Origin of the sequence: Dokdonella soli, from assembly GCF_039523175.1 — a bacterium.
GTDB classification, from domain to species: Bacteria; Pseudomonadota; Gammaproteobacteria; order Xanthomonadales; family Rhodanobacteraceae; genus Dokdonella_A; species Dokdonella_A soli.
Map to the genome: position 1 here is coordinate 359,577 of NZ_BAAAEU010000006.1, position 55,543 is coordinate 415,119.

Below are 55,543 nucleotides of genomic sequence, written 5' to 3' on the forward strand. Positions count from 1 at the left end.
TCGAGGCTTATTCGCAGAGCATGCCGTTCGGACTGAACAGCCGGTCGTACGTGGTCAAGCCGTTGAAGCTCGGGATCGGCGCCGGCAGCTGCGCGTTCGCGGTGAACGTCAGGTTGATATGGTTGCAGTCCTTCAGCGTGACCTGCGCGGTGCCCCAGGGCTTTTGAACGAGGCCGGGGCCGAGATAGGCGAGGTTCACCGTGAGGCTCACCGTACCGATCTCGAACGCGGCGTTGCCGATCAGCCAGAGCGGATTGCCGCTGAGATCCTGGGTCAGCAGGTCGAGGCCCAGCTGGCGCCGGGTCGGATGGCTGGCATCGTACCGCTCGGGCACCTGCACGATCAGCCCTTCATTGAGCGTCATATTGACCCACTGCGCCGCGGCGTAGCCATCGAGGAACAGCGGGTTGTACGCGTCCGGATAGGTAGCCTGCGTCGGAATATAGTCGGGGACGCTGATGTCCACCGGCGCGACCCCGTTGATCGCAGGGTCGATGCGCAGCGTGAACGCATCGCTGAACTTGAAATAACCCGACCCCGTATACGGATAGTTCTCGAGCACATAAGTCGTGCTGTCGAAGACCGAGCTGTCGAAGCCGGTGTCGGAGATGACCGTGTTCGGTTCCACCGCCGAGCGCACCAGGCTCGCGGTGCCGCCGAACGTGGAACCGTTCTGCGACGCCATCACGATCGGGAACGTCGGGAAGATGGTCCGGCTGTGGTCGACGCTGGCATCGCGATCGATGCGCATCAGCGTCATCCCGTTGTAGGCTCCGGCCGGGTTGTAGAGCGTCTTGGTGCCGCTGCTGCTGCAGGCGAGGCGCCATACCGTGACGGTCACGTTCTCGACATAACCGGCACCGTGCTGGTCGCGCGCGAACAGCGAGACACGCTGCGCGTAGGTCGGTCCACTCGCCTTGTCCGGCAGCGGATCGGCCGCACAGCTTGGCGGATAGGCGCGGAATCCATTCACGAACGGCGAGCCGGGAAAGGTATTCGTGCCCATCGCCTTGGGCACCATGGCACCGACGGACTGTGCATTCGCCGGTTGCGCGGCGCGTTGGGTTGAGGTGTGCAGGGCCGCGCCGGCCGCGGCATGCGCCGCGACCGCGTCGGGGGAAAGCACGACCCGCGCGTCGGCGGTGGCGAGCGCGGGAAAGGCGACGACACCGGCGGCAAGCGCAAGCGTCAGGCAGGTCAGTCTGTTCATCGGTGCATCCCCATCGTTGGACCGCGCGAGCATGGTCGGCGCGCCATGAATTCGTTGTGAACCACGCAGGTGCGGTAGCTGCGAGGTACCCGCATAATCGCGCGTTTCGACGGCGCGGTGAAGCCACCCCCATGCAATTGATCGACATCGGCGCGAACCTGACCCATGAATCGTTCCGCGCGGACTTCGATGCGGTGCTCGAACGCGCACGTGCACACGGCGTGGCGCAGATCGTCGTGACCGGCGCCAGCGCCGGCGGCAGCCGAGCCGCACGCGAACTCGCGCGCGCGCATCCGGGCTTCCTGCACGCGACCGCTGGCGTGCATCCACACCACGCCCACGAATACGACGAAGCGACAGACGCGCTGCTGCGCGAACTCGTCGCAACGCCCGAAGTGAAAGCGGTGGGCGAGACCGGCCTCGACTATTTCCGCCACCTCTCGCCGCACGCGGCACAGGTCGCGGCGTTCGAGCGGCAACTCAGCATAGCGATCGACTCCGGCAAGCCGCTGTTCCTGCACCAGCGCGACGCACATGCGGATTTCATCGCCTGCCTCGATAACGTGCAGGGTCGCATCGGCCGCGCGGTCGTGCACTGCTTCACCGGCGAGCGCGAGGAGCTGGTCGCGTATCTCGACCGCGGCTGGTACATCGGCATCACCGGCTGGATCTGCGACGAACGCCGCGGTGTGCATCTGCGCGAGCTGGTGAAGCTGATCCCGGCCGACCGTCTGCTGATCGAAACGGACGCGCCCTATCTGCTGCCACGCGACCTGCATCCAAAACCCTCGCACCGGCGCAACGAGCCGATGTACCTCGCGCACGTCTGCGCTGCGGTCGCGGCCGCGCGTGGCGAACAGGCCGAAGCGACCGCGAGGCTGACGACCGCGAACGCGCGCGCGTTCTTCGGCCTGGCGGAAATCGCGGCTGAAGCCGCTCGCGCGATACCTGGTTCGCGACCGTAGGAGCGGCTTCAGCCGCGATGCCTTTTGAAGCATTCCCCTTCAGGGGGTGGGCCGGGCTTGACTCGCGCCATCCAGGCGCTCGCGCTTTGCGCCAGCTTCGCTGTTCGCACCCGCTCCTGCGGGTGCCGTCGCGCGGCACCGCCGCGCGCCGGCGAACGGCCGCACCTCGATGTGCGGACCGGGCTCGCAAGCACAAGATGTGCGAGGGGCTTGGTTGGGGATGCTGTCCGACGTGCCACCGGCAAACCTCGCGCCTTCCGGCACGCCCACAACGCTCAGGCGCTGTCGACCAGCACGATCTCGGCATCCGTCAGCGCATGCACCACGATGCGTGACTCATCGCGGACCGCGGCGCCATCGCGCGCATCGATGCGCACACCGTTGACCTCGACCGCGCCGACCGCCGGCACCAGATAGGCGCGGCGCTGGGCACCGAGCGCGTACTCGACGCTCTCGCCCGCCTTCAGCGTCGCGCCGAGCACGCGCGCATCGGCGCGGATCGGCAGCGCGTCATCATCGCCGGCGCGGCCGCTGGCCAACGTCACGAAGCGTCCCGAGCGATCGCCTTTCGGAAACGGCCGCGCGCCCCAGGCCGACGCACCGCCGCGCGCATCCGGGATGATCCAGATCTGGAAGATGCGCGTGGTCTCGCGCTCGGCGTTGTATTCGGCATGGCGGATGCCCGTGCCGGCGCTCATCACCTGCACGTCGCCCGCTTCGGTGCGGCCCTTGTTGCCGAGGCTGTCCTCGTGCGTGATCGCGCCGTCGCGGACATAGGTGATGATTTCCATGTCCGCGTGCGGGTGCGGCGGGAAGCCACTGCCGGCCGCGATCTCGTCGTCGTTCCAGACGCGCAAGCTCCCCCAGCCCATGCGCGCGGCGTCGTTGTAGCCGGCGAACGAGAAATGGTGCTTCGCCTTGAGCCAGCCGTGGTCGGCGCCGCCGAGTTCGTTGAAGGGTCTGCGTTCGATCATGTCCGGAGTCCTCGCTGCGCCGGGGCGGCGCCCGTGTCCCGGGGATCTGCGGCCGGCGCACACGAAAACCAGCCTCGTCGCGGAAACGGTGCGTTCACCGGGCGCACCGCCTGCTTGCCCGTCGGCTCCGGGTGACTGGAGCGGGAAGCGGGCCTACGAGCGCAGACCGATGCCGCGATCCAGCAGATGCAGGCCGATCGCCGCCAGCACCACTGCGAAGCTGAGCATGACGGCGAACGCGACGCCGAGCGGCACGTCGCTGACGCCGAGCAGGCCCCAGCGGAACGCATTGACCATGTACAGGATCGGGTTCGCGTGGCTGATCTCGCGCCACGGCGTGCCAAGCTGGTTCACCGAATAGAACACGCCGCCGAGGTAGGTCAGCGGAGTCAGCACGAAGGTCGGCACCAGCGCGATGTCGTCGAACTTCTTCGCATAGACCGCGTTGACGAAACCAGCCAGCGAGAACACCGCCGCGGTCAGCAGCACGGTCGAGAACGTGACCCACGGGTGGTACAGGTGGATGCGGGTGAAGAACAGCGAGATCGCGAGCACGATCGCGGCGACGAGCAGGCCGCGCAGCATCGCGCCGGCGACGTAACCGGCCAGGATCACCCAGCTCGGCATCGGCGAGGCGAGCATTTCCTCGACGTGGCGGCCGAACTTGGCGCCGAAGAACGACGAGGAGATATTGCCGTAGCTGTTGGTGATCACCGCCATCATGATCAGGCCGGGCACGATGTAGTCGATGTACTGGATGCCGTCCGCGATCGCGCCGATGCGGCTGCCGACCATGCGCCCGAAAATCACGAAGTACAGGGTCATCGTGATCGCCGACGGCAACAGGGTCTGCATCCAGATGCGCAGGATGCGGATCACCTCGCGGCGGGTAATCGTCTTGAAAGCGATCAGGTTCGCGTTCGTGTTCATGCGGCCACCTTGCCGTTCTCGACCAGGCGCACGAAGAGCTCCTCGAGGCGGTTCGCCTTGTTGCGCATCGAGCGCACGGTCACGCCGCGCGTGGAGAGCGTCGCGAACAGCGAATTGAGATCATGCTCGCGCGACATCTCGGCTTCTATGGTGACGTCGTCGACGTGGCTCAGCTTCACGCCGGAGACATCCGGCAGCGCAGTGCAGGGCTGCGCGAGGTCGAGCACGAATGTTTCGACGTCGAGCTTCGACAGCAACTGCTTCATCGACGTGTTCTCGATGATGCGGCCACGGTCGATGATCGCGATGTTGCGGCAGAGTTGCTCGGCTTCCTCGAGGTAATGCGTGGTCAGGATCACCGTGGTGCCGGCCGCGTTGATGCCGCTGATGAACTTCCACATCGAGCGGCGGATCTCGATGTCGACGCCGGCGGTCGGCTCGTCGAGGATCAGCAGCTTCGGCTCGCTCATCATCGCGCGTGCGATCATCAGGCGCCGCTTCATGCCGCCGGACATCGCGCGCGCCGGCTCGAACGCCTTGTCCCAGAGCACGAGCTGCTTCAGGTACTTCTCGGCGCGTTCGCAAGCGACCGCGCGCGGGATGCCGTAGAAGCCGGCCTGGTTCACGCAGATGTCGAACGGCTTCTCGAACATGTTGAAGTTGAGTTCCTGCGGTACCAGCCCGATCAGGCGCATCGCGGCGCTGCGCTGCGTGCGCACCGACACGCCGAACACGCGCGCGTCACCGCCGGTCGCGTTGACCAGCGACGACAGGATGCCGATCAGGGTCGATTTGCCGGCGCCGTTCGGGCCGAGCAGGGCGAAGAAATCGCCGGGTTGCACGCTCAGCGAGACGCCCTTCAGCGCCTCGACGCCGTTCGCGTAGGTCTTCTTCAGCTCGACGACGTCGAGCGCGGGAGTGGTGGTCATGGAGGCTCGGAAAAGGCAGATGCGCGGGCGGATCGCGGCTGCCTGCTAGTATACCGGGCTGTGCCGCCGCGATTGCCGCGGCCTCCGTTGGGCGCGGCGCATCCTTGTCATGCCGTTCGCCCTGAGGTATCGAAGGGCGAATGGCCTCGGGCGCCGCCGTTCATGGTTCGATACCTCACCACGAACGGCTACACCGTCAACCTGGCGCACCGCTCAATCGCACCGACGCTCCGATGGAACATTTCAAACTCCGCCTTGCCGCGAGCCGCATGCTCGCTCCCGCCGTCCGTCACCTCGCGTTCGAACGCGCCGACGGCGCGCCGTTCGCGTTCGTGCCCGGCCAGTTCATCCAGATCCATTTCCACTACGCGGACGGCAAGCCGACCAAGCGCAGTTATTCGGTCGGCACGGTCGGCGACGGCAATGGCCAAGTGCAGCGCCTCGAGATCGCGGTGTCCTATGTCGATGGCGGTGCCGCGACCGAGTTGCTGTCGAAGCTCGACGAAGGCGGCACGGTCGATGCGAGCGGGCCCTATGGCCGCTTCTGCCTGATGGACGCCGACACCAACCGGCGCTACCTGCTGGTCGCGACCGGCACCGGCGTCACGCCGTATCGCGCGATGCTGCCGCAGATCCGCGCGCTCACCGGGAAGCGCGGCTGCACGTTCGCGCTGGTCTACGGCGCGCGCAACGAGGCCGAACTGCTCTATGGCGACGAATTCGAGGCCTTCGCGCGCGAAGTGCCCGGCTTCTCGTTCCATCCGTGCTTCAGCCGCACACCGCGCGCGGTGCCGCGCCCGCACGACCGCAACGGCCGCGCCCAGGTCGCGCTCGGCGAACTCGGGCCCAATGCGGCGCACGACATCGCTTATTTGTGCGGCAATCCGAACATGGTTGACGAGACCTTCGCAATGTTGAAGGAAGCCGGCCTGCCGGTGCCGCATATCCGGCGCGAGAAATACGTTTCGTCGCGCTGAGGGTCGATCCCGAACGGGCGGTGCGGCGCACGCCAGCGCCGGTGCGGACATCCGAAGGATTGAAGCCGTTTCGTTGGTCGCCCGTCAGGGCAAAGGCCCGTCGAAGCCATCCTTGAACAACAGGTCGCTCGTTCCGCGCGAACCGGGCGGATAGCGCGGGTCGAACAGGCAGATCGCACCCGGCGCTGGAATCGGCTGGGCTCCGCCGCAGCGTGCCGCGAAGCCCCAGCCGTGGGCCGGGTCCTGTACGCCGATCGTTGCCTTGGCACCGGCCGACGGATCGAGCGATCGGTATTGCAGGGCGATCTCCCAGGTCTGGTGGTAGAGCACCGCCTGCATCGACAAGCCGGAAGTTCCCGGCTTGCCCCAGTTGCTCCAGTCGACGACGGTGCATGCTTCGGCGACTCCGGAATCGCTGGGACGCGGGCAACTCGCGAAGTAGTTGCTGCGCATCGTTCCGTTTCCGGTCTCGCCGCTGAGATCGTCGTGGTAGACCAGGATGCGCGCCTGTGCGGCCGGTCCGTTGGAGGCGATCGCAGGCAGCGGGCAGGCACTGCTGTAGTCGGCGCCGTTCTCGGCGGCCACGCTGGCGGCGGCGGCGAGGTATCCGTTGCTGGACGCGACCAGCGCCGATTGCACCGCGCCGAACAATTGGAAAGGCGCGGACAACGGCACTGCCGCCGCGCCTTCGTCGCGGGCGGGGTAACTGCTGCTCGCCGCGACGAGATTCAACGCCGCCGCCGAACTCATATCGACGAGCTGAGCCGGACATTGGGCGGAAGACGAGTCGTAGGCGCGATAGCCGTAGCGATCGGTCTGCACGGGCAGCTTGCGCTGCTGCGCATGCGCGATGCCCACGGTGAACACCGCCCCAAGGAACACCAGCGAGCGGACCAGGCATTGAAAACGGAATGGCGTACGCATGATTGGCCTCACTGCCCGCGAGCCTGGAACAATTCGGAATTGACGTCGGTGTTGGTGCCGAGAAAATCGAAGTCGGAATAGAACGTCACCACCGGTGTCGTGGTATCCATCCCGATCCGCGCGCCGGTGATCAGGGCCGGTCCGCCGAGCGGGTTCGCATAGCCCTGGCCGACCGGCGTCAGGGTCGCTGTTGAACCGCTGATCGTGCCGTAGCCGACCTCGCTGAAGTTCGTGCCGAGGTCCTGACGCTCGTAGGCGAAGCGGGTGCTGTCGCCCGCGGCGTACACGTCGAGGAAAATCGTGCTGGTCGATGTCGTGGTCAATTGCGTATTGGAGGCCGCGGTCGCGTCGTAGCGCCAGATTTCCGAGTGGCCGCTGCTCGCGTTGACGCTCAGATAGAGCGTGTAGCGCCCGCTCGAATCGAGGCTGGGACTGGCCGCCAATGCCGTGCTGCTGCCGGTCATTTCCTGGACGAAGGCAGTGACGCCCGTCTTTGTCGTGTCGTAGCGGAACACGACGGTGTTACCGGCTGTGTTGCCCGTGAGGGTCGGGTTGCAGGTGGACTCGAACGCAAGATAGCGCCCGTTGCCGCTGCGGTTGAGCCGCGGGTTGCGCGCCACGCAGCTGGTGAGGTCGGTGAACGGTGCCTTGCCGGTCCAGTTGGTGCCGTTGAAATCGGCATAGACGACGCGCTTGACGCCGTTCGCCGCGCCGGTCAGCGAGGCGCATTCCGATTCCCAGGCGATGCGGCTGCCGTCGGTGCTGATGAACGGATTGACATTGTCGAGCGCGTACTGGCCATTTGTGTCGCAATTGGTCGTTGCGGTCACGCTGGAGAGCGCACCGCTGGAACGGTCGTAGCGGTAGATCTGCGCGCTGCCGCTGCTGGTGAGCTGCGCCGCGATGGCGACGTAGCGGCCCTTGTAGCCGCTGTCGAGCGCGCCGGACAGCGCGACCCCGTTGATGTTGCCGGTGGCATCGACGATCAGCGGCGTCGCGCGGGCAAAGCTCGCGCCGTTCCAGGTGAAGACCTGGGCGAGCAGGTTCGGATTGTCGGCGGTCAGGTTCGCATTCGAAATGAACGCGGCACTCGTGCCGCTGTCGTCGATCGCGGGCTTGGTGTTGGTCACCGGCCGCACGACGATGCTGCCGTTCTTCAGGGTAACGTTCTGGCCGCTGGTGTTGCTCAACTGGCGCAACGCGTCGTTGCGGGTCGCATCGCACGCGCTGGCGATGCGGATATTGTCGAGCAGCAACGCGGAGTCGTAACTGGCATCCCCCTGGTCGAGCACGGCGTAACGCAGCGTCACTGCGCTGCCGGCCGTGAGTGACGACGGCAACGGCACGCACACGTGCTGCCAGGAACCGATGCCGAAACGCAGCTGAGTGTTCTGTGCGATGCCCGCCGCCGCACCGGTAACGGTCCAGGTGTTCTGGGCCAGGCCGCTGCACGGCGCGCTCGGGAAATTCGAATAATTGCTGCCGTTGTTCTTGCAGGAGCTGCCGGACCAGATCTGGGTGTTGTTGGCACGCAGATCGAACAAGTCATCGAAGGTGTCGCCTTGATCCTGCTCGCTGGTCGGGAAATTCCAGTCGAAGCTGATCACCGCCGGCGCGAACGGCAGGGTGATGGTCTGGCTCAGCGTGCCGAGGTCGTAGTCCGACGTGGTATTGGCATCGTAGAACTGGGCCGCTCCGCCGAGATCGCCGGGGCCATTGGACAGGATCGCGAAATAATTGGTGGCCGGCGCTCCGGGGGGTTGCGGAACCGTTGCAGTCGCCGGGCTCGGCGTGATGTCGCTGGCGCGAATCACGGCCGCGGCATTGGTGCCGCCCGTGGTCCAGCCGGTGAGATTGCCGGTCTCGAAATCGCCATTGGTGAGAACCTGGGCGCAGGCGCTGCCACTGCCAAGCGCCAGGCCCGCAAACAGGACAACGCGAATGTGTCGGCACGGATGGGTGGTCATGGCGGCTCGCCGTGTTCAGTGGTGGCGTCGATGATCAGATCCTGCTCGAACAGGAAGCGATCGCTCAGGGTGGTGGTGCGTGTGGCCTGCTTGCCGGCAGCGCTTGCCGACACGCGATAGGAAGCCGGTGCCAGTCCGTCGATGCGGTAGTAGCCCCAGGCATCGCTGGTGGCTTCCGCCAGCACCTTGCCGGCGCCGTCGGTAACGGTAACGCGGGCGCCGGCCAATGGGTGCCCGGCGCGTTCGTTGACTCTTCCGGCCATGCCGAGGCGGAGCGTGACCGGGAAGTCCAGACGCGTGACCGCGCCGGCCTTCACTTCGACCCGTCGCTCGCGGTTCGTCGGCTGGTACTCGAGCGGCAGCTTCTCCGCATCGAGTTCCAGCGTGTAGACACCCGGCGCCAGGTCGGCCAGGTAGAAGCGGCCATTGGCATCGACTTCACCGCGGATCCGACCATCGACCAGAACCCCGGTGCCGCGCGCGCGCGAAGCGTCGAACGCTCCGTCCGCTCCAGCGATGCGGCCGGAAATGCCGCCTGCGTTGAACAGCTCCGGACGGAACGAGCCGCGCGCGAGACCCGAAGGCGTGACGGCGAAGTCGGCCACCAGGGCCACGCTGAGCAGCGGGCCGGGGTCCGGGCGGGCATTGCGCAGGAGCGGATCGTCGAGGTATTGGGCGTGCAAGGACAGTCCCGGATACAGCTCACCGGCGGCGTCGAGCAGGAAACCCACGCGGCCCTCTCCGGCCAACACGCCCGCGGTCCATCCGATCGGCCTCCCGCCGAGCCGCCAGCCGTCGGCCAGCAGCGAGGCGCGATGACCGAGCTGGCTGTCTTCGGTCAACATGGCGCGCAGGCCGTAGCCGTTCGGATAGCGCCGCTCGATCTCCAGATCGGTGCGCGGGTTGTAGCGCGTGAGCGCTACCCGCCAGCCGGGCTGCGGAACCCAGTTGCCGTAGAACGTGTAGCGGCCGTCGAAATCAGGCCGCGCACTGAACGCAAGATCGGCGCGCGGCTGCCAGGAGAACGCCGGCTTGAGGAAATCGATCGGCGCAGTGCCGGGATCGCGGTAGTGGCGGCCCACCAGCGAAGCGCGCAGGTTCGGCGCGAACGTCCAGCCGGCTTCCACGTTGTCGTCTTCGCGCTGCGGTGAATCGACGGCGATGTAGCCCGCATCCTGGCGCTGGAAATTGGCACGCCAGAACGCCGCGCCGCGGGCACCCTCGCCATACACCTGCCAGGCGTTGCCATAGCGTCCATGGGCGGCGAACCCGGCCCAGGCGCCGAGGCCGGGCAGCAGCGCCGCAGCACCGGCGAGTTCATTGCGCTGGTCGCCGACGACCTGCAGCGCGGCCATTGCGGTCACGGAGTCCGTCAGTCCTTGCCGCCATTGATAGAAGCCGGAGCGATCGTTGAGGCCGGAGCTGACCGAATCGAGCGGATTCGCGGTCGTGCCGATGCCGGTGTGCTGAACCCAGACGCCGGCCGGCAGCAACTGATCGCTCGCCTGCTCGGTAATCTGCTCGACGCGGAAGGGCGTATCCGGGCGGCCGCGCTCGTAGACGGCGACTTCGAGGCTCGCGACCGTAATGGGCTGATCGGGAAACTCATAGGTACCGTCAAGCCGGATCGTCGTCTGCGCAATCACCTGACCGTTGCGCCGCAGTTCCGCGGTGCCGCCCGGCGGCCCCTTGCCGCGCACCGTGCGCGGCGCATCGAAGCGGCTGGCGGCCAGCTCGCCGTAGCCGAGATTGGGACCGAACACCAGCGACGGTCGATTGGTCGCTGCCATCTGCGCACCGGTCAGGTAGAACGTCGGCAGCAACGCATTGAGCCCGACGATCTGGCGGCCCAGCAGGTAGCGGCGGTCGCCGGCGCCGGTGACCCAGGACCAGGTGTCGGCGCGGCGCTGGCCGGCGAGATCGTCGTAGTAGCGGACGCGCCAATAGCCCGGGCCCAGCGCGCCGCCGAGATCGGTCGTGACCAGCGTGTTGTGGCTGAGATCGTTGCGAACGTAATCCGTCTCGCTGCGCACTTGTGACAGGCTGGCGAACGGCGCGGAAACGTCCGCTGCCGCGGCCGTCCCCGCGGCAGACTGCGCGCGTGACGTCGATTGCGCTGCCCACGGCGTATTCACCTGCAGCGCATATTCGGCCGGATCGAAGCGGACTTCGCTGGCGAACGCCTTGGCCAAGCTCCGGGTGTCCACGTAGACGTAGCCTTGCACCTCGCTCAGGGACTCGGCGGGCAGGCGCGCTGTGCCAATCGGCGTATCTATCCGGTAGCCCTGGTCATCGTGTTCGGCATGCAGCGACAGGGCGGACAGGAAGTATTCGAGCGCGACCAAGGCCCCGCCACCCGGCTGCGCGATGATCGGAATGCCGTTGCTCAGTTCGCGGCCATTCAACTGCACCGCCGCCAGCTGGGGGGTTGCCTGCGTGCCGACGCCACGGTCGTCTGCTGCGCCGCCCTGGTAAGGCGCCACGGGGCCGAGCGGGTCAGGCGCGTCCGGGCTCGCTGCAGCCAGCGCGATGGGCATGCAGGCAAAACCGGTCACCATCGCCAAGCCAGGGGCGAGAAGCCGACGCGCTGGAATCATCGCCCCCCCGGCCGCGGTCAGCCGCTACCCGCGGCGACATTGATTTCGGTCTGCGCATCCAGTGGAGCGTCGCCGAAATGGCCGCTCAGATTGACGGTGTAGCGCCCGGGAGAGAGCGGCTTGCCGGCATAGGTTCCACTGACCGTGCGGGTGGTGCCGGGCAAAACGGCTGTCGCCGGAATGCGGCCGCCCGCGATCGCACCCGGCGGCAGTTTCATATCCGGCAGATCGGGATTTTCGACCGCCGGAACCTTGCCCTTGCCGGGGAAAGCGCGGGTCGGATAGATCACGTACTGGCCGTCGAACCGTGTGGTCGCGTTACCGGTGGCGGTGACGCCGAGCTTGAAGCCGTGCTTGTCGGCGACCACGGAATTGATCGTGCCGCTGCGGCTCACCGGCCCGACGTGCGCATAGACGGCGGCGCCCAACCGGAAGCGCGCGCGCAGCGTTGCCGGCGCCTCCTTGGTCGGGTCGGCCAGCGGGATCTCGTCGAAATAGGTCATCACGCGGTGCTCGCCTGCCGCCAGCGGCACGGCGGGTCGGATCGCCAAACGCACCGCTTGCGACTTGCCCGCCGGCAGATCGAACTCGACCGGATTGATGATCGTCCAGCGGTCCAGGGAGGTCTCGGTCGGCGGTAGCACCTGGACCTGGTTGTCGGCGTCCAGGGTCCAGTTGTTGAGCGACACGCGGACGCGCTTGTCCTCGGTCGTGTAGTTGTAGAGGCGAAAGGCGTAGGTATGCGACGGATCGTCGAGCGAGACGTCGAGAATCTGCGGGCTGATCGCGATCTGGGCACGAGCCGCGCCACCGGCCATGAGGCCGATCAGGGCGAGCGCCCAGCCGATGCTGCGAAAGCGGTGTGTCCTGCTCATGTGCCCTCCGCGGAAATGACCAGCCGGCCCGTATAGCGGCCTCCGACGCGCAGGTCACGCAGATTGAATTCCAGCAGCACGTCGCCTTCGAGCGTCTGGCTGCGCGAATCCGCACTGACGGTGCGCGGCGCGCGCGAGATCACGCGCACGGGCAGACGTTCGCCCGGTCGGTCTTCGCTGGCCAGCGCATCGGGCCCCGCGACCGACTCCACGCGTGCGCGGACCCCGATGTCAACCAGCGACCGGCCGACCGGCTGCTGCATCCGCCACACCTGACGCAGCTCGCGCGTGACCAGGAGCCGCACTGGCGGCAGGCTGATCGCTCCCGGCGACACCAGTTGTCCACCGGCGGCCAGCGTTCGACGCTGATCGGCGGCGAGCGGCTGCACCGCCAGATCGGCAATGTCGTCGAGGCGGATCGGCATTACGGACACATTGCCCGCGACGACGGTCAACTGCGACGCACCGCCGCCAAACGCGACGGGTCCCGTCACCTGCGGGGCGGGTGCGGCGCCCGCCGGCAGCAGGCTGCCGAGCAGGCACAGGCCTGCCAGAAACGAGCTGACGCTGCGGGCGCGCATGATCTTGGCGACCGCCAGATCAGGTTGCCGTTACCGCGATCGTGTACTGCTGCGCGCCGGTGCCGGTGTAGGTGCCCGCAGTGGTCGCATTGGTCAGATCGAGCGACATGATCACGCTGCCGGTGACCGGATTGGCGAGGCCCGGATCGGGGAACACCACGTTCGCGCTGGCGCCGCCGCTGAGGGTCGGTGCGGTACCCGTGGCGATGCCGATGTTGTTGTTCACGAGGATCGAGGCCGCACCGTTCTTCAGCGTCGTGTTGGTGCCGACCGCCGCGGTCACGGTGGTGTTGGCGCTGGCGCCGCCGAGCGCGCGCACCGCCCATACGTTCTGCAGGACCAGCGGCATGGCCGCAGGGGTAAGGCCCGTCATCGGCGTCGTCACCGCGGTGAACGGTGCGACGAACTGGCCGCCCGTCACGGTAGCGGCGACGGTGCTGGCGCCGCGATCGCAGTTCAACGTCTGCGCAACGGTGCCTGCCACGCAGCCGGCGATGCCGGCGCCGAGAGTGGAAGCGTCGATCGTGACATTCAGCGTGGAGTAGTAATAGAGGATGGTGATGCCGTTGTTGATCGTGACATTCACCGCGACGTCGGCGGCAGACGACACGCGCGGTGTAGCGGCGGCGACGATGCCGCCCAGAGCCAGGGCCAGTGCCCCGGCGAGTTTGATGTTCATTGAGTGGATTTCCTCGATAGGTAATGTCCGGGTGGACTGGTGACCCGCATCAGGCGAAATCGAAGCCGATGAGCATCGTCGACGAGCGCAGGTATGAACCCCTAGGCAAATGGCATGCCAAGCATTTCGGCAGCTTTGCAAGGAGCAGCGCACAATAAATGGCGCGCCTTTGTTCTTATGTGACGCAGTTCGCTTTACTTGGCGCGCACAGATATGCCACAGGCGGGGGGAAGGCAGCAATCATTACCTTGTAAAAAATGAATGCCTGGCGCCGCGGGCGACCAACGCGATCGGAAACGGCTTCTGCGACCCGCGATCAACCAGGCGGGGTTTTTAGCGGCATCGTCGCCCGCCCGGCATGTAAAGCACGCTTGACAAGCTGCGGCGCCGCGACCTAGAGTCGTGTCAAGGACGCTTGACACATTCAAGGGGCTTGCATGCCACGCTTCACCTCCCGGGACTATCGACGGCAGATGCTCGTGCTGACGACGATCTACGTCGCCGTCATGCTGCTGGTCTGGCCGCACGCGCGCAACGCGTCGAGTCTGCCCTGGAAGATCGTGCTGGCGCTCGCACCCGTGCTACCGGTCGTGCAGCTCATCTGGCTGATGGCGAAACGGGCTGTCCACAGCGACGAACTGGAGCAGCGCGTGCATCTGGTCGCGTTGAGCACGGCCACGGGATTCATCTGCGTGCTCTGCCTGGTCGGCGGCTTCCTGTGCGCCGCGGGGGTGCTGACGGTCGGCGGCGATGTGCTGATCTGGGTATTTCCCGTCCTGTGCGTGTCCTACGGCGCCGCGCGCTGGCAGCTCGCGCGCCGCTATGGCGGCCTGGGCTGCGAATGAACAACCACGTGCGCGAGCTGCGCGAGACGAAGGGCTGGTCGCAGGGCCAGCTGGCCGAGCAGCTCGACGTGTCGCGACAGACCGTCAACGCGATCGAGACCGGCAAGTACGACCCGAGCCTGCCGCTCGCGTTCCGCATTGCGCGGCTGTTCCACAAGTCGATCGAGGCGATCTTCGATCCGGATGCATGAGGAGACAGAACCATGAGCAGGCAAATGTCGCGCTATGTGGCCGCCGTCGGCTGGCCGGCGGCGGCCTATGTTCTCAGCACCATCGTGGCGGCGCTGCTGACCAAGCACATGCAACCGGGCTGGCCGCGCATGCTGGCCGCGGCGCTGCCGCTGCCGGCGATCATGTGGCTGGCCCACGCGGAACTGATGCGCCTGCGCCGCTGCGACGAGCTGCGCCAGCGCATCGAGCTGGAGGCGATGACGATCGCGTTCGCGCTGTCGTTCTGCCTGATCCTGATGCTCGCCCTGCTCGATCTGTTCGGCGCGATCCACGTCACGATCTTCGCAGCAGCCATGCTGATGACGCTGTGCCTGCTCGGCGCTCATTGGTGGGTGCGCGCCCGCTACCGCTACGGCTGCCCGCCGCGCGACGGGGAAAATGCACCATGACACGTGACGTCATCCGCGCTGCACGCGTTTCGGACAAGACGAGGGCTCCATGAAGAAATCGATTCGCGTCGCGCTGACCCTGCTGGTTGCATTGGTCGCGGCAGGTGTGGTCGCCCATCGGCATTGGCATGGAAAAGCGGCCGGATCGGCGCAGGCGAGCAGCTTCCACGGCCGCTTCATCGTTCCGCCTGGCGCTACCGCATTCGCCTTTGGCCGTCTGCATTTCACGGCGTGTGAGCTGCCGCAGACGCATTCGGCGGCGACCACCACGGCATTCTGCGCGCCGTTCGAAGTGCCCGAGAATTGGGATGCACCGGAAGGTCGCAAGATCGGCCTGCGTCTCGCGCTGATTGCGAGCGCCGAGGCGGCCGACGACGACTTCCTCGCGCTGCTCGCCGGCGGTCCGGGCCAGTCGGCGATCGACAGCTGGCCGCAGGTCGCCGCCGCGTTCGCGCAGCTGCGCAAGCATCGCCATGTGCTGCTGCTCGACCAGCGCGGCACCGGCGGCTCGAATGCGCTGACCTGCAAACACGACGAGGCCGAGGACCAAGGCTTCGATCTCGGCCGGATCCGCGCGCAGACCCAGGCCTGCCTCGCCGCGGTCAGCGCGCACGCCGATCCACGCGACTACACGACCAGCATGGCGCTGCGCGATCTCGAAGCCGTGCGCCAGGCGCTCGGCGCGCCGCAGTTCGATCTGGTCGGCGTTTCCTACGGCACGCGTGTCGCCCAGCAGTACCTGCACCGCTATCCGGACGCGGTGCGCAGCGTGGTGCTCGACAGCGCGGTGCCGAACGAGCACGCGATCGGCTCCGAGTTCGCACGCAATCTCGACGACGCGCTGAAGGCACACGCCGCAGCCTGCACGGCAACGCCCGCGTGCAAGCAGGCGTTCGGCGATCCGTGGGCGAAGCTGCGCGAGCTGCGCGACGAGCTGCGCGCGAAGCCCGCCGAGGTCGCGTACCGCGATCCGCGCGACAACACGCGCACATCGATGCGGCTTGACGCGTACTCCTTGGCCACGCTCGCGCGCCTGTACGCCTACCTGCCCGAGACCAGCGCGCTGTTGCCGCTGGCGGTCGCGCAAGCGCTGAAGGGTGACTACGCACCGCTGGTCGCACAGGTGCAGATGCTCGGCGGCGAGCTCGAAGGCCTGAGCGACAACGCGATGCAGCTCTCGGTGATCTGCAGCGAGGATGCCGACCTGATCACGCCGCAGGCGGGTGACGCCGATTCCCTGCTTGGCGCCGAACTCGCCGAGGCGTTCAAGGCGCAGTGCACGATCTGGCCGCACGGCGCGCGCCCGGACGATTTCCACGCACCGGTCGCCAGCGACAAGCCGGTGCTGATCCTGTCCGGCGAACTCGATCCGGTCACACCGCCGCGCTACGGCGAGCAGATCGTGAAGACGCTGCCGAACGGCCGACTGCTGGTCGCCAAAGGCCAGGGCCACAGCGTGATGGGACGCGGCTGCTTTCCGAAGCTGGTCGCGCGTTTCGTCGACGCGCTCGATCCGCACGGCCTCGACGCCGGCTGCATCGCCGACTTCGGGCCGACACCGGCGTTCATCGACTACAACGGAGCCGCGCCATGAAACAGGCGAAAGCCAATCCCTCTACCCGCTCGCGCGGCTCCGCACGCCAGGGAGGGCGCGACGCGTGGCCGGCACGGCCGCGGCGGAGCCGAGTCCGGGCATGTACCGGACTCGGCGAGACGAAGGCGGTCCTGGGCGGACCGGCTTCGTCCATCGGAACGGGAGCCGCGCCATGATCGAGGTGAAGGACCTGCACAAGGCATTCGGTGCGGTGAAGGCGGTCGATGGCGTCTCGTTCGTCGCGCGCGACGGCGAGATCACCGGCCTGCTCGGCCCCAACGGCGCCGGCAAGACGACCACGCTGCGCATGCTCTACACGCTGATGAAACCCGACGCGGGCCAGGTGCTCGTCGACGGCATCGATGCCGCGGCCGATGCGACCGCAGTGCGCCGCCGGCTCGGCGTGCTGCCGGATGCGCGTGGCCTGTACAAGCGCCTGAGTGCGCGCGAGAACATCGACTACTTCGCGCGCCTGCAGGGCCTCGATGCGGCGACGCGACGCAGTCGCATCGATGCGCTGGTCACCGCGCTCGACATGAGCGACATCGCCGATCGCCACACTGAAGGCTTCTCGCAGGGCCAACGTGTGAAGACCGCGATCGCTCGCGCACTGGTGCACGACCCGGGAAACGTGATCCTCGACGAACCGACCAACGGCCTCGACGTGATGGCGACGCGTGCGATGCGCACGTTCATGCGCAAGCTGAAGGACGAAGGCCGCTGCGTGCTGTTCTCCAGCCACATCATGCAGGAGGTCGGCGCGCTGTGCGACCGCATCGTGGTGATCGCGCGCGGGCGCGTGGTCGCCGACGAATCGCCGGATGCGCTGCGCGCACAGACCGGTGCGGCCAGCCTCGAGGATGCGTTCGTGAAGATCATCGGCTCCGAAGAAGGACTCGCGGCATGACTCGCTTTTTCTCCCTCTCCCCCATGGGGAGAGGGTCGGGGTGAGGGGGAGTGTCGGCAGTCGTCACCGAGGTTGCTGCCATTCGCGAACCCGGCCCCCTGACCCCAACCCTCTCCCCGGGGGGGAGAGGGAGTAAAGAAAGTCACCATCGGATTCAACGCCATGAAATCGTCCCTCACCGTGTTCTGGAAAGAAGTCCGCGAGAACCTGCGCGACCGCCGCACCGTGATCAACACGCTGCTGACTGGCCCGCTGTTCGCTCCGTTGGTGTTCGTGCTGATCATCAATACCGCAGTCACGCGCGAGCTCGACAAGGCCGAGAAGCCGCTGCCGTTGCCGGTCGTCGGCACCGCGAACGCGCCGAACCTGGTCGATGCGCTGAAGCGCAGTGGCGTCGAGATCAAGGACGCGCCGGCCGATCCCGAACGCGCGGTGCGCGAAGGCGACGTCGATCTGGTGCTGCGAATTCCGAACAGCTATGCGGACGCGTGGCGCAAGGGCGAGCCAGCGCAGGTCGAGCTGGTCTACGACCAGTCGCAACGCGATGCGCAGGGTTCGGTCGCGCGCCTGCAGGGCCTGCTCGACAGCTACGGCCAGCGCACCGGCGCACTGCGCCTGGTCGCGCGCGGATTGTCGCCGAACGTGATCCGGCCGCTCGTGGTCGCCGCGCGCGACCAGTCCACCGCGCAGGCGCGCAGCGGCACGCTGTTCGGCATGCTGCCGTACTTCTTCATTCTCGGCGCATTCGTCGGCGGCATGGCGCTCGCGATCGACACCACCGCGGGCGAGCGCGAGCGGCAGTCGCTGGAGCCGCTGCTGGTCAACCCGGTCAGCCGTGGCAGGATCCTGATCGGCAAGCTCGGCGCGACCTCCGCGTTCGCGGTCACCACATTGCTGCTCAGCATCGTCGCGTTCTCGATCGCCGGCCAGTTCCTGCCGGTCGAGAAACTCGGCATGCGCCTCGAGATCGGCCCGCGCTTCGCGCTGCTGACCTTGTTCGTGATGCTGCCGCTGGTGTTCCTGCTCGCCACCCTGCAGACGCTCGCGGCCGCGTTCGCGAAGAGCTTCCGCGAGGCGCAAACGTATCTGTCCCTGTTGATGTTCGTGCCGGTGATCCCGACCCTGCTGCTGTCGGTGTTCCCGCTGAAGACGCAGACCTGGATGTATGCGGTGCCGCTGATGGGCCAGCAGGTCGCGATCACCCGGCTGCTGCGCGGCGATGCGGTCACGGCGGCGCAGTTCGGTCTGTGTTTTGCGTGCACGGCCGTCGCGGCGTTGCTGGTCTATCTGATCACTGCCCAGGTGTATCGCAGCGAGCGGCTGGCGATTTCCGGTTGACGAGCGCCATTCGCCCATCGCATCAGTGGTCGCACTCGATTCTCTGCACGCTCCCATCCGTTCGTGCTGAGGTATCGACTACGCGCGCAGGAGCGCGCGCGAACAGCGACAAAACGGCAGGGCTGCCGTTTTGCACAGCGGAGCTGCCCGGAGGGCGAAGCGCAGGGATGCGCTGAGTGCACATGGCCCGAAGGGCGAGCGCCAGGACGGCGCGAGTCACCATGAACGGACGCGATGCGCTCCGAGTTCGCCCTTCGATACGCCGTAGGCGTACCCCGTCCTGAGCTTGTCGAAGGATCAGGATGAACGGCTCCTTCTACGGCGTGGCGTCCAGCGACGTCACCCACTGATCCTCGACCCACTGCCGAAAGAATCCGGCCGCGCGCAGCGCGACCGCATCGATCGCGAGAAACTCGCAGAGCACCTCACAAACCTCGGCGAACGAAGCGCCGCGCGCGATCGCATCGAGTGCAGCGGCTTCGTCGCCGTCGAGACGGCGGTAGCGCACGGTCGCGTCCTTGCGCCAGATGATCCACGGCTGTGCCGGTGCCCATGCCACCAGCGTCGGCAGCGCTTCGTCGTGGTCGAGCGCGCGGCGGATCGGCGGCGCGTTCCAGGCCAGCGTCAGACGCTGCAGCGATGCGTGCAGATGCAGTTGCATCGTCGGCCACGCCTGTGGTGCGATCGCGGCAACCTCCGTCGCATCGACCACGTCCTGCGCCGCCGCGTCGAATGCGAGGCCGATCGCCCATTCGAACGCGGCCATCGCGGCGAGCGCTGGTTGCTGCGCCCACGGTGATGTGGTCCTTGCGAATTCGGCGAACTGGTCGCCGTACCAGCGCACGTTCGCATGCGAGGACGGCGTCACCTCGATGTAGTCGCGGCCGAGGCGCTCGAAGGTTTCGGCGCCGGCGAGCGCACGCAGCCCCGGAAAGTCGTTGCCGAGCACTTCGAGCAGGCGCGCGCGATACGCATGCACGTAGACGTCGAGCCGTTCGGCCGCGTCGGCGACCGGTGTGGCGACGACAGCGTCCAGTGCGGCCGGCGGGCTGACGCCGCGCAGCACGCTTGCCTGCAGCTCGCGCTGCAGTTCGGCGAGCGCGCTCACGCCGCTGCCTCGAGGATCGGGCCGGCGATCGCGCGCGCGTGGTCGAGTTCGGCAAGCAGATCGGCCAACGGCGGGATATGGTCGTCGCGCTCGATCATCGTCGAGATAGGGCCGAAGCGATGCAATGCATCCGCATACAGCTGCCAGACCGGATCGATGATCGGCGCATCGTGCGTGTCGATCACCAGGTTGCCCTGCTGCGTGTGTCCGGCGAGATGGAACTGCTGCACGCGGTCGGCCGGCATGTCGGCCAGATACGCGCGCGCGTCGAAACCGTGGTTGCGGCTGCTGACGTGGATGTTGTTGATGTCGAGCAGGATCAGGCAGTCCGCGCGCCGCGCGACCTCGGCGACGAACTGCGATTCGGAAAGTTGCGAGGCGTTGAATGCGATGTAGCTCGACACGTTCTCGAGCAGGATGCGGCGACCAAGGAAATCCTGCACCTCGCGCACGCGCGCCGCGACGTGATCAAGCGCTTCCTCGGTGTACGGCAACGGCATCAGGTCGTGAAGGTTGGTGTGGTCGACGCCGGTCCAGCACAAGTGGTCGGAGATCCAGGCCGGCTCGACGAACGCCGCAAGCTGCTTCAGGCGCGCGAGGTAATCGCGGTCGAGCGGATCGCTGCTGCCGATCGACAGCGACACGCCATGCATGACCAGCGGATAGCGTTCGCGAAAACGTGCGAGGTAGTCGAGCGGGCGTCCGCCCGCGATCATGTAGTTCTCGGACAGCACTTCCAGCCAGTCGATCGGCGGATCGCCGGACAGGATTTCCTCGTAGTGCTGGACGCGTAGGCCGAGTCCGTAGCCCAGCAATGGATAGCGCGGATCGGGATTCGACATCGTGTCCTCGGTGAAGAACCCGCAGCCCGATCCGCGCTGTAAGCGAAGCGGGCTGCGGGCGGGATGCCAGCGACCTTACTTGGCCTTGGCCTTCGCAGCTTCCTGCGCCGCGGTGCAGGCAGCTTCGCTCTTCTGCATCGTGAAGCCCTCGCCCTTGCATGCGTTCTGGCCCTTGCACGAGTTGGTCGCCTGCTTGCACGCGCCCTGGCCTTTACAGGAGGACGAGTGTTCGCACTTCACCTTGGCCTCGTCGCCTGCAGCGTAGGCAGGAGCGGCATGCGCCAGCGTGAACAAGCCGGCAACAGCGGTGGCCAGGGCGATACCGGTCAGCTTCGAAACGTTCATTTCCATGGTTGTACTCCGTCGTTGGGGAATGGGGTCTGCAATGCATCATCGCGCCCGGTCGTTGCTCGACGCCCGACCGTGGCGCGTGCCGGTCCGGCGATCTCAAGAACGGCGACAGGCGAAAATCCTTTCGTCGCGGATTTCTCCACAAAGTGCGACCGATCCTGAAAGCCGCCACCGCCGGATCCGGTCTGTTGGCGCACTGTCCGCCCGCGATGTTGCCGTTCCCTGACAGGCCAATACGCAGGAGCGCATGATGCGGATGCAGAGTGCGCCGCGGATCGCGGGCAGCCACCATACGCCTATTTCTTGGGAGACCTCTCGTGCGTGAATCGCTGATCGCCTGCTGCAACGCAGCACTCCGTTTCCTGAAGCGCGTCGACTGGCTGGGGCCGCTCGTCGTGCGCGTCGTGTTCGGCTACTTCTGGTTCGAAACCGGCCTGGCCAAGCTGCAGAACCTCGACGGCTTCACCGCGCGCTTCGTCGACTGGGGCGTGCCGTTTCCAGGCTTCAACGCGGCACTCTCGGCATGGACGGAATTGATCGGCGGCGCATTCATTCTGCTCGGCCTGTTCACGCGCCTGACCGCGATCCCGATGATCATCAACATGCTGGTCGCGATCGCGCTGGTCGTGATCAAGAAGGTCGGCGGCCTCGATGATTTCGTCGAACTCGACGAGGTCGTCTACATCCTGATCTTCTTCTGGCTGCTGATGGCGGGGCCGGGCAAGGTCAGCCTGGATGCGTGGCTGGTGCGCTGGCTCGGGATCGAAACGCCAGCAGAGCGGGCACCGGTAGCCGCATCGGTCTAAAAGCCGTTCGCGCTGAGGTATCGAAGCATGAACGGCCCCCATGATTGCAGCGTCGTGCGGGTTCGCCGTGACTCGCGCCATCAACGGCAGTCCTGCCGTTTGTTGCCCGCTCGCGCGCGCTCCTGCGCACGCAGTCGATGTCTCGGGGTGAACGGCCTTCTTGGAGGCCGACTCTAGAACAACTCCCGCTGCATCGAAGGCGCGCGCGGCGGCACGAACCGCGAGCAGTCGAGCGCGAGATCGGTTACTTGGTTGATACCGTGCTTGCGGCAGGCGAGGCGGAAGCGCTGACGGATCAGTTCCGCGAACTCGCCCTCGCCGCGCATGCGCGAGCCGAAACGCGCGTCGTTGTCCTTGCCGCCACGCATCTGGCGGATCAGGCTCATCACGTGCTCGGCGCGTTCCGGCACATTGAGCGCGAGCCACTCGCGGAACAGGTCCTTGAGTTCGTACGGCAGGCGCAGCACGGTGTAGCCCGCGCGCTTCGCGCCGGCCGCGGCGGCTTTCTCGAGGATCTGCTCGACGTAGCGGTCGGTCACCATCGGGATGATCGGCGCGACCATCACGCCGCAGGGCACGCCGGCCGCATTGAGGTTCGCGACCGCTTCGAGGCGCCGGTGCGGCGCGCTCGCGCGCGGCTCCAGGGTGCTCGCGAGGCGGTTGTCGAGCGAGGTCACCGAGACGAACGCATGCACGAGGTTTGCGCGCGCCATCGGCACGAGCAGATCGAGGTCGCGTTCGATCAGCGCGTTCTTGGTGATGACGGTGCACGGATGGCCGCACTCGGCGAACACTTCAAGGATCGAGCGCGTGATCTTGTAGCGGCGCTCGATCGGCTGGTATGGATCGGTGTTCGCACCGAGGTTGATCGGCGAGCAGACGTAGCCGCGCTTGCCGAGTTCCACGCGCAGCAGTTCCGCCGCGTTCGTCTTCGCGAACAGCTTGGTCTCGAAGTCGATGCCGGCGGAGAGATTCAGATAGCTGTGCGACGGCCGCGCATAGCAGTAGACGCAACCGTGCTCGCAGCCGCGATACGCATTGATCGACTGCTCGAAGCGGATGTCCGGCGAATCGTTGCGGCTGATGATTGAGCGGGCGCGCTCCTCGGTCACCTGGGTCGGCGGCCGCGGCGCGACATCCTCCTCGCGATGCCAGCCATCGTCCTCGCGCGTCTTGCCGATCGTCTCGAAGCGGCCTTCCGGATTCGACGCGGCGCCGCGGCCCTTGATGCGGATGGGTGCGTCGAGGCGGTTCGGATCGGTCGGTGGAAGTGCGGATTTCACGTTGGAATTATGCGCGCGCCGCGTCTCAGCGGCTGCGATCGGAGCGCCGACCTTCCACGGTGCTTGTCAAAGAATCAACGAACGAGACGCCACCGTCATTTTCCTTCCCCTGCGAGGCGGGGGAAGGTGCCGAAGGCGGAAGGGGGCGCTCTCGACAAGCGTCCGCGCGGTCCCAGGTGCCGAGATGGCACGGCTCCCTCGTGATATCGAATTATGATATCGTTGACCAGGATGAAAGCCAGGCATCGCAAGACACTGGAAGCGATCTTCTCGAAGCCGACACGCGCGAACATCGTCTTCGCTGACATCGAAGCGCTGCTGCTGTCACTGGATGGCGAGGTCCGCGAGGGCGCAGGTTCACGCGTCGCCTTCGGACTGGCGGGATCGCGCCACTATCTGCATCGCCCGCACCCCGGCAAGGAAGCGAAACGCTATCAGGTGGAGGACCTGCGGGCGTGGTTCACCGAATTGGGCATCACACCATGAAAAACGCGATGAGCTACAAGGGCTACAGCGCCCGTGTCGAATACGACCCGCGCGACGAGATCTTCGTCGGTCGCATCCTCGGCATCGCTGATGCGATCAGCTTCCACGGCGCCACCGTGAAGGCGCTGACGTCGGATTTCCGTACCGCAGTCGACCATTACCTCGCCGACTGCAAGGCCACGGGACGCGATCCGCAAAAGCCGTATTCGGGCAGTCTGATGCTGCGCATCCCCCCGGATGTGCACGCGAAGATCGCCGTCCAGGCCGCAACCCACGGCACGAGCATCAATGCCTGGGCGGCACGCGTGCTGGCGGAGGCCGAGTAGGGACGTGCGGCGCCAAGATACGCGCGCCACCTCGCCCCTACAGTCCAAACTACGCCGCCGGCCACACCGTATTGAGCGGGTCGAACTCGACTTCGCTGCGGTCGTGGCCACGAAGGCCAAACCCGCAGACCGCAAGCGGACCTTCCTCCAGCGGATCGAGGCCGAACGCCTGTTCGATGTCGACCTCGTTGATGGCGGCGGTGATGAAAGCCGCGAGGCCAAGCTCGGTCGCGGCGAGATACATCGTCTGCGAAAGATGCCCCACGTCGAGGATCAGCGCGCGGTACGCTTTCGCGTGATTCCTGTACTTCCAGAAGTTGCGTAGAAACCGGCTCGTCGGCAACACGATCACATGTGCATCGACGAAATAAGCCTGAGCGGCGACGAAGCGCCGCGCGGTCGCCGCCGCCTCATCGGCCGTCAGCATGCGTATCGGTTCCAGGGCGTGATCGACTGGGTGATAGTGGTAAAGACCCGGCGTGACGCCATCGACACGTTGCACCAGCAGGTAGGCCTCGGTCGCGTGCAGGCCGCCGGCGGATGGCACGCCCTTCTTCAACAACTGCACGCCCGGCGCGTAGTCGTTGACCGCGCGCGCACCGAACGCGCGATACAGCACCGACGAAAACTGTGCCGCGGTCAGGTTCCGCGAGGCATCGAAATTGCGGCAGGTCACGCGCCGATCGAGCAGCGCATCGAGCGGCGTGGATTCGACGGCGGGAAGGCGCTGGCGCTCGCTCGCCGGCACGCGTTCGCGCACGACCGGCGGCGCTGCGCCGAGCCGATCGAGCAGGCTGCCTTCAGCGGTCTCGGCGAATTGCTGCTCGACGGCCTCGGTATCGACACCGCGCCAGCGCGACGCGTAATGCATCACAGCGGACGCCGTGCGCCAGTTCGTATCGCGCAGCGCCTGATCACGCGCACCGGCAGCGGTAGATTCACTGACGAGCAAATGCTTGTCGAACAGCGCATCCAGCACTTCGCATGGATGTGCTGCCGTGAGCTCTTCGCGGTCGGTCCAGCGTGACGGCGACAACGCGCCGAGCAGCGCGACTTCCGCCGTGCTCAGTACGACGTCCTTGCCGAGATGCGGCGCGATCGCGACCCAGTCCACGACCGTGCGCAGGCCGCTGCCGCCACCCGATAGCAGACTCAGATCGAATTCGAGCCGCTCAACCGGCTCGATCATCAGGATGGCGCAGCGGCGCAGGCGCATGGACTTCACTCCCCAGCAAATTCATGTAGCCTATGTCGCGCTTTTCAGCTTTTGCAATAGTGGCTTTCCCGTAGTTCCCATTACCGGAGGCGAACATGAGCGATCTGACGATGGTGTTGCAGCACTTGGACACCCCGAAGCAAAGTCAAACGGCGACTATCGATGGCGTAACGATTTCAGCGGCGAGCGAATCCCGCAAAGCGGATGTCACGCTGCCGAAAGAACTGGCGATGGTATTGCTGCACAAACTGGCCAGCGATGATGCGTATCGGCAGAACTACGAAGTGAATCCGGCGCAAGCGCTCGCAGCAATCGGTGTTCCCGCCGATCTGATCGGCGCGTTGTCGCCGAAGAGCCTCGCGCCGACCAAACTTGCCGACAGGCACATACTGGCGGAGGCACTCAGATTAATACGCCATGACGCGGCTGAAACGTGTCTTTGCCAGACCCCACCACAGATTAAGCTGACCATGGGTTCGCTCGATGCTGCTGGAACCAAGCCATTCGCCATCCCGTTCGGAATGGCTTGATAAATAGTCACTACGAATGCCCGCGCGAGAACACCTTCGCGCGTAGCTCCGTTTCTCTCAACCCCTCTCCAACGGCGAGGGGTTTTTTGTTTGCGGCACCAGCTCATCATGTGACTTTTACGCTTTGCTCGCTTATGTTGGGAGTCGTTGCCGAGCTTGTCTAGCAAGGGCTACACTTCGGCGCGGCCCATGTCTTGCGAGGGTAACGCGCGTGCAGCAGGCAAGTGTGCTGCACATCGACTGATCTGAAGTAACGCAGGGATCTGTTTACTTCGAGATCTTTTTCAGGGGGTGCTACATGAGCGACGCAGTACTGACGAACGATCTGGCTCTGAAGCTGTTGCACGAGCTCTCTTCGAACGATGGGTTCCGGCAGCGTTACGAGGAGAAACCGGCGGCGGCTTTGATAGAGCTCGGCATACCGCACGAAGTCGTCGTCAATTTGAATGCGGCTTGTCTTGCGTCAATGAAGCTGGCAAAAAAAGATGTGTTCAAAGGCGCGCTTGAAGACTTCTCGAAGAAAGGTTCGGAAGCCTGCCTACAAATGATTACGCCCAATCTGAGACTTAAGCAGCGCCCGAGCTGATAGTTGGCCGGCGAGGATGGTCATTTAGTCTGAGCGCTCAAGGAGCGCTGGGCTTGTTTGCCAACGCGTCATTCAGAAGCTGCAGGCGCCGATCGAGGAATCTCAAACGATCAGTTCGCGGCCATGCCTTGCGCAGGGCCGCGAGTGCGTCGCGCGCGGCCTCAGTGTTCTTCAGCTTGACCGAAAATTCTGCCGCATCCAGCAGCGCTAGATCCGACAACGCGACGTTGAACGGTTGCAAGGTGCTTTGTCCGAATTGCTCAACATAGGCGCGACCGCGATGTTGGGACAGCCAATGCGCCTCGGCAAGCGCACTAGCATAGTCGCCTTGCCCCGCGTATGCGTTCATCAATACGCGATGGCTGAAATAGTATTCGCTGCCATTGATTTGCGGCTTCAATAGCCTGATTGTTCCTTGTGGATTTCCGCTCGCTCGTTCGAGTTCCGCTTCCGCGATGGTCAAAAGGCTCGTCAGATATGGATAGTCGCCGCTGCGGCTGAGCTGCGCTGCGAGCGAGAGCGCTGACTTCGCCAGGTCCGTTTCGCCGGCATGAGCGGCCAGATACGCGGTGAACAGCAGACCAAACTGTGCATCAGGTGTTTCGCGCGTCTTCACCAAAGACTGCGAATAATCTGCCAGTACTGACTTCAGTTTCTCATTCGGCTCAGTGAGTGTGCGTAGACCAAGGTCGATCAGCGTGAATTCTGCGTGTAGCGTTCCTTTCAATGTGGCGCTGTCCTGCCGCGCTCGACTAGTCGCCTGCCACGCAGCGTCCCAATCACCTCTATCCAGCGCAAGCATGATGCGTGGGTATCCAAGCGCCGCGTCATCGGCGGCAAGACCACTAGTCCTGCCCTTCGCGAGCACTTTATCGGCCAGATCGAAATGGCGCTGGGCCGCATATAAATATGCGTTATAAATTTCTTGTGTGGAGAAACCATTTGCGGCGGCTTCAGCAAAACAGCGCTGTGCATCTGCATAGCGCTCGTTGCCCAAATAAAGTATACCTAGCAAATAGTCGCCGACCGCGCGGTGCGGATTCGTTGCCACCGCGTTGTGTTCGGTAGCTGCAATCGCAGCATCAAAATCGTTGGCCTTTAGGTAAGAATTAAACCCAAAGCCGCCGCTTGCCAAGGTGAAATCCGGGTAGAGCCTTGCAAGCAACTGCCATTTTTCGAGTGCTAAGCGTGGATTTTCGAAATTCGCTAGCCACGCCTGCACGTAGAGCGCATCGCGCGCCGACAACCGCTCGCCTTGGCTTGCTGCTTTTCGAACTTCGGCGAGTGCTTCCGTATTATCGCCTCCGCTCGTGGCGTTCAACGTATCGCCAAGCTTGATTCGCGCGAGTGCAAAATCGGGATCGAGCTTGACTGCTTGCTGGAACAGCGAAATGGCTTGCTTGAAATTGCCCTTACTATGTTCCGAAATGCCCAATGAATACGCGCGCAATGCATCCAGATTCTTCGTCGCCACCTTGTCCAGCGGCTTCGACTCGCTCGAAACCGTCGCCAACGCCTCACCCAGCCGCACCCGCAGCTTCTGGTTGACCGTATCCAACGAAGGCAGCACCGAAGCCGCACCCGCACCATCCGCGGACTCCGACCACACCGTGGTCTGCGTGTTCGGATCGATCACCTCGGCGGTCACGCGCACGCGGCCGCCGATCTCGGCGATGGTCGGCAGGATCAGCGCGCGCGCGCCGTCGCGGATCGCGATCTCGGAGCCGACCGCGCGGTCGATCGCGGTCTTGTCCGGGTCCTTCTGCATCAGCTGCATGGTCTCGTGCGTCTTCAGGTTCGACAGCACGTTGACGTAGCGCGACTGTTCGAGGCCGATGCGGAACGCGGTGTCAATCGAGTCGTCGAACGCGGCGTCGCCGGTCAGGTTCTTGAGGTCGCCGACCACGACCCAGTCGCGGTTCGCGAACGCGATCGCGGGAGCGGGCCTGAGCAGGTACCAGGCCGGGATCACGATCAGCGCGAACAGCACGATGCATTCGAGCGCGAGCGTGGCCGGGCGACGCCAGAACGGCACCTCGCGGTGCGCCTTGCCGGACCAAGGCGGCGCCTTGAGCGGTGCGAAGCCTTCCTCGCCGACCTCGAACACCGGGATCGGATCGGGAATGCCCTTGAAGCGGTAGCGGCCGTGCGTGCGCCAGCGCACCGTGGCGAGTTGCGCGCCGAGTTCGCCTTGCGCGCGGTGCGCGAGCGAGTAGGCGACGCCGGACAGCAGGATCTGCTTCGGCAGCGCGAGCTGCATCAGGCGCGAGGTGATCGGCTTGACCAGGCCCTCGACCTCGGTGAGCTTGGCGCCGTTGGCGACGTCGTCGGGCGCGTTGTCCCAGGTCACGATGTCGCCGACGTGGATGCCGACGCGCGTGGCGAGCGTGGTGTGCTCGGTCGCGTTGAGCTGCTTCAGGCAGCGCTGATAGTCGAGCGCGAACGCGACCGCCTGGATCGGGCGGTCGAACAGGATCAGGAAGCCGTCGGTCTTGTCGATCTCGCGGCCGCCGTGCGTCGCGAGCAGCGCGCGCGCGAGGCGGTCGTGCTTGCGGAACAGTTCCGCCGCGTGCTGGTCGCCGAGGCGCTCGACCAGCGCGGTCGAATCGACGAGGTCACACAGCACCAGCGTACGCAGCAGCGGCACCGCAGCGGTCTGCGGAATCGGCGTGGCGGGTTGTGCAAGTGCGTTCATGACCTGGTCGCTCATCCCTGCGCCGTGCGAGCGGCGCGGACCTCGATATGCGTACCGCGCAGTCCGGGTCCGCCGCGGGACGTCGCTTACGGGTGCGTGGAAGCGGCTTCGGTTTGAAGAGTGCGGGTTGCTTCCGTGCCCGCATCCGCTGGTTGCGAGCCGGGCGACCCGTGTCGCCCGGCCCATCGAATCATATGACGCTGTGCAGGCCGCCGGACTGATTGCCGTGCGGCGGCGCCACCTCGTAGCCGTCGCCACCGCGGCCCTTGGCTTCGTAGAGCGCCGCGTCGGCATCGCTGTACCAGACCGCCCAGTCGGCACCGTCGGCGCAGAGGCCACCGCCGATGCTGACCGAGACGCCCAATCCTTCATTGCAGCCGGGAAAGCGCAGCGCGTGCACGCCGGCGATGATCTGCGTCGCCCGCGCGCGCAACTCTTCCTCGCCGGTGACCTGCATCAGCAGCGCGAATTCGTCGCCGCCGAGGCGGGCCGGCACGTCGGTCGAGGCCGCCGCATTCTGCACTTCCTCGGCGATCGCACGCAGCACCTGGTCTCCGATCAGGTGGCCGCAGCGGTCGTTGATCTGCTTGAAGCGGTCGAGGTCGATCAGCAGCAGGCCGAGCACGGTGCCGGGCAGGCGGTACTCGGCGAGCCGCTCCAGGAACATGTACAGGCCGCGCCGGTTGCACAGGCCGGTGAGTTCGTCGGTCTGCACGAGGCGCTGCGCGGTCGAGAGCTGGGTGCGCGTCTGGCGCAACGAATCCAGCGTGACCATCAGGTCTTCGTTGCGGCGCTTGAGGCTCTGGATCAGCTGCTGCTCGCTGGCGACGAGGTACGAGAACGAGCGGCGCATGAACTGCGCGAGCAGGCGCGGCTCACTGGCGATCAGCTCGTCGAAGGTGTCGTGATCGACGATGTGCAGCACGACCGGATTCAGCGCGACCGCGTTGGCGACGCGCGTGTGGCTGCCGATGAACAGCACGAGTTCGCCGAAGAATTCGCGTGGGCCGATCAGCTTGTCCGGCATGCCGTCGCCGAACTCGAGCTGGATCTGCCCGGACTCGACGATGAACATGCTGCGGCCGAGTTCGCCGCGGCGGAAGATGATTTCGCCGGGCTGCACCTCGCGGCGCCCGCCGACTCGTGCGAACAGCGCGAACTCCGGATCGGAGAGCTGACGCGGCAACAGAACCGCGCGCGCGCCATGCGCTGCATGTGCGATCTTGGTCGGCTCCGCTTGCACGCTCGCCACACGAACCTCCCGCCCTCGGCCCGTTCCGGTCGGGGATGTTAACCCATGTACCCCGCGGTTACCTATCGGAGTTCCCCTCCACCGTGTAGGAAAACGCCGATTCGTCGCGTACGACGTCGGACCTGGCCGGCCCCGCCGCCGCCTTGCCCCGGAACGACGGCAAGCCGCCTTTGCCGCCAAGCGTGCAGGCCGCGCGACGAAGCGAATGGCCGGGTTGCCTGCACGGCCGGCAATTCGCCTAGGCTGACGGGGCGGCACGGTTCCGGCCACGCCCGAACCACAAGCCGCCCGGAATGGCGCGATCGCAGCGCCCGCCCGGGCAGCACCGGCATCGGAGCACTCGAACCGGCGGCACCCCCCGCTGCCGTTTCTCCTCTCCCGCTCTCGTTCCGATGCCGGTGTGCCGCGCCACTGCCGGCGCGTACAAGCGGCCCATCAGGCCGCCTGCGGCTTGCGCTGGTCGTGGAACTGCGCCTCCTCGGTCGAACCTTTCAGCGCGACCGTCGAGGACTGCCCGCCCTGGATCGTCTGCGTCACCGCATCGAAATAGCCGGTGCCGACCTCGCGCTGATGCTTCACCGCGGTGAAGCCGCGTTCCGCCGCGGCGAATTCCGCTTCCTGCAGCTCCACGAACGCGCTCATCTGGTTGCGCGCGTAGCCGTGCGCGAGGTTGAACATCGAGTAGTTCAGCGCGTGGAAGCCGGCCAAGGTGATGAACTGGAACTTGTAGCCATAGCTCGCGAGTTCCTTCTGGAATTTCGCGATCGTCGCGTCGTCGAGGTTCTTCTTCCAGTTGAAGCTTGGGCTGCAGTTGTAGGCGAGCAGCTTGCCCGGGAATTTCGCATGAATGGCCTCGGCGAACTTGCGCGCGAACACGAGATCCGGCTTGCCGGTCTCGCACCAGACCAGGTCCGCATACGGCGCGTAGGCGAGGCCGCGGCTGATGGCCTGGTCGAGTCCGCTGCGCGTCTTGTAGAAACCTTCGACGGTGCGCTCGCCGGTCGTGAACGGCTGGTCGTTGGCGTCGATGTCCGAGGTCAGCAGGTCCGCCGCTTCCGCATCGGTGCGCGCGACGAGCAGGGTTGGCACGCCGCAGACGTCGGCGGCGAGGCGCGCCGCGTTCAACTTCTCGACCGCCTCGCGCGTCGGCACCAGCACCTTGCCGCCCATGTGGCCGCACTTCTTCACGCTTGCGAGCTGGTCCTCGAAATGCACGCCGGCGGCGCCGGCCTCGATCATCGCCTTCATCAGCTCGAACGCGTTGAGCACGCCGCCGAAGCCGGCCTCGGCATCCGCGACGATCGGCTGCAGATAGTCGACGCTGTCGTCACCCTCGGCATGGTTGAGCTGGTCCGCGCGCAGCAGCGCGTTGTTGATGCGCTTGACCACCAGCGGCACCGAGTTCGCCGGATACAGTGACTGGTCCGGATACATCTCGCCGGCGACGTTCGCATCCGCGGCGACCTGCCAACCGCTGAGGTAAATCGCCTTGAGCCCGGCCTTGACCTGCTGCATCGCCTGGTTGCCGGTCAGCGCGCCGAGCGCGTTGACGAACGGTTCCTTGTGCAGCGAATTCCACAATTTCTCGGCGCCAAGGCGCGCCAGCGAATGCTCGATGGGCACGGTGCCGCGCAGGCGCACCACATCCTCGGCCGTGTAGTTGCGCGTGACGCCGGCCCAGCGCGGGTTGTTGCGCCAGTCGAGCTTGATCTGTTCGGCGGTGGGAAGGGGGGTCTTCATGGCGTACCTCATCGATGGGCGTTGGCGGTGTCTGTAGGAGCGGCTTCAGCCGTGATGCTTTTTTGCATGTTGAAAAGACAAAGGCATCGCGGCTGAAGCCGCTCCTACGGGAGCAGTTACGGGAGCAGGGGATAGGCGGCGAGGGTCAGGAAATCGGCCAACGTATCCGCATGCGTGAGCTTGCCGAGCAGGTCGGCGGCTTCGCCGACGCGCGCCTGGCCCGGCATCGGGGTCGACGACAGGCGCTGGCGCACCGTTGCCAGGGTCGCGTCGAAGATCGCGAAGTCGACCGGGGCGCCGTCGTCGAACGCGAGGGCTGCACCGGCCGATTCGAGGCCGGCCGGACCATCGGCGTGATGCAGCCATTGCCAGAGCTGTGCGCGCGAGATCTCCGCGGTCGCCGCGTCCTCCATCAGGTGATGGATCGGCACGCAGCCCTGGCCGTCGATCCACGCGGAGAGGTAGCGCAGGCAGATCTCGACATTGGCGGCGAAGCCGGCGTGGGTGATCGTGCCGACGCTCGGCGCGAGCAGCGTGTCGCGGTCGGCGACGACGTCGGCGCGCAGCACCGTGAGTTGGTTCGGCGTTGGCATGTACTCGTCGAAGATCGCCTTGGCGACCGGCACCAGCGCCGGGTGCGCGACCCAGGTGCCGTCGTGACCGGCGGTGACTTCGCGCAGCTTGTCCGCGCGCACCTTGGCGAGCGCGGCTTCGTTCGCGGCCGGGTCGTGGTTGATCGGGATCTGCGCGGCCATGCCGCCCATCGCGAACGCGCCGCGGCTGTGGCAGGTCTTGATCAGCAGCTCCGAATACGCTTTCAGGAACGGCACCGTCATCAAAACCTGGCCGCGCTCGGGCAGCACGCGGTCGCGGTGCGCGCGCAGCGTCTTGATGTAGGAAAAGATGTAGTCCCAGCGCCCGCAGTTGAGGCCGGTGATTCGCGTTCTCAGCGCGTGCAGGATCTCGTCCATCTCGAACACCGCCGGCAAGGTCTCGATCAGCACGGTGACCTTCATCGCGCCGCGCGGCAGGCCGAGCGCGTCCTCGGCATGGTTCATCACCTCGTTCCACAGCGCGGCCTCGCGGTGGCTTTCCATCTTCGGCAGATAGAAACACGGGCCGCGACCGGCCGTATGCAGCGCCTTCGCGTTATGGAGCGCGAACAGGCCGAAGTCGAACAGCGAACCCGACAACGCTTCGCCGTCCACCTCGACATGCCGTTCCGGCAGATGCCACCCGCGAGGACGCACCATCAGCACCGCCGGGTTCGGCTTGACCTCGTACCGCTTGCCTTCGGGCGAGGTGTAGTCGATCGCGCCGGCGACCGCGTCGCGCAAGTTGCGCTGGCCGTCGAGCAGGTTCGCGAAAGTCGGCGCGGTCGAGTCCTCGAAGTCGGCCATGAACACCTTCGCGCCGGAGTTCAGCGCGTTGATGATCATCTTGCGGTCGACCGGACCGGTGATCTCGACGCGGCGATCCTGCAGCGCGGCCGGAATCGGTGCGACCTTCCATTCGCCGTCGCGGATCGCGCGGGTCTCCGCCAGGAAATCCGGCAGTTCGCCGGCGTCGAAACGCGCGCGGCGCGCGGCCCGCGTCTGCAGGAGCGCGCGGCGGGTCGGATCGAAACGCCGGTGCAGGGCGGCGAGGAACGCGAGTGCGTCGGCATCGAGCACGCCCGCGGTCGTCGCGTTCAGCGCGTCGGTGATCCGCGCAGGGGTGGCGGGGGAAGCATGGAGGGAAACAGCCATTGCAGGGTCCATTGGTGCCATGCAACAAGCCTAGGCTCGACCATCTACTTTGACAAAACAAACGTTTCAATAAGTGGCATTATCAATGTCAATGTTTAAACAACTGTTTGAATCGACATGGTGAAAACGCCCGCCAGAGGCAAGCCAACCGGCGGCCGACGCCGCAAACCCGCGCCACCGCGCGCCGGCGCCGGGCCCGAACCGGCGCCGCCCGCGCGCTTCTACTACAAGGGCAGCCGTCTCAAGCAGCTGCGTGCGTTCTGCATGACCGTCAAGCTCGGCACGCTGTCGCGCGCGGCCGAGGCGTTGTATCTGTCGCAGCCGTCAATCAGCCTGCAGCTGCGCGCGCTCGAGCGAGAACTCGGTGCGCAGCTGATCGAACGGCGGCGGCGGCGCGTCGCGCCGACCCGTGAGGGCCAGGCGCTGTACGAGCTCGCACTGCCGCTGATCGAGGGCCTGGACGCACTCGATGCGCAGTTCCGCACCCTGCGCGCCGGCCTCGCCGGCGGCGAGTTGCACATCGCGGCCGGCACGTCGACGATCCAGTACCTGCTGCCGCCGTTCGTCGCCGCGTTCCGCGAGCGCCATCCGGGCGTAAAGCTGCAGCTGCACAACGTGACCGGCAAGGACGGCCTTGCGCTGCTGCGCTCGGACCAGGTCGATTTCGCGGTCGGCTCGATGCTCGACGTGCCGAACGATCTCAGCTACGAACCGGTGCAGTCGTACGATCCGATGCTGATCACGCCGACGGACCATGCCCTGGCGAAACTGCGCGAGGTGCGGCTCGAGGACCTGTCGCCGTACGGCCTGATCCTGCCGCCGCAGCGCCTGACCACGTACCGACTGGTCGACCTGATCTTCCAGCAGCGCAAGGTGCCGTTCCATGTCGCGATCGAGGTCGGCGGCTGGGAGGTGATCAAGCACTACGTCGCGCTCGGCCTCGGCATCTCGATCGTGACCGGCATCTGCATCGGCGACGAGGACCGCGCGCGCCTCGCGGTGCGCAACATGAGCGCGTACTTCCCGCAGCGCAGCTACGGGGTGGTCGTGCGCAAGGGCAAGTACCTCAGCGCCGAGGCGCGCGCGTTCGTCGACCTGGTCCGGCCCGGCCTGTTCACGCGCCGCGACTACTGGGAGGCCGGGCACTCCGAGCGCTGAGGCGGAAACCGCGCCGTGGACCCCCGCCACCTTGCCGCATACCCACATCCGTTCGTGCTGAGGTATCGACTACGTGCGCTAGGGCGCACGTGAACGGCGCAGCCGGCCCGAAGGGCGAGCGCCAAAGGCGCGAGTAACCACGAATGGCGCGACGTCCACCGCTTCACCGGCAAGCGGGACGCCCTCGTTGGTCTAGGCGCGTGTCGCTGGCGCGCTTTCGCGTCCACGGCCGGTCAGCCGGCGCACGAGACGCGCGAGGAAGCGGAACAGCTTCGGCAGCAGCCAGACCACCAGCGCGAGGAACAGCGCCAGCGCGACCAGGAACGCTAGCGGATGCTGGATCGCAAGGAACAGGCCGCCGAGCACGAGGCCGTCCTCGCCGGCGCTCGCGGTCCAGTTCGTGAACGGTTCCGGCGAGGTGTTGATCGCGGCGCGGCTGCCGCTCTTGGCGAGGTGTGTGCCGCCGGTGATCATGCCGCCGACGATCGCTGCGGCCATCTGCGCGGCCAGCGTGGAATCGCCCATCGCGCCCGAGGCCAGGAACGCGCCAGCCGGGATGCGGATGAAGGTATGCAGCGCATCCCAGATCGAGTCGAAGCCCGGCACCTTGTCGGCCAGGAATTCGCCGACGCCCATCACGCCGGCCGCGACCAGCACCCAGGTGTGCTGCAGCACGACGAGTTGTTCGGGCAGGTGCAGATAGCCGTAGCGGCCGAGCATGCCGACGATGAAGATCGTCGCGTACAAGCGGATGCCACTGGCCCAGGCGAGGCCGCCAGCGAGCGCGAGTTGCGATAGCGAGTCCATGGTTCCTCCGCGCGGCGATGCGTCAGGGTTGAAACTTTGCCGCCGTTCGCCCTGAGGTATCGAAGGGTGAACGGCTTCGGGTGCCGCCGCTCGTGGTTCGATACCTCACCACGAATGGCTCTTCGTGTTCACGACAGCTACACCGCTCTCCGCGCCGCCATCGCGTAGGGCGGAACCTGAGTGCGAGCTGTCGCAGCCGGCGCGAATCCGCCGACCGGCGGCGCTGCGCTCACAGCGGCGTTTCTGCTAGCGTGGCACCCTCTGCAACAATGTCGCGCGCAGGTGCGCCATGGCCCGCTGGATCATGCTCGGTTTTACGATACTCGGTTTCGTGCTGGTGTTCAGCGCGAAGGCGCCCGGCCTGCTGGCGATCGGTTTGCTGCTCGCGCTCATCGGCGTGATCGGCTTCGTGCTTGCCCTCGCGTCCGACCGGATCTCGGCCAACGCGCGACCCGATGCATCGATGGCGTCGACCGAGGACCTCGTGGCCCTGCGCAAGCGACCGCAGCGGCCGTCACCGACGGTGACGCCGTCCGCTGCCGGCGCGTCGGCCGCTGCAACGCCGGGTGACCACGAGCCCAGACCGACGCACTGATCGCTTGACAGCGGTCGCCGGGCCGCTCGCGTTTCTCTCTGCCGGTTGCGCCACCACCGCACTCTCGCCGCAGCGCGCCATGCGTTGGCCGCCGCCCTGCTGCACAATCGTCGGCGTCGCGTGCCGCGACGCTCGGACTCGGGAGGCAAGCGTGGACCTTACTGCACTCATTGTCTGGTTGATTGTTGGTGCTGTCGCCGGCTGGCTGGCGGGGCAGATCGTCAAGGGGCATGGCTTCGGCCTGGTCGGCAACATCGTGGTCGGCATCGTCGGCGCGTTCATCGCCGGCTGGCTGCTGCCCAGCCTTGGATTGGGAATTTCCGGAATCCTCGGCAGCATCATTTATGCGGCAATCGGCGCGGTCATCCTGTTGTTCGTGATCGGTCTATTCAAGCGCGCTGCCTAGCGGGCTCAAATAGGGGAATTGAAGAGGGGCCGGATTCGATCCGGCCCCTTTTTGTTTGCGCACAGCGAGTGCGGTGGGCGCCTCCGACTCGCCGCGCGCGTGGCAAACTGCGCGACTCGTGCCACGCGTTTCGCCAAGGAGGATCCATGTCGACCCTGCATCCCGTCTCCGCCGCGTTCGCCGCGGGCTCGCGCATCGACAAGACCACCTATGCGCGCGACTATGCCGAATCGGTACACGATCCCGATTCGTTCTGGCGTCGCATCGGCCGGCGCCTCGACTGGATCAGGCCCTATTCAAAGGTCAAGGATTGCTCGTTCGAAGCGGATGACCTGCACATCCGCTGGTACGCCGACGGCGAACTGAACCTTGCCGCGAACTGCCTCGATCGCCACCTCGCCACGCGTGGCGACAAGACCGCGATCATCTGGGAAGGCGACGACCCGTCCGAATCGCGCCGCATCAGCTATCGCGAACTGCATGCGGATGTCTGCAAAGCGGCCAATCTGCTGACGAACCTCGGCGTCGCCAGGGGCGATCGCGTCGCGATCTATCTGCCGATGATTCCGGAAACCGCGGTCGCGATGCTCGCCTGCGCGCGCATCGGCGCGATCCACACGGTCGTGTTCGGTGGCTTCTCGCCGGATTCGCTGGCCGGGCGCATCGCGGACTCGCAGTGCAAACTGGTGATCACCGCCGACGAAGGTCTGCGCGGCGGCAAGAAGGTGCCGCTCAAGATCAACGTCGACGAGGCGCTGCAGCGGCCCGGCACAAACAGCGTCGAGACCGTGCTGGTGGTCAAGCGCACCGGCGGCGCGATCGCGATGCAGGCGCCGCGCGACCGCTGGTGGCATGCATTGATGGACGGCCAGACGGCCGAACACACGCCGGTCGCGATGAGCGCAGAGGACCCGCTGTTCATCCTGTACACCTCCGGTTCGACCGGCAAGCCGAAGGGCGTGCTGCACACGACCGGCGGTTATCTCGTCTACATCAGCTACACGCACGAATGCGTGTTCGACCTGCGCGAGGACGACGTCTACTGGTGCACCGCCGACGTCGGCTGGGTCACCGGGCACAGCTATCTGCTGTACGGGCCGCTCGCGAACGGCGCAACCACGCTGATGTTCGAGGGCGTGCCGAATCATCCGGATTCCTCGCGCTTCTGGCAGGTCGTCGACAAGCACAAGGTCACCCTGTTCTACACCGCGCCGACCGCGATCCGCGCGCTGATGCGCGAGGGCGAAGCGCCGGTGAAGAAGGCCTCGCGCGCGTCGCTGCGCCTGCTCGGCACGGTCGGCGAGCCGATCAATCCGGAAGCCTGGGAGTGGTACTGGCGCGTGGTCGGCGACGGCCGCTGCCCGATCGTCGACACCTGGTGGCAGACCGAGACCGGCGGCATCCTGATCACGCCACTGCCCGGCGCGATCGACCAGAAGCCGGGTTCGGCGACCTTGCCGTTCTTCGGTGTGCAGCCGGCGATCGTCGATGCGAACGGCGCGATCCTCGACGGCGCGGCCGAAGGCAACCTCGTGATCACCGACGCCTGGCCCGGCATGATGCGCACGGTCTACGGCGACCATCAGCGTTTCATCGATACCTATTTCCGCACCTATCCCGGCATGTATTTCACCGGCGACGGCGCGCGGCGCGATGAGGACGGCTATTACTGGATCACCGGAAGAGTCGACGACGTGATCAACGTGTCCGGCCACCGCCTCGGCACCGCCGAGGTCGAGAGCGCGCTGGTCGCGCATCCGAAGGTCGCCGAGGCCGCCGTGGTCGGTTGCCCCCACGACATCAAGGGCCAGGGCATCTACGCCTACGTCACGCTCAAGGCCGGCGAGCCGCCGAGCGACGCACTGCGCAAGGAACTCATCGGCTGGGTGCGCAAGGAAATCGGCCCGATCGCGACACCGGATCATTTGCAATGGGCGCCGGGACTGCCGAAGACACGCTCGGGCAAGATCATGCGCCGCATCCTGCGCAAGATCGCCGAGAACGCGCCCGAGCAGCTCGGCGATACCTCGACCCTGGCCGATCCGTCGGTCGTGCAGAACCTCGTCGACGAGCGTCTGGTGAAGTGAGCGGCGAGCGGTAACAGGCTAGCGCAATGGTCGGCGCATGTCTGCATGCCGCCTGAGTCGCGCCGCGCTTGACGACGCGCGCGTGTCGCGCCAAGCATGACGGCATGGACGACTCCTCGATCGCCTGCTTCGATCCGCGCTCGGACGCGTCGCCGCTCGGCGACGACGAGGTCCACGTGTGGTTGTCCACCGTCGCCGACGCCACGCCGCGCGCGCTGGCCGCCGCCGCGCGCGCCGTGCTGGAGCGCCTGCTGTGCGACTACGCGAACTGCAGCAACGTGCCGCCGCGCATCGAGCGCGGGCCGCATGGCAAGCCGTTCGCGCCGGAGTTGCCGCAGCTCGAGTTCAACCTCAGCCACGCGGGCCGCCATGTGCTGCTCGCCTTCGCGCACGGGCAGGCGCTGGGCATCGATCTGGAGGCCGAGCAGCGACGGCTCGCGCTGGGCGAGATCGCGCAGCGCTTCTTCGCGCCGGCCGAAGCGCGCGCGCTGGCGCGGTTGCCGCTGCCGCTGCAAAGGTCCGCATTCCTGCAGCTGTGGACGCGCAAGGAGGCCGTGCTGAAGGCGCTCGGCGTCGGCATCAGTTTCGGTCTGGATCGCGTGGAGTTCGTGCTCGACGAGACCGGCACCGCCGGTGCGCTGCGCGCGATCGCGCCCGAGGCCGGCAGCGTCGCGGAGTGGACGTTGCACCGCCTCGATCCCGCGCCCGGAATGCTCGGGGCACTGGCCTGGCGCGGTCCGGCGCGGCGCGTGCGCACGTTCGCGTTGCGCGCATGAACACGCGTACCTGCGACGATGGCAGACCCCGCGACGTCCTTGTGAAGGACATGGCGGACGGACAAACCCAACGCGTGAGTTCCGGATTTGGCCAGCCGCTGGACCGGGTCACGCTGGAGCGTGCCCGGCGCGGTGAGATGGCGGCCTACGCGGCGATCTACGAGCGGTTCGGCGGTGCGTGCTACAACCTCGCACTGCGCGTGCTCGGCGAGCCGGCCGCCGCGGAGGACATCGTGCAGGAGGTGTTCCTGAAGATGTTCGGCAGCCTGCGCGGCTTCCGCGGCGACGCGCCGTTCGGTGCGTGGCTGAAGCGGATGACCGCGAACGCGACGATCGATGCGGTGCGCGCCGGCCAGCGTTTTCGCGAGGACGACCCGGATGCGTTGTTCGAGTCAATGCCTGCGCTGGCAGCAGATGCCGAGGATCGCGCCGATGCATGGTCGCTGCTGATGCGATTGCCGCAGCGCGCGCGCGCGGTGGTGATCCTGCACGAGGTCGAAGGTTATACCCACAAGGAACTCGCGGAGTTGTTCGGACAGACCGAGAGTTATTCGAAATCGATTCTGGCGCGCGCGCTGAAGCGGCTCAATGATGCCGCGCAGCCGGCCAGTTCGAAGGAGGCGGTACGTGATGCGTGACAATCCCATCCAGACCGCGCGCGGCAACGTTGATTTGCAGCGGCTGCCGGTGTTCGCGCCGGATCCGGCGCTGTGGCCACGCGTGGCCGCGTTGCAGCAGCGGCACCTGCGCGCGCAGCGTTGGCGTCATGGCGGTTTTGCGCTGGCCGCGGCCGCGGCCGTGTGCGCGGCGGTGATCGGCTTGCCGCGTCCACAGCCATCGCTGCAGCAGGAATTGGCGGCGGGACAACGCGAGTCGCAGGTGCTCGAAAGCGAATGGCAGCGCCTGGCCAGTCCGGCCCGACCCGATGTGGCCGGAATGATGCGCGTGCGCCTGATCGATGCGGCATTGCAGTCCGCGTACGACCGCGGCGCCGGCGCGAATGAACTGGCGCCGCTCTGGCGGCAGCGCAACCAGGCGCTGCGCGGGCTGATCGCAACACTCCATGACACGAACACAACCGATGCGCTGGCCGTCACGCGCATTTGACCGCTGAAGAGGTGATTGAGATGACCAACGGATTCAACCGGCCCGCATTGCGCCGGACCCTGCTCGCCGCGGCGTTCGCCGCTTCACTCGCGACGCTTGGCACCGCGCAGGCCGACGACACAGCGACGAGCGCGACGGTGCGCGTCAGGTCGGGCGCGAGCCTCACCGTAGAGCAGCGCGTGAGCGAGGAACTGCGCGCGGTCATGACCGAACTGATCGAGACCGGCGCCTTCGGCGATCAGTCGCCGCAGCGGATTGCGCTCGACGTCGACACACCCGCGCAACGTGTCAGCAATCTGGGTGTGCTCGTGGACAGTGCGCGTGACGCGCATGACGGACTGCGCGTACTCGCGGTCACGCCGGGTGGCGGCGGCGAACGCATGGGTCTGCGGGCGGGCGACGTGCTGGTCGCGGTGAACGGCACGTCGCTGGCAGGCGCCGGCGGAGCGGCGGCGAGCTTGCGGCAGACGGTCGACAGCCTGCCGAACGGCGGCGCGCTGGCATTCGACGTGCGTCGTGACGGTCGCGCGCAGAAGGTTTCCGGAGCGCTGTCCAGCGTCTATCTTCCGGCGATGCATCTGACCATCGGCAACGGAAAACAGCTCGCATCGAACGCAGGCGCGACGACAGCCGCGGCGCTCGCACCGGCGACGGCCGCGGCGACTTCTTCGGCGGAGCAAGGCTGCGGGCGGATCAGCGATTACGACATCGCGCCGCGCCAGCAGCAGCTTCACGCGGCGAAGATCATGAGCATCGATGGAGTGACGCCCGGGCCGAGCGGAACGAAGGCCTATCGCGTCGCTGCCGGTATGCACACGCTGAAAGTCGCCGAGCGCATCGAGAACAGCTATCTGAGCTTCAACGACCGCGAGCGCAACGCCGCGCTCGCCAGCGAGCGCTACAAGACGCTGACCGTCGATGTGGCTCCGGACACCACGACGTTGATTGCGGCGCATCTCAACGAGGACAAGCGCAGCGAGTGGCAGGGCGGCGCGTATTGGAATCCGGTCGCATGGAAGCAGAGCGCGGAGGCTTGCCGCTGAACCCGCGTGCTCGCGCGGCGACCTCTCGCTGAGGCGCCGTTGCGGGTATCGCGTGGACGCGATTCCGAGCGATCGCGGTTTCGGCGTTGTGCCCTGCGCACCTATACTCGGTGTTCCGTTGCCGAGGTCGCGCGATGACCGCTCTCAGCGTGAACATCAACAAGATCGCCGTGCTGCGTAATTCGCGCGGCCATGAGCAGCCTGATCCGGTTGTCGCTGCGCGCGTCGCGATCGAGGCCGGTTGCCAGGGCATCACCGTGCATCCGCGTCCGGACCAGCGCCATATCCGTGTCGACGATGTCGCGCGCGTCGCTGCGATCCTCGGCCATGTCGAATACAACATCGAGGGCAATCCGTTCGCGCCGACGCGCGGCACCTACCCCGGCTACCTCGCGCTCGTGCGCACCGCGCAACCGGCGCAGGCAACGTTGGTCCCCGATGGCGACGCGCAAATCACGTCCGATCACGGCTTCGATCTCGGCCGCGACGCGACTCTTCTGCAGCCGCTGGTGCACGAACTGAAATCGACCGGCTGCCGGGTCAGCCTGTTCGTCGACGCCGGCACGAGCGCGGCGGATCTGGAACGCGCTGCGAAGATCGGCGCCGACCGCATCGAGATCTATACCGAGCCGTACGCGAGAGCCTACGCGAACGGCGATTACGGCCGCGAGCTCGAGGCCTGCGTGCACACCGCCGAAAGCGCGCGTGCCTGCGGTCTCGGCGTGAACGCCGGCCACGACCTGAACCAGCGCAACCTCGGTGCGCTCAAGCGTGCGATCCCGTTCCTGGCGGAAGTGTCGATCGGGCATGCGTTGATCGGCGAGGCGCTCTACGAGGGTCTCGCGATCACCGTGCGCAACTACCTCGAGATTCTTGCTTCGTCCTGAATCGCAGTGGCGTCGACCGCTGGAAGGTTCAGGATCCGAGGCTAATCGGAACGCGTACCCTCGACGCGGATCGCCGTCATGCCGCTCGCCTGCGCCAATGCAAGCACACCGGCAACATGATCGTAGTGCGTATCGGCTGCCGGCCGGATCGCAAGCAGCGGCGGAGCCTCGCCCTTCGCTACGCTCTCGAGCACCGCCGCGAGCTGCGCGCGGTTGATCGGCGCGCCGCCCAGATAGAGTTCGCCGGTCGACTGGATCGAGAGTGCCAGCGTTTGCGGCGTGACCGTGCCGCCCGAGGCGGCAAGCGGAAGCGGAATCCGATGTGTCGCCAGCTGCGCCGTAAGCATGAAGATCATGAGCAGGACGAGCATCACGTCGATCAGCGGGGTCACGTTGATCTCGGCTTGCGCCGTCGACGCGGGGACACGCAACGGGTGAGCGGTCATCGCCTATCTCCTCTGGTCCTCGGAGTGCGGCACCAGCGTACGCCTGGCTTCGGCGTTTCGGCAAATCGGCGATAAATCCGCAATCGGCAAATGAAAACGGCGCTGCGTTTCCGCAGCTCCGTTCGTGTCGTTCCCTTGCCGGATTGGCGCCGCTACTGGCCGCCCTGTCCGGTGGTCATGAAGCCGAGCTTGACCATGCCGGCTGCCTTCGCCTCGGCCATGACCGTGGCGATCTTCTGCCACTGCGTCGGCTTGTCGGCGCGGATCTGCAGCTCCGGCTGCGGGCTCTTCTGCGCGGCGACGCGCAGCTGCGCCTGAAGGATCGCATCGGTCACCGGCTCGTCGTTCCAGAACAGGTCGCCGTTTTCCTTGATCGCGAGATCGATCGGCTCCGGTGGATTGGTGTCGATCGTGTTCGGATTCGCCTGCGGCAGGTCGATGCGGATCTTGTGCGACATCAGCGGCGCCGTGATCATGAAGATAATCAGCAGCACCAGCATTACGTCGACGAGCGGCGTGACGTTGATTTCCGCCATCGGACCGCCGCCACCACCTGTGGTCATTGCCATGGCTTACTTCCTCGCGGCGACCGGCGCGACGCCCGCTTCGACGCGCGAACCGGTTGCAAAGAAATCGTGCAGGTCGTGCGCGAATTCATCGAACTTGGCGTAGATCACGCGGTTCTGGCGCACGAAGAAGTTGTACGCAAGCACCGCCGGGATCGCGACGAACAGACCGAACGCGGTCATGATCAGCGCCTCACCGACCGGACCGGCCACCGCTTCCATCGAGGCGTTGCCCGACGCGGCGATCTTGATCAGCGCGTGGTAGATGCCCCAGACGGTACCGAGCAGGCCGACGAACGGAGCCGACGAGCCGACCGTAGCGAGCACGGTCATGCCGCCTTCCAGACGCAGGCTCTCGCGGGCCACGGCCTGGCGCAGCGCGCGGTCGATGAACTCCGAGCGGTTCAGCGCCTCGACGAGACGGCTGCCTTCGTTGCGCTGGTGGTGGGCCGCGGCGGACGCGCAATCGAGCGCGATCTTCGAGAACGGTTCGCCCTTCGGCTGGTCCTCGAGGAAGCGCACCGCGTCCTGCGCGGACGGCGTGTCCCAGAACGTGTGGATCACCTTCTCCATGCGCGCACGGATCATGCCGTTGCGCAGCATGTTGGCGACCACGAAGTAGATCGACGAGATCGACATCACGCACAGCGTGATAAAGACGATCCAGCCCAGAAGGTCGAAGTTCTGGATCAGGTCGTGGAAACCCATCTGGCTCATGGCCGCGGCATTGCTGCCGCCGCCTGGCGCGGGAACGACAGCAGGCTGAGCCGCTGCGGGGGTCTGAGAGGCATCTTGCTGCATGGCGCTACCCTATTCGGACAAATTGAATTCTATGGGAACCAAGGCATACCCACGGCTGGGTTTGCCACCCTTTGAACCTGGATTGAATTTCCAGGTCTTCACGGCTTCCATCGCGGCCTGGTCCAGCAGACGCGAGCCGCTGGACTTCTCGACCGTGACTTCCTCCGGTGTGCCGTCGACGCCCACCAGCACCTTCAGCAGGACCTTGCCTTGCTGGTGCTGACGCGCAGCCTGCGGCGGATACTTCGGCGGCCGCATCTTACGGTAACTGATGTTCTCGCTCGGCGCGATGTCGGCCGGCGGCGCCGGTGGCGCAGGCGGTGCCGGCGGCGGTGCCGGGGTCGACATCGGCGACGCCTCCTCCGTCACGATCGGCGCGGGCGGCGGCGGCGGCGCCTTCGGCGGCGGCGTCACCTTCTCCACGACCTTCGGCGGCGGCTTCTTGGGCGGCTCCGGCGGCGGCGGCGGCGGCGGCGGCGGTGGCGGTGGCGGTTCGATGAACTCGACCATCACCTTCTTGTCGATTGTCTTGTCTTTCGGCGGCGGCGGCGCGATCGGCGCCATCATCATCGCGAACGCGAATGCATGCAATGCGAACGCGCATGCGAACGCGGTGACGCGTCGCCAGCTGAACGTTGCGCCGCCAGATTGGTAGTTGTCTGCCATCAGTGTTGACCAACGAGAATGTGTCTGTGCGGCCGTTCGGCGACGCGTTCGTTCCGGCCCCAGCTACAACCCGGAAGCGCGAGAGCTGATCACGGTACAACACCCGATGCCCCTACGACAAGCGGTTGAACCGTGCGACCGTCATGTGATTGTGGAGTTGCGTTTCGTATTGCCCTTGGATTTGTTCGGCGCCGGACTGCCGGGGACGCGTCCAAGGCGTGTCACAGGCGCATCGCAGCCAGGAATGCGGTGCGCCCGTGACCGGGATCCAGCTTCGGATCCGGACTACTTCTTCTTCTTGGCGGCTTTCTGGATCTTCACACCGGTCTTGGCCGCCTTCAGGCGCTGCTCGGCCATTGTTCTGGTGCTCGGATATCCCGCTGACTTCTGCCAATCGGTCTTCGCGGCTGCCGTCTGGTCGAGGTCATTCTCGGCGTCGCCACGCAGCAGGTAGGCTTCACCTTCCTGGCGCAGCCCACCCTTCGAAATCGCGTGGTTCAGCGCGTCGATGGCGTCCTTGGACTTGTTCGAATAGAACAGCAGGTAGCCGAGCTGGTAGTCGACATTGCCGTCTTTCGCCAACGGAGATGCCTTCGAATAACCCTCGATAGCGCAAGAATCGTCTTCCGCCTGCGTGCAGACGTCGCCCTGCAGTTTGTAGGTGTCATACGACGGCTGGATCGCACCCTTGGCGAAGCCCTCCTTCATCGTCGCAGCGGCGTCCTTCGGCTTTTCCGCCGAGGCGTACAGCTTGGCGAGTTGGACGTAGTCTTCGCTGGTCGTGACCAAGCCCTGGCTCTTCGCCTTCGCCATCAGGTCCAGGGCCTGCTGCGGCTTGTCACCCTGGATGTAGATCGTGGCGAGCTGGTTGACCAGCTTCTTGTCGTTCGGATTCTTGGCCAGCTGCTGCTGGACGAGCTGGGCCGCGTTGTCGTACTGGTTCAGCTCGAAATAGCTGGCCATCAGGATCTGCGTCCAGCTGTCGTTCGGCTTGTCGGTCATCGACACCGCTTTTTTCATCGTGTCGACGGCGGGCTGGTACTGGTCCGTGCGGTAGTACGCGTTCGCCTTCAACGCGAGTTCGTCGGCGGTCTGCTTGCCGGTCAGTTTTTCCCACTGGTCGAGCGTTGCCAGCGAATCCTTGTACTTCTCGTCCTGCAGCTGCAGTTGCGCGATCGTGTACAGCACCTGGAAGTGCTGGGCATTGGCGAGACCGTCAATCTCGAGCGCCTTCTTGTATTCGGCGATCGCCTGGTCGCTCTTGTCCTGGTCGTAGTAGATCTGACCCTGCAGCTGGTGCGCGAACGACTGCGCGTACTTGCTGGCCTTGTCGTTGGCGATCACCTTCGCGACCAGCGGCTGCGCGTCCGCCGACTTGTTCTCGTTGACCAGGTCCGCAGCCTTGTTCAGGTCGCGCTGGTCGCCCGCGGACATGTCGAGCTTGGGTTCCTGGCGCGTCGCGTTCGGATACTGGTTCTCGGCCTTCTTGGGGTCTTTCGCGATCGCTGCGCCTGCCAGCAGCAGGCCGGTTGCGCAAATCGCCGCGAGGAGCCATTTCGAGAGTTTCATCATGATCACCTTGTCCGTACCTACGAAGGCCGTCGCAGATCACCACAAGCGACGGAAAAAGCGGGGCGGTGAGGTTAACGCCGTGCGAATGAACTGCACAAGCGCGCGCCCGGCCTTTCGATGTTGCGCCGCAACACGGTCGGCTTCATGTGCATTTATTTACTTCTGCAGAATTGCGCCCGGGAGCGTCCGCAGCGACCTGCAACGAGGCCGCGTGCGCACTCGGTCGTCGAGCTTGGCGACCTGCTGCGCGTTCTTTTCGATGAACTCGCGGCGTGGGCGAAGCGGCGCGCTTGCGAGTCATTGGCTCGCGCGCCACCGAGCGCCGAAAGCAGGAGCCCGGGGCCGGCCGGCCTGGTGAGGCCAGGACGGCCGAACCTGGCAGCGACTCGAACCGCGCCGCGCCGCGCGCTCAAACGTCCAGATTGGCTACTCGCAGCGCGTTCTGCTCGATGAACGCGCGGCGCGGCTCGACCACATCGCCCATCAGCGTCGAGAAGATCTGGTCGGCGGCGACCGCGTCCTCGATGCTGACCTGCAACAGGCGGCGCGTGTCCGGGTTGACCGTGGTTTCCCAGAGCTGCTCAGGGTTCATTTCACCGAGACCCTTGAAACGCTGGATCGTGCGGCCGCGCTTGGCCTCGTCCATCAGCCATTCGTAGGCCTGCGCGAACGTGGCGACCGCCTGCAGCTTGCCGCCGCGGCGCACATGCGCACCCGGCTGGACCAGTCCGGCGATCAATGCTCCCGCATCCGCGATCGGCTTGAACTCGGTCGCCGCGAGGAAACTGGCCGGCAGCACCTGGGTATGGCGCAGGCCGTGCTGGTCGCGATCGACGACCAGCGACGGAGCGTGCTCCGCACTGCCCGGCTGGATTCGCAGCGCGTAGCGCGGCCGGCCGAGCCCGGAAGCGGCCAGCGACGCCTGCAGGCGCGCGATCCAGGCGTCGAGCGCGACCGGGTTCTGCCACTGCTCGCCCGCCAGCGGCGCGTTGAGCAGCGCATGCAGCAGCGCGGCGTCAAAACGGAAACTCAGGCGTTCGATCTGGTCGAGCGCGGTGCGGTACGCCGCCATCAGCTTCTCGAGCCCGGCGCCGTTGACCGGCGGCACGTCAGCGGCATAGGCCAGTTCCGCGCCATCGACCGCGTTCGAGATCAGGTAGCCATTCAGCGCGGTGTCGTCCTTGAGGTACAGCTCCTGCTTGCCCTGCTTGAGCTTGTACAGCGGCGGCAGCCCGATGTAGACGTGGCCGCGCTCGATCAGTTCCGGCATCTGACGGTAGAAGAACGTCAGCAGCAGCGTGCGGATGTGCGAGCCGTCGACGTCCGCGTCGGTCATGATGATGATGCGGTGGTAGCGCAGCTTGGCGACGTTGAACTCGTCCTTGCCGATGCCGGTGCCGAGCGCGGTGATCAACGTGCCGACCTCGGCGCTGCCGAGCATGCGGTCGAAACGCGCGCGCTCGACATTGAGGATCTTGCCCTTCAGCGGCAGGATCGCCTGGTTCTTGCGGTTCCTGCCCTGCTTGGCCGAGCCACCGGCCGAGTCGCCCTCCACGATGAACAGTTCGCTGAGCGCCGGGTCCTTCTCCGAGCAGTCGGCGAGCTTGCCGGGCAGGCCGGCGATGTCGAGCGCGCCCTTGCGCCGGGTCATCTCGCGCGCCTTTCGCGCGGCCTCGCGCGCCCGCGCGGCGTCGACGACCTTGGCCGCGATTGCTCGCGCCTCGGCTGGATGTTCGAGCAGGAATTCCTCGAGTTTCTGGTTGACGATCGACTCGACGATGCCCTTGACCTCGCTGGAGACCAGCTTGTCCTTGGTTTGCGACGAGAATTTCGGATCCGGCACCTTGACCGACAGCACCGCGATCAGGCCTTCGCGCATGTCGTCGCCGGAGAGCGCGACCTTGGCGGTCTTCTGCAGGCCGGCGGCCTCGATGTAGTTGGACAGGGTGCGCGTCAGCGCGCCGCGGAAACCGGCCAGATGCGAGCCGCCGTCGCGCTGCGGGATGTTGTTGGTGAAGCAGAACACGGTTTCCTGGTAAGCGTCGGTCCACTGCATCGCGACATCGACCGTGGTGCCCTCGTGCTGCGCGCTGAAATTGATCACTTTCGCGTGCAGCGGGGTCTTCAACAGGGCCAGATGCTCGACGAACGAGCGGATGCCGCCCTCGTACTCGAACACGTCGTGCCTGTCGGTGCGCTCGTCGAAGAGTTCGATCTTCACGCCGGAATTCAGGAACGACAGTTCGCGCATGCGCTTGGCGAGAATGTCGTAGTGGAACTCGATCGTGGAAAACGTGCCCAGACTGGGATGGAAGCGCACCGTGGTGCCGCGCTTCGTCGACGGACCGACAATTTTCAGCGGATACAGCGGTTCACCCAGCGCGTATTCCTGCTGGTGCTCGAAACCGTCGCGGTAGATCGTGAGCCAGAGATGATCGGACAGCGCGTTCACGACCGACACGCCGACGCCATGCAGGCCGCCCGAGACCTTGTAGCTGTTGTCGTCGAACTTGCCGCCGGCGTGCAGCACGGTCATCACGACCTCCGCCGAGGATCGGCCCTCGTCCGGCTGCATGTCGACCGGAATGCCGCGGCCGTTGTCATCGACGCTGACCGAGCCATCAGCCCGGATCGTGACCACGACGTGATCGCAGTAGCCCGCGAGCGCCTCGTCGATCGAGTTGTCGACGACCTCGAACACCATGTGATGCAGGCCGGTGCCGTCGTCGGTGTCACCGATATACATGCCGGGCCGCTTGCGCACAGCCTCGAGACCCTTCAGGACCTTGATCTTGCTGGAATCGTATTGATCGCTCATGGGGCTCCGGGCACGGCGTCGCGCCGCGCTGAATAGGCCAAAACAGGCTGGAATCAGCCAATTATAGCAGTGCGGCCGCTCGACCTTGTTCCACGTGGAACCTTTTGGCGGAAACGCCCAGGGCCGCCAACGCTGCAGGCTCCTCGGTTCCTGTCGCGAGCACCTGCGCGCCGCTCGCAGCCACCGTTGCGACCATCATGCGCTGATGCGCCTGGTCGACCTCGGAAGCGAGATCATCGAGACAGACAACCGGATACTCGCCCGCGCGCTGCGCAAACAGGTGCGCCTGTGCCATCACGCACGCGAACGCACAGAGCTTTTCCTGCCCGCGCGACAGGTGTTCGCGGCGCGGCGCGGTCTCGAAGCCGATCGACCAGTCCGCCCGATGCGGTCCGGCGCTGGTGTGCCCGCGTGCAAGATCCCGGGCGCGCCGCGCCGCCAGCACTTCGGCCAACGGGCGCTCCGCTTCGAAACCAGGATGGAAAGCGAGCTGCGGTTCGCCGAGCTCGGCCAACAGATCGCGCAACAGACCGGCCAGGATCGGCCGCAGCGCATCGAAGTAGTCGCGGCGCATCATGGTCAGTGGTTCGGCGGCCCGCGCAAGCTCCTGGTCCCAGACATCGAGATCCGCCCCCGAGGCGTCGCCGCGCAGCAGTGCATTGCGTTGCTTCAACGCGCGCTGGTAGCGCCGCCAGTGCAGCAGGAAATCATGTTCCACGTGGAACACACCCCAGTCGAGGAAGCGTCGGCGTTCCTCGGAGGGTCCGGAAATGAGTTCGTGCGAACCCGGCTCGAAACAGAGCACCGCGGTATGCCGCATGAGTTCGGCGGCCGCGATCGACTCTCCGGCCAGCCGGGCGACCAGCCGCCCGCCGTTTCGGGCTAGCCCGACGCGCTCGATCGCGGACGACGCGGTCTCGAGTTCGCCGTACACCGAATAACCGGAACTGCCGTGCCGGACCAGCGCATCCTGGCCGCCCACTCGGAACGAGCGACCGTGCGACAACAGGAAGGCCGCCTCGAGCAGGCTCGTCTTGCCGGCACCGTTCGTGCCGAGGAACAGGTTCCAGCCGGATGCAAGCTCGAGCTCCAGCTGCTCGATCAACCGCAGATTCTGGATGCGCAGGCGACGCAGCTCCACAGCGGGTTCACCCTTGCGCTGTAAGGAGGTCGGCGCCGCTGCGCCGGATCGCGAAGCCCTTCAGAGCCGCAGAGGCATGATCACGTGGCGCGTGTCTTCGGATTCGGGCTTGCGCACCAGGCAGCTCGATTGACCATCGCGCAGACACAACAGCACCTCGTCACCGCCAAGCGCCCCCAGCGCATCGAGCAGGTAGTTCACGTTGAAGCCGACACTGAGCTCGGCCACGCCGGTTTTTGCCTCGACTTCCTCGATGGCCTCTTCCTGCTCGGGATTGTGCGCGACGATGCGCAGCCGGTTCGGGCCGACCTCGAGCTTGACGCCGCGGTACTTCTCGTTCGACAGGATCGCTGCACGCTGCAAAGCCGCGCGCACGTCGTCACGCTGCACGCGGACTTCCTTGTCGGCGCCGATCGGAATCACCGCCTCGTAGTCGGGGAAGCGGCCATCGATCAGCTTCGAGGTAAAGGTCACACCACCGCGGCGCACGCGCAGGTGATTGCGCGCAAATTCGAGCTCGACCGTCCCCTCTCCCGGTTCGAACAGTCCCTGCAGTTCGACCACACCCTTGCGCGGCACGATGACCTGACGCGGCGTAGACACCTTGGTGTCGATACGTGTCTCGGCCAGCGCGAGCCGATGGCCGTCGGTCGCGACACAGCGCAGAACGTGCTCGCGCAGATCCAGCAGCATCCCGTTTAGGTAGTAGCGAACGTCCTGGTGCGCCATCGCGAAGCCGGTGCGATCCATCAGCTCCTTCAGCGTCGCTTCCGGCAAGGTCACACGCTCAACCAGCTCGATATTCTCGATCACCGGGAATTCCGTGGCCGGCAGGGTCGCCAACGTGAACCGGCTGCGACCAGCGCTCACGGTTACCCGTTCGCCGCTCTGTTCGAGTTTGATCCGGCAGCCGTCCGGCAATGCGCGGCAGATATCGAACAGCTTGCGCGCGGGGATCGTGACTTCACCGGAATCCAGGTCGTCCGCTTCGGTGCGAGCGACCATCTCGACTTCGAGGTCGGTTCCAGTCAGCGAAACGCCGGTTGTGTCGACGACCACGAGCAGATTGGCCAGCACCGGCAAGGTCTGGCGGCGTTCAACCACGCCGACAACCTGTTGCAGGCGTTTCAGGAATGCTTCGCGCTGAATGCTGAATCGCATGGTCTGCCGGTCCTGTCTTTGGTTTTGTTTATGTGGAACGTTTGGTTGTTGCTGTGTCTGTGGAGAACCGCAAAAAGCGCAAAATGTCTTTATTAATCAACGGGCTATACGCTTATCTTCTGCGGGAGAAACCCGGTCGCCGCTTGTGGGTCATCTGTGGATAATAATCGCGCCACGCGCTCCGCACAGCTTGTCCACAGCTTTTCGATGCGGTTGCCCTTCGCCCGGCCGGGCCAGGCGCGTATCCCCTATTCGGTCAACGTCCGTACCAGCTTTTCCCAGTCCTGACGCAGCTTGCCGTCGGTCTCGCGCAGGTCGCGGATGGTCCGGCACGCGTGCAGCACGGTCGTGTGGTCGCGACCGCCGAACGCATCGCCAATCTCGGGCAGGCTGTGCTCAGTCAATTCCTTGGCCAGTGCCATCGCCATCTGCCGCGGCCGCGCGATCGAGCGGCTGCGCTTCTTCGAGAGCAGGTCCGCCAGACGCAGCTGGAAGTAGTCTGCCACTATCCTCTGGATGTTGGGCATCGTGATCGCCTGCGCGTGCACGGTCAGCAGGTCGCGCAGGGTTTCCTGCGCGAACTCCAGGCCGATGCGCCGGCCCTCGAAGTTTGCACGCGCGACCAGCGTGTTCAATGCGCCCTCGAGATCTCGCACATTCGAGCGCATGCGCTTGGCCATCAGCACCGCGACTTCTTCCGGCAAGTCGACGCCCTTCGCTTGCGCTTTGGCCAGCACGATTGCGGCGCGGGTCTCGAAATCCGGCGGCTCGATAGCGACCGAAAGACCCCAGCCGAGGCGCGACTTCAAGCGCGGTTCGAGGTTGTCGACTTCCTTCGGATAGCGATCGCAGGTCAGGATGATCTGCTGCTTGCCCTCGAACAGCGCGTTGAAGGTATGGAAGAACTCCTCCTGCGTGGTGTTCTTGCCGGCGAAGAACTGGATGTCGTCGATCAGCAGGGCATCGACCGTGCGGAAGCGCCGCTTGAACTCGTCCATGCCCTTCTGCTGCAGCGCGCGCACCATGCCGCTGACGAACTGCTCCGAACGCAGGTACAGCACCTTCACGTCGGGCTTGTTCGCGCGCATCAGGTTGCCGGCCGCGTGCATCAGATGCGTCTTGCCCAGTCCGGTGCCGCCGTACAGCAACAGGGGGTTGTAGGCGCGGCCTGGATTCATCGCGACCTGGGTCGCGGCGGCCTTGCCGAGCTGGTTCGACTTGCCCTCAACGAAATTCTCGAACGTGTAGTTCGGATCGATGTTCGATTCGGCAACCGTTCGTTCGGGTGCCTTGGCGCGCGCGGGCGCCTTGGGTGTCGCGCGCAAGTTGCTGCGTGTGCCAACCTGCACATCCACTGCGACCGCGCCGCCAGCGAGATGTTCGAGCACTGCGAGAATGCGGTCGAGAAAGCGCTCGCGCACGGTCTCCATCGTGTACGCGTTCGGCGCCCACAGGATGAAGCCCGATTCGTCCTCGCCCGCCTGCAGGGGTGCCAGATAGGTATGAATATCCTCCGCGCTGAATTCCGCCTCGAGGCGGGAAAGGCAGCGGCGCCAAAGTTCGCTCATGCGTGGGTACAATTCCAGGAAGCCGGCATCGCGCAGGGGGACACTTCGATGCGCCGGGCAGAAGCGGAAGTCTAGCAGCGTCGCGATACTGTCCACAGGTTATGCACGGACGTTTGCACCGAGCCCACCGCAGGGCGCGCTTTGCCTGCCGGGCTATCGGCGGCGACGTCCGAAGCCGCTCTGCCCACAGGTTTTCATTCCGTCCCGGCGTTGTGCCGAGGGGATCGGAACGAACGCCAGCGCAGGCTTGACGACCCCGCCGCGGGCCTCTCGCGGCTTGACATGCCGGCATCCGGACCCTACCATCCGCGCCCTTTTCCCCCGATACCGACGTTACGCTCATGGCCACCAAGCGCACCTATCAGCCGAGCAACCTCAAGCGTGCGCGCGACCACGGTTTCCGTGCGCGCATGAAGACCCGTGGCGGCCGTGCCGTCATCAACGCGCGTCGCGCCAAGGGTCGCAAGCGTCTCGCGGTCTGACCGCCACGTTTGACACCGCAATGGCGCCCGCCCCGTTCCCGCGTGCGGCGCGCCTGCTGACCCCGAAGGATTTCGCGCGGCTGCGCACCGTCAGCCGGCGCGTCGGCACCCGTCATTTCAGCGCCGAAGTCGCCGCCAACGAACTCGGCGGCGCGCGCCTCGGCCTCGCGGTCTCCAAGCGCGTCTCGAAGAAGGCGGTGCGCCGCAACCGCATCAAGCGCATCGCTCGCGACAGTTTCCGCCATACGCGCGACGGACTTCCCGCCGTCGACATCCTGCTGGTGGCGCGATTCAGCGCCGACCAGGAGGACAATGCCAGCCTGCGCGCAGAGCTCGTCCGTCTCTGGCAACGCATCGCGACATTGAACGGCGCCGAGGGCGTCGGCACAATGCGCGCCTGATCCAGCACCGCGCAGCGTTCGCGCGGCGTCCATCCGCCCCGGGCATCGCTACCGCCACGTGCAGCACGCGCGACCGGCCGCGGTCCGCCGGCGCCGTACTCCTCGCGCCTTTCGATCCTGTCATGACGACCCCACGCAACCTGCTTCTGATCGCCCTGCTGTTCATCGGCTACCTGCTCTGGATGCAGTGGCAGGAGGACTACAACCACGCGCCGGCCCCGGCGGCGGGGTCCGTGTCGGAAACCTCGCCATCGGCGGGCTCGCCGGCAGCCGCGAATGGCGCGGATGTACCGACCGCGAGCGTTACGACGACGACCGCCGCCGCCGCGGCACCACCGCTCTCGACGAGTGCGTCGACGGCCGCACATGTCGTGGTCACTACCGACGTGCTGCGCGTCGAGATCGATCCGGCCGGCGCCAGCGTGGTCGTCGCCGACCTGCTCGCGTATCCGCAGCAGCCGAAGGATCTCGCGCATCCGGTGCGCCTGCTCGACAGCCGTGACGCGACCTTCTTCGAGGCACAGAGCGGCCTGGTCAGCGCGAATGGCGCCGCGCCGGACCATCAATCGCTGTTCACCGCCGAGAAGAACGACTACACGCTCGCCGCCGGCACCGACACGCTCGACGTGCCGCTGATCTGGACCGATGCATCCGGCCTCACGGTGCGCAAGGTGTTCGTGTTCAAGCGCGCCAGCTACGTGATCGAGCAGCGCCAGGAAATCGAGAACAAGGGCAGCGCGAGCTGGAGCGGCAACGCGTACCGCCAGCTGCAGCGCGTGCCGCCGATCGTCGACACCGCCGGCCTCAAGGGCTACAGCAACACCGAGCGCTACAGCTTCGCCGGGGCCGCGTGGTACAGCACGGCCGACAAGTTCCAGAAACTGAAATTCGACCACTTCGAGAAGGAACCGCTGGACAAGAGCTTCAACGGTGGCTGGGCCGCGTTGCTGCAGCACTACTTCTTCGCGGCATGGATTCCGCTCGCCGGCGAGACCGACCAGTACGTGACCAAGACGTATCTGGCCAAGGCAAGACAGGGCGAGGACATCCGGCGCTACCTGATCCGCACGCAGTCACCGCCGATCACGGTCGCGCCCGGTGAAACGAAAACCGACAGCGCGCGTCTGTACATCGGTCCGAAACTGCAGGGCACGCTCGACCAGGTCGCGCCCGG

The 55,543-nt window shown here is 66.0% G+C and carries 54 protein-coding genes (1 of these 54 running past the window's edge); 25 read left to right on the forward strand and 29 right to left on the reverse strand.

Going from position 1 to position 55,543, the window contains the following annotated elements; genetic code table 11:
* Positions 1 to 7: 7 nt before the first annotated feature.
* Positions 8 to 1,210: a hypothetical protein gene (locus ABD002_RS07255; RefSeq protein WP_343788745.1), complete on the reverse strand. Its 1,203-nt coding sequence runs from the start codon at positions 1,208 to 1,210 to the stop codon at positions 8 to 10.
* A gap of 131 nt (positions 1,211 to 1,341) precedes the next feature.
* Between ABD002_RS07255 and ABD002_RS07260 the strand changes: the two genes are divergently transcribed.
* On the forward strand, positions 1,342 to 2,175 hold the full coding sequence (locus ABD002_RS07260) for a TatD family hydrolase (RefSeq protein ID WP_343788748.1): 834 nt from the start codon (positions 1,342 to 1,344) through the stop codon (positions 2,173 to 2,175).
* Positions 2,176 to 2,450: 275 nt separating this feature from the next.
* On the opposite strand, the gene ABD002_RS07265 is transcribed toward ABD002_RS07260, so the two are convergent.
* The 3 genes from ABD002_RS07265 to ABD002_RS07275 all read right to left on the reverse strand — a co-directional run bounded on the left by ABD002_RS07265 (position 2,451) and on the right by ABD002_RS07275 (position 5,008).
* Entirely contained in the window at positions 2,451 to 3,149 is a 699-nt protein-coding gene (locus ABD002_RS07265) for a pirin family protein (protein ID WP_343788752.1), read from the reverse strand.
* Between the two features lie 153 nt (positions 3,150 to 3,302).
* Positions 3,303 to 4,079 carry an ABC transporter permease gene (locus ABD002_RS07270; RefSeq protein ID WP_343788755.1) on the reverse strand — a complete coding sequence of 259 codons (777 nt, stop codon included), beginning with the start codon at positions 4,077 to 4,079 and terminating at the stop codon, positions 3,303 to 3,305.
* On the reverse strand, positions 4,076 to 5,008 hold the full coding sequence (locus ABD002_RS07275; RefSeq protein ID WP_343788758.1) for an ABC transporter ATP-binding protein: 933 nt from the start codon (positions 5,006 to 5,008) through the stop codon (positions 4,076 to 4,078). The genes ABD002_RS07270 and ABD002_RS07275 overlap by 4 nt, the downstream gene beginning before the upstream one ends.
* A gap of 233 nt (positions 5,009 to 5,241) precedes the next feature.
* Between ABD002_RS07275 and ABD002_RS07280 the strand changes: the two genes are divergently transcribed.
* Positions 5,242 to 5,985 (forward strand): FAD-binding oxidoreductase, encoded by a 744-nt coding sequence (locus ABD002_RS07280; RefSeq protein WP_343788761.1) that lies wholly within the window; start codon positions 5,242 to 5,244, stop codon positions 5,983 to 5,985.
* A gap of 84 nt (positions 5,986 to 6,069) precedes the next feature.
* Here ABD002_RS07280 and ABD002_RS07285 read toward each other — a convergent pair whose 3' ends face one another.
* From ABD002_RS07285 to ABD002_RS07310, 6 genes are all read right to left on the reverse strand, one after another.
* On the reverse strand, positions 6,070 to 6,909 hold the full coding sequence (locus tag ABD002_RS07285; protein ID WP_343788764.1) for a hypothetical protein: 840 nt from the start codon (positions 6,907 to 6,909) through the stop codon (positions 6,070 to 6,072).
* An 8-nt stretch (positions 6,910 to 6,917) separates the two neighbouring features.
* Positions 6,918 to 8,876, reverse strand: coding sequence for a TolB family protein (locus ABD002_RS07290; protein WP_343788767.1), 1,959 nt, complete (start codon positions 8,874 to 8,876; stop codon positions 6,918 to 6,920).
* Complete coding sequence (locus ABD002_RS07295) at positions 8,873 to 11,413, reverse strand: carboxypeptidase regulatory-like domain-containing protein (protein WP_343788770.1); 2,541 nt, start codon at positions 11,411 to 11,413, stop codon at positions 8,873 to 8,875. Before ABD002_RS07295 ends, ABD002_RS07290 begins: the two co-directional genes overlap by 4 nt.
* Before the next feature lie 77 nt (positions 11,414 to 11,490).
* Positions 11,491 to 12,348 (reverse strand): fimbrial biogenesis chaperone, encoded by an 858-nt coding sequence (locus tag ABD002_RS07300; protein ID WP_343788773.1) that lies wholly within the window; start codon positions 12,346 to 12,348, stop codon positions 11,491 to 11,493.
* On the reverse strand, positions 12,345 to 12,929 hold the full coding sequence (locus tag ABD002_RS07305; RefSeq protein ID WP_343788776.1) for a hypothetical protein: 585 nt from the start codon (positions 12,927 to 12,929) through the stop codon (positions 12,345 to 12,347). The genes ABD002_RS07300 and ABD002_RS07305 overlap by 4 nt, the downstream gene beginning before the upstream one ends.
* Before the next feature lie 19 nt (positions 12,930 to 12,948).
* On the reverse strand, positions 12,949 to 13,608 hold the full coding sequence (locus ABD002_RS07310) for a hypothetical protein (RefSeq protein ID WP_343788779.1): 660 nt from the start codon (positions 13,606 to 13,608) through the stop codon (positions 12,949 to 12,951).
* A 437-nt stretch (positions 13,609 to 14,045) separates the two neighbouring features.
* Between ABD002_RS07310 and ABD002_RS07315 the strand changes: the two genes are divergently transcribed.
* From ABD002_RS07315 to ABD002_RS07340, 6 genes are all read left to right on the forward strand, one after another.
* On the forward strand, positions 14,046 to 14,453 hold the full coding sequence (locus ABD002_RS07315) for a hypothetical protein (RefSeq protein WP_343788782.1): 408 nt from the start codon (positions 14,046 to 14,048) through the stop codon (positions 14,451 to 14,453).
* Complete coding sequence (locus ABD002_RS07320) at positions 14,450 to 14,644, forward strand: helix-turn-helix transcriptional regulator (protein WP_343788785.1); 195 nt, start codon at positions 14,450 to 14,452, stop codon at positions 14,642 to 14,644. The genes ABD002_RS07315 and ABD002_RS07320 overlap by 4 nt, the downstream gene beginning before the upstream one ends.
* 36 nt (positions 14,645 to 14,680) lie before the next feature.
* Positions 14,681 to 15,073, forward strand: a complete 393-nt coding sequence (locus ABD002_RS07325) for a hypothetical protein (protein WP_343788788.1) — start codon at positions 14,681 to 14,683, stop codon at positions 15,071 to 15,073.
* Positions 15,074 to 15,122: 49 nt separating this feature from the next.
* Positions 15,123 to 16,667 (forward strand): alpha/beta fold hydrolase, encoded by a 1,545-nt coding sequence (locus ABD002_RS07330; RefSeq protein ID WP_343788791.1) that lies wholly within the window; start codon positions 15,123 to 15,125, stop codon positions 16,665 to 16,667.
* A 172-nt stretch (positions 16,668 to 16,839) separates the two neighbouring features.
* Positions 16,840 to 17,574, forward strand: a complete 735-nt coding sequence (locus ABD002_RS07335) for an ABC transporter ATP-binding protein (RefSeq protein ID WP_343788794.1) — start codon at positions 16,840 to 16,842, stop codon at positions 17,572 to 17,574.
* A 162-nt stretch (positions 17,575 to 17,736) separates the two neighbouring features.
* Positions 17,737 to 18,912 carry an ABC transporter permease gene (locus ABD002_RS07340; protein WP_343788797.1) on the forward strand — a complete coding sequence of 392 codons (1,176 nt, stop codon included), beginning with the start codon at positions 17,737 to 17,739 and terminating at the stop codon, positions 18,910 to 18,912.
* A 316-nt stretch (positions 18,913 to 19,228) separates the two neighbouring features.
* On the opposite strand, the gene ABD002_RS07345 is transcribed toward ABD002_RS07340, so the two are convergent.
* The 3 genes from ABD002_RS07345 to bufA2 form a co-directional block, all read right to left on the reverse strand.
* Complete coding sequence (locus ABD002_RS07345) at positions 19,229 to 20,020, reverse strand: HvfC/BufC family peptide modification chaperone (RefSeq protein WP_343788800.1); 792 nt, start codon at positions 20,018 to 20,020, stop codon at positions 19,229 to 19,231.
* Complete coding sequence (gene bufB / locus ABD002_RS07350; protein WP_343788803.1) at positions 20,017 to 20,862, reverse strand: MNIO family bufferin maturase; 846 nt, start codon at positions 20,860 to 20,862, stop codon at positions 20,017 to 20,019. The genes ABD002_RS07345 and bufB overlap by 4 nt, the downstream gene beginning before the upstream one ends.
* A 75-nt stretch (positions 20,863 to 20,937) precedes the next feature.
* On the reverse strand, positions 20,938 to 21,213 hold the full coding sequence (gene bufA2, locus ABD002_RS07355) for a BufA2 family periplasmic bufferin-type metallophore (protein WP_343788806.1): 276 nt from the start codon (positions 21,211 to 21,213) through the stop codon (positions 20,938 to 20,940).
* 317 nt (positions 21,214 to 21,530) lie between these two features.
* Here bufA2 and ABD002_RS07360 point away from each other — a divergent pair, with 317 nt between their 5' ends.
* A complete protein-coding gene (locus ABD002_RS07360) occupies positions 21,531 to 22,019 on the forward strand; it encodes a DoxX family protein (protein WP_343788809.1) in 489 nt (162 codons plus the stop codon).
* Between the two features lie 173 nt (positions 22,020 to 22,192).
* Here ABD002_RS07360 and ABD002_RS07365 read toward each other — a convergent pair whose 3' ends face one another.
* Entirely contained in the window at positions 22,193 to 23,302 is a 1,110-nt protein-coding gene (locus ABD002_RS07365) for a PA0069 family radical SAM protein (protein ID WP_343788812.1), read from the reverse strand.
* Positions 23,303 to 23,533: 231 nt separating this feature from the next.
* Between ABD002_RS07365 and ABD002_RS07370 the strand changes: the two genes are divergently transcribed.
* Entirely contained in the window at positions 23,534 to 23,788 is a 255-nt protein-coding gene (locus ABD002_RS07370) for a type II toxin-antitoxin system HicA family toxin (protein WP_343788815.1), read from the forward strand.
* On the forward strand, positions 23,785 to 24,114 hold the full coding sequence (locus ABD002_RS07375; RefSeq protein ID WP_343788818.1) for a type II toxin-antitoxin system HicB family antitoxin: 330 nt from the start codon (positions 23,785 to 23,787) through the stop codon (positions 24,112 to 24,114). Before ABD002_RS07370 ends, ABD002_RS07375 begins: the two co-directional genes overlap by 4 nt.
* A gap of 49 nt (positions 24,115 to 24,163) precedes the next feature.
* On the opposite strand, the gene ABD002_RS07380 is transcribed toward ABD002_RS07375, so the two are convergent.
* Positions 24,164 to 25,330 (reverse strand): putative peptide maturation dehydrogenase, encoded by a 1,167-nt coding sequence (locus tag ABD002_RS07380; RefSeq protein ID WP_343788821.1) that lies wholly within the window; start codon positions 25,328 to 25,330, stop codon positions 24,164 to 24,166.
* Between the two features lie 95 nt (positions 25,331 to 25,425).
* Here ABD002_RS07380 and ABD002_RS07385 point away from each other — a divergent pair, with 95 nt between their 5' ends.
* Together ABD002_RS07385 and ABD002_RS07390 are read left to right on the forward strand one after the other, a co-directional pair.
* Positions 25,426 to 25,860 (forward strand): NHLP-related RiPP peptide, encoded by a 435-nt coding sequence (locus ABD002_RS07385; protein ID WP_343788824.1) that lies wholly within the window; start codon positions 25,426 to 25,428, stop codon positions 25,858 to 25,860.
* A 298-nt stretch (positions 25,861 to 26,158) separates the two neighbouring features.
* Entirely contained in the window at positions 26,159 to 26,446 is a 288-nt protein-coding gene (locus tag ABD002_RS07390; RefSeq protein ID WP_343788827.1) for an NHLP-related RiPP peptide, read from the forward strand.
* 37 nt (positions 26,447 to 26,483) lie between these two features.
* Here ABD002_RS07390 and ABD002_RS07395 read toward each other — a convergent pair whose 3' ends face one another.
* From ABD002_RS07395 to aceB, 4 genes are all read right to left on the reverse strand, one after another.
* Positions 26,484 to 29,156, reverse strand: coding sequence for a putative peptide modification system cyclase (locus ABD002_RS07395; protein WP_343788830.1), 2,673 nt, complete (start codon positions 29,154 to 29,156; stop codon positions 26,484 to 26,486).
* A 175-nt stretch (positions 29,157 to 29,331) separates the two neighbouring features.
* The gene (locus ABD002_RS07400) at positions 29,332 to 30,393 is read right to left on the reverse strand and encodes a diguanylate cyclase domain-containing protein (protein WP_343788833.1); all 1,062 of its coding nucleotides are present in this window, start codon (positions 30,391 to 30,393) and stop codon (positions 29,332 to 29,334) included.
* Between the two features lie 435 nt (positions 30,394 to 30,828).
* Entirely contained in the window at positions 30,829 to 32,133 is a 1,305-nt protein-coding gene (gene aceA, locus ABD002_RS07405) for an isocitrate lyase (protein WP_343788836.1), read from the reverse strand.
* 116 nt (positions 32,134 to 32,249) lie between these two features.
* A complete protein-coding gene (gene aceB / locus ABD002_RS07410) occupies positions 32,250 to 33,881 on the reverse strand; it encodes a malate synthase A (RefSeq protein WP_379988686.1) in 1,632 nt (543 codons plus the stop codon).
* A 117-nt stretch (positions 33,882 to 33,998) separates the two neighbouring features.
* Here aceB and ABD002_RS07415 point away from each other — a divergent pair, with 117 nt between their 5' ends.
* Entirely contained in the window at positions 33,999 to 35,039 is a 1,041-nt protein-coding gene (locus tag ABD002_RS07415; RefSeq protein WP_343788842.1) for a LysR family transcriptional regulator, read from the forward strand.
* 192 nt (positions 35,040 to 35,231) lie between these two features.
* On the opposite strand, the gene ABD002_RS07420 is transcribed toward ABD002_RS07415, so the two are convergent.
* Positions 35,232 to 35,846 carry a DUF4126 domain-containing protein gene (locus ABD002_RS07420; protein ID WP_343788845.1) on the reverse strand — a complete coding sequence of 205 codons (615 nt, stop codon included), beginning with the start codon at positions 35,844 to 35,846 and terminating at the stop codon, positions 35,232 to 35,234.
* A gap of 289 nt (positions 35,847 to 36,135) precedes the next feature.
* Here ABD002_RS07420 and ABD002_RS07425 point away from each other — a divergent pair, with 289 nt between their 5' ends.
* The 8 genes from ABD002_RS07425 (at position 36,136) to ABD002_RS07460 (ending at position 42,747) form a co-directional block, all read left to right on the forward strand.
* Positions 36,136 to 36,441 (forward strand): hypothetical protein, encoded by a 306-nt coding sequence (locus tag ABD002_RS07425; protein WP_343788848.1) that lies wholly within the window; start codon positions 36,136 to 36,138, stop codon positions 36,439 to 36,441.
* Positions 36,442 to 36,592: 151 nt separating this feature from the next.
* Positions 36,593 to 36,847, forward strand: coding sequence for a GlsB/YeaQ/YmgE family stress response membrane protein (locus ABD002_RS07430; RefSeq protein WP_343789405.1), 255 nt, complete (start codon positions 36,593 to 36,595; stop codon positions 36,845 to 36,847).
* Between the two features lie 146 nt (positions 36,848 to 36,993).
* Positions 36,994 to 38,934, forward strand: coding sequence for an acetate--CoA ligase (gene acs / locus ABD002_RS07435; protein WP_343788850.1), 1,941 nt, complete (start codon positions 36,994 to 36,996; stop codon positions 38,932 to 38,934).
* Between the two features lie 104 nt (positions 38,935 to 39,038).
* Positions 39,039 to 39,710, forward strand: coding sequence for a 4'-phosphopantetheinyl transferase family protein (locus ABD002_RS07440; RefSeq protein WP_343788853.1), 672 nt, complete (start codon positions 39,039 to 39,041; stop codon positions 39,708 to 39,710).
* Between the two features lie 74 nt (positions 39,711 to 39,784).
* Positions 39,785 to 40,348: an RNA polymerase sigma factor gene (locus tag ABD002_RS07445; RefSeq protein WP_343788856.1), complete on the forward strand. Its 564-nt coding sequence runs from the start codon at positions 39,785 to 39,787 to the stop codon at positions 40,346 to 40,348.
* Positions 40,341 to 40,817, forward strand: coding sequence for a hypothetical protein (locus tag ABD002_RS07450; protein WP_343788859.1), 477 nt, complete (start codon positions 40,341 to 40,343; stop codon positions 40,815 to 40,817). The genes ABD002_RS07445 and ABD002_RS07450 overlap by 8 nt, the downstream gene beginning before the upstream one ends.
* A gap of 20 nt (positions 40,818 to 40,837) precedes the next feature.
* The gene (locus tag ABD002_RS07455; RefSeq protein ID WP_343788861.1) at positions 40,838 to 41,860 is read left to right on the forward strand and encodes a PDZ domain-containing protein; all 1,023 of its coding nucleotides are present in this window, start codon (positions 40,838 to 40,840) and stop codon (positions 41,858 to 41,860) included.
* Between the two features lie 134 nt (positions 41,861 to 41,994).
* Complete coding sequence (locus ABD002_RS07460) at positions 41,995 to 42,747, forward strand: pyridoxine 5'-phosphate synthase (protein WP_343788864.1); 753 nt, start codon at positions 41,995 to 41,997, stop codon at positions 42,745 to 42,747.
* Positions 42,748 to 42,788: 41 nt separating this feature from the next.
* Here ABD002_RS07460 and ABD002_RS07465 read toward each other — a convergent pair whose 3' ends face one another.
* The 9 genes from ABD002_RS07465 to dnaA form a co-directional block, all read right to left on the reverse strand.
* Positions 42,789 to 43,193, reverse strand: a complete 405-nt coding sequence (locus ABD002_RS07465) for an ExbD/TolR family protein (RefSeq protein ID WP_343788867.1) — start codon at positions 43,191 to 43,193, stop codon at positions 42,789 to 42,791.
* Between the two features lie 152 nt (positions 43,194 to 43,345).
* A complete protein-coding gene (locus tag ABD002_RS07470) occupies positions 43,346 to 43,762 on the reverse strand; it encodes an ExbD/TolR family protein (RefSeq protein ID WP_343788870.1) in 417 nt (138 codons plus the stop codon).
* A 3-nt stretch (positions 43,763 to 43,765) separates the two neighbouring features.
* Entirely contained in the window at positions 43,766 to 44,560 is a 795-nt protein-coding gene (locus ABD002_RS07475; protein ID WP_379988681.1) for a MotA/TolQ/ExbB proton channel family protein, read from the reverse strand.
* A gap of 9 nt (positions 44,561 to 44,569) precedes the next feature.
* Positions 44,570 to 45,226, reverse strand: a complete 657-nt coding sequence (locus ABD002_RS07480) for an energy transducer TonB (RefSeq protein ID WP_343788873.1) — start codon at positions 45,224 to 45,226, stop codon at positions 44,570 to 44,572.
* A gap of 285 nt (positions 45,227 to 45,511) precedes the next feature.
* A complete protein-coding gene (locus tag ABD002_RS07485) occupies positions 45,512 to 46,795 on the reverse strand; it encodes a tetratricopeptide repeat protein (RefSeq protein ID WP_343788877.1) in 1,284 nt (427 codons plus the stop codon).
* A gap of 412 nt (positions 46,796 to 47,207) precedes the next feature.
* On the reverse strand, positions 47,208 to 49,616 hold the full coding sequence (gene gyrB, locus ABD002_RS07490) for a DNA topoisomerase (ATP-hydrolyzing) subunit B (RefSeq protein ID WP_343788880.1): 2,409 nt from the start codon (positions 49,614 to 49,616) through the stop codon (positions 47,208 to 47,210).
* Between the two features lie 61 nt (positions 49,617 to 49,677).
* Positions 49,678 to 50,757, reverse strand: coding sequence for a DNA replication/repair protein RecF (recF, locus tag ABD002_RS07495; protein ID WP_343788883.1), 1,080 nt, complete (start codon positions 50,755 to 50,757; stop codon positions 49,678 to 49,680).
* 60 nt (positions 50,758 to 50,817) lie between these two features.
* Complete coding sequence (gene dnaN / locus ABD002_RS07500) at positions 50,818 to 51,918, reverse strand: DNA polymerase III subunit beta (protein ID WP_343788886.1); 1,101 nt, start codon at positions 51,916 to 51,918, stop codon at positions 50,818 to 50,820.
* Between the two features lie 248 nt (positions 51,919 to 52,166).
* The gene (dnaA, locus tag ABD002_RS07505; RefSeq protein ID WP_343788888.1) at positions 52,167 to 53,486 is read right to left on the reverse strand and encodes a chromosomal replication initiator protein DnaA; all 1,320 of its coding nucleotides are present in this window, start codon (positions 53,484 to 53,486) and stop codon (positions 52,167 to 52,169) included.
* Between the two features lie 341 nt (positions 53,487 to 53,827).
* On the opposite strand from dnaA, the gene rpmH reads away from it, so the two are divergent.
* The 3 genes from rpmH to yidC form a co-directional block, all read left to right on the forward strand.
* Complete coding sequence (rpmH, locus tag ABD002_RS07510; RefSeq protein WP_343788891.1) at positions 53,828 to 53,968, forward strand: 50S ribosomal protein L34; 141 nt, start codon at positions 53,828 to 53,830, stop codon at positions 53,966 to 53,968.
* Between the two features lie 20 nt (positions 53,969 to 53,988).
* Positions 53,989 to 54,369, forward strand: a complete 381-nt coding sequence (gene rnpA, locus ABD002_RS07515; protein WP_343788894.1) for a ribonuclease P protein component — start codon at positions 53,989 to 53,991, stop codon at positions 54,367 to 54,369.
* A gap of 122 nt (positions 54,370 to 54,491) precedes the next feature.
* Positions 54,492 to 55,543 carry the 5' portion of a membrane protein insertase YidC gene (yidC, locus tag ABD002_RS07520; protein ID WP_343788897.1) on the forward strand. The gene runs 664 nt beyond the window's last position, so the window shows 1,052 of its 1,716 coding nt (coding positions 1-1,052); its start codon is at positions 54,492 to 54,494; the stop codon falls past the right edge of the window.

What these genes read in the sequence shown, in the direction of transcription:
- ABD002_RS07475 (WP_379988681.1), bottom strand. Translation starts at nt 44,560, where the DNA reads ATGCAGCAAGATGCCTCTCAGACCCCCGCAGCGGCTCAGCCTGCTGTC.
- ABD002_RS07305 (WP_343788776.1), bottom strand. Translation starts at nt 12,929, where the DNA reads ATGCGCGCCCGCAGCGTCAGCTCGTTTCTGGCAGGCCTGTGCCTGCTC.
- rnpA (WP_343788894.1), top strand. Translation starts at nt 53,989, where the DNA reads ATGGCGCCCGCCCCGTTCCCGCGTGCGGCGCGCCTGCTGACCCCGAAG.
- gyrB (WP_343788880.1), bottom strand. Translation starts at nt 49,616, where the DNA reads ATGAGCGATCAATACGATTCCAGCAAGATCAAGGTCCTGAAGGGTCTC.
- ABD002_RS07330 (WP_343788791.1), top strand. Translation starts at nt 15,123, where the DNA reads ATGAAGAAATCGATTCGCGTCGCGCTGACCCTGCTGGTTGCATTGGTC.
- ABD002_RS07265 (WP_343788752.1), bottom strand. Translation starts at nt 3,149, where the DNA reads ATGATCGAACGCAGACCCTTCAACGAACTCGGCGGCGCCGACCACGGC.
- ABD002_RS07440 (WP_343788853.1), top strand. Translation starts at nt 39,039, where the DNA reads ATGGACGACTCCTCGATCGCCTGCTTCGATCCGCGCTCGGACGCGTCG.
- ABD002_RS07290 (WP_343788767.1), bottom strand. Translation starts at nt 8,876, where the DNA reads ATGACCACCCATCCGTGCCGACACATTCGCGTTGTCCTGTTTGCGGGC.
- ABD002_RS07375 (WP_343788818.1), top strand. Translation starts at nt 23,785, where the DNA reads ATGAAAAACGCGATGAGCTACAAGGGCTACAGCGCCCGTGTCGAATAC.
- ABD002_RS07450 (WP_343788859.1), top strand. Translation starts at nt 40,341, where the DNA reads ATGCGTGACAATCCCATCCAGACCGCGCGCGGCAACGTTGATTTGCAG.
- ABD002_RS07270 (WP_343788755.1), bottom strand. Translation starts at nt 4,079, where the DNA reads ATGAACACGAACGCGAACCTGATCGCTTTCAAGACGATTACCCGCCGC.
- rpmH (WP_343788891.1), top strand. Translation starts at nt 53,828, where the DNA reads ATGGCCACCAAGCGCACCTATCAGCCGAGCAACCTCAAGCGTGCGCGC.
- aceB (WP_379988686.1), bottom strand. Translation starts at nt 33,881, where the DNA reads ATGGCTGTTTCCCTCCATGCTTCCCCCGCCACCCCTGCGCGGATCACC.
- ABD002_RS07390 (WP_343788827.1), top strand. Translation starts at nt 26,159, where the DNA reads ATGAGCGACGCAGTACTGACGAACGATCTGGCTCTGAAGCTGTTGCAC.
- ABD002_RS07275 (WP_343788758.1), bottom strand. Translation starts at nt 5,008, where the DNA reads ATGACCACCACTCCCGCGCTCGACGTCGTCGAGCTGAAGAAGACCTAC.
- ABD002_RS07420 (WP_343788845.1), bottom strand. Translation starts at nt 35,846, where the DNA reads ATGGACTCGCTATCGCAACTCGCGCTCGCTGGCGGCCTCGCCTGGGCC.
- aceA (WP_343788836.1), bottom strand. Translation starts at nt 32,133, where the DNA reads ATGAAGACCCCCCTTCCCACCGCCGAACAGATCAAGCTCGACTGGCGC.
- dnaN (WP_343788886.1), bottom strand. Translation starts at nt 51,918, where the DNA reads ATGCGATTCAGCATTCAGCGCGAAGCATTCCTGAAACGCCTGCAACAG.
- ABD002_RS07425 (WP_343788848.1), top strand. Translation starts at nt 36,136, where the DNA reads ATGGCCCGCTGGATCATGCTCGGTTTTACGATACTCGGTTTCGTGCTG.
- ABD002_RS07310 (WP_343788779.1), bottom strand. Translation starts at nt 13,608, where the DNA reads ATGAACATCAAACTCGCCGGGGCACTGGCCCTGGCTCTGGGCGGCATC.
- acs (WP_343788850.1), top strand. Translation starts at nt 36,994, where the DNA reads ATGTCGACCCTGCATCCCGTCTCCGCCGCGTTCGCCGCGGGCTCGCGC.
- bufA2 (WP_343788806.1), bottom strand. Translation starts at nt 21,213, where the DNA reads ATGGAAATGAACGTTTCGAAGCTGACCGGTATCGCCCTGGCCACCGCT.
- ABD002_RS07340 (WP_343788797.1), top strand. Translation starts at nt 17,737, where the DNA reads ATGAAATCGTCCCTCACCGTGTTCTGGAAAGAAGTCCGCGAGAACCTG.
- ABD002_RS07300 (WP_343788773.1), bottom strand. Translation starts at nt 12,348, where the DNA reads ATGAGCAGGACACACCGCTTTCGCAGCATCGGCTGGGCGCTCGCCCTG.
- ABD002_RS07385 (WP_343788824.1), top strand. Translation starts at nt 25,426, where the DNA reads ATGAGCGATCTGACGATGGTGTTGCAGCACTTGGACACCCCGAAGCAA.
- ABD002_RS07255 (WP_343788745.1), bottom strand. Translation starts at nt 1,210, where the DNA reads ATGAACAGACTGACCTGCCTGACGCTTGCGCTTGCCGCCGGTGTCGTC.
- bufB (WP_343788803.1), bottom strand. Translation starts at nt 20,862, where the DNA reads ATGTCGAATCCCGATCCGCGCTATCCATTGCTGGGCTACGGACTCGGC.
- ABD002_RS07480 (WP_343788873.1), bottom strand. Translation starts at nt 45,226, where the DNA reads ATGGCAGACAACTACCAATCTGGCGGCGCAACGTTCAGCTGGCGACGC.
- ABD002_RS07395 (WP_343788830.1), bottom strand. Translation starts at nt 29,156, where the DNA reads ATGAGCGACCAGGTCATGAACGCACTTGCACAACCCGCCACGCCGATT.
- ABD002_RS07460 (WP_343788864.1), top strand. Translation starts at nt 41,995, where the DNA reads ATGACCGCTCTCAGCGTGAACATCAACAAGATCGCCGTGCTGCGTAAT.
- ABD002_RS07285 (WP_343788764.1), bottom strand. Translation starts at nt 6,909, where the DNA reads ATGCGTACGCCATTCCGTTTTCAATGCCTGGTCCGCTCGCTGGTGTTC.
- ABD002_RS07280 (WP_343788761.1), top strand. Translation starts at nt 5,242, where the DNA reads ATGGAACATTTCAAACTCCGCCTTGCCGCGAGCCGCATGCTCGCTCCC.
- dnaA (WP_343788888.1), bottom strand. Translation starts at nt 53,486, where the DNA reads ATGAGCGAACTTTGGCGCCGCTGCCTTTCCCGCCTCGAGGCGGAATTC.
- ABD002_RS07335 (WP_343788794.1), top strand. Translation starts at nt 16,840, where the DNA reads ATGATCGAGGTGAAGGACCTGCACAAGGCATTCGGTGCGGTGAAGGCG.
- ABD002_RS07470 (WP_343788870.1), bottom strand. Translation starts at nt 43,762, where the DNA reads ATGGCAATGACCACAGGTGGTGGCGGCGGTCCGATGGCGGAAATCAAC.
- ABD002_RS07415 (WP_343788842.1), top strand. Translation starts at nt 33,999, where the DNA reads ATGGTGAAAACGCCCGCCAGAGGCAAGCCAACCGGCGGCCGACGCCGC.
- ABD002_RS07320 (WP_343788785.1), top strand. Translation starts at nt 14,450, where the DNA reads ATGAACAACCACGTGCGCGAGCTGCGCGAGACGAAGGGCTGGTCGCAG.
- ABD002_RS07465 (WP_343788867.1), bottom strand. Translation starts at nt 43,193, where the DNA reads ATGACCGCTCACCCGTTGCGTGTCCCCGCGTCGACGGCGCAAGCCGAG.
- ABD002_RS07455 (WP_343788861.1), top strand. Translation starts at nt 40,838, where the DNA reads ATGACCAACGGATTCAACCGGCCCGCATTGCGCCGGACCCTGCTCGCC.
- ABD002_RS07260 (WP_343788748.1), top strand. Translation starts at nt 1,342, where the DNA reads ATGCAATTGATCGACATCGGCGCGAACCTGACCCATGAATCGTTCCGC.
- ABD002_RS07370 (WP_343788815.1), top strand. Translation starts at nt 23,534, where the DNA reads ATGAAAGCCAGGCATCGCAAGACACTGGAAGCGATCTTCTCGAAGCCG.
- ABD002_RS07380 (WP_343788821.1), bottom strand. Translation starts at nt 25,330, where the DNA reads ATGCGCCTGCGCCGCTGCGCCATCCTGATGATCGAGCCGGTTGAGCGG.
- ABD002_RS07315 (WP_343788782.1), top strand. Translation starts at nt 14,046, where the DNA reads ATGCCACGCTTCACCTCCCGGGACTATCGACGGCAGATGCTCGTGCTG.
- ABD002_RS07295 (WP_343788770.1), bottom strand. Translation starts at nt 11,413, where the DNA reads ATGCCCATCGCGCTGGCTGCAGCGAGCCCGGACGCGCCTGACCCGCTC.
- ABD002_RS07485 (WP_343788877.1), bottom strand. Translation starts at nt 46,795, where the DNA reads ATGAAACTCTCGAAATGGCTCCTCGCGGCGATTTGCGCAACCGGCCTG.